Raw genomic sequence first — 57671 nt, forward strand, 5'->3', positions numbered from 1 at the left:
GGCGTTGAAGGCATAGTTAACGGGTTAGTAGTGCGTGTCAGCGCGCCCAGTAAAATATCGCCAGAGTTATTAACCGCCGAGTGGCTCGCGCAGTTCGATGAGCTGGAAAGTAGTGGCAAAACAGCTGTCGCCGTGCTGGAAAATGAGAAATTTATTGGTGCCGTGGCACTGCGAGACACTTTACGTACCGATGCCAAACAAGCCATTGATGCCTTGAAAAATCTGGGAATTCAAGGTGTTATGTTAACGGGTGATAACCCACGTGCAGCGGCGGCCATTGCCGGTGAACTGGGAATTGATTACCGCGCCGGGTTGTTACCGGCTGATAAAGTGCAGGCAGTTATGGCACTGAATGCCACACACCCAACAGTGATGGTTGGCGATGGCATTAATGATGCTCCCGCCATGAAAGCAGCTAGCATCGGCATTGCGATGGGCAGCGGCACTGATGTGGCCCTGGAAACAGCCGATGCGGCATTGACTCATAATCGGCTGACCGGGCTGGCGGAAATCATTTTGTTATCACGAGCTGCCAACGCCAATATTCGCCAGAATATTACTATCGCATTAGGGCTAAAAGGTATTTTCCTGGTGACCACATTGCTGGGTTTGACCGGTTTATGGCTAGCCGTATTAGCCGACTCTGGCGCAACCGCCTTGGTGACAGCAAACGCGCTGAGGTTATTGCGCAAGCGGGATATTTGATGACAAGGGTAAAGCGGCTTTCTACTCCGCTTTTGCCCCTTTTTTGACCAGATAGCGGTAAGGCGTCTGCTCGGTATCTTGTGCCAGCAACTGGTGGTCCATAAAGCGGCAAAAACCGGGAATGTCACGGGTTGTGGCGGGATCGTCAGCAATAATAAGCAGAGTTTGACCGTCCTCCATATGCCGGACGGTTTTACGCACCATCATCACTGGCTCGGGGCAGCGCAAACCCAGTGCATCAAGTGTTTTATCCGGATTGGCAAAAATATCGGTCATTGCGGTTCTCTTGTGTGTCAGTCAACAGGCTAATAGCAAAAATGTAAGCAGGCTTACGAAGCGAGATAGTTTACTCCGCCGGTTTTTAGGTGCAAGTGGCACAATCGCTTTCGTGAAAAGGCCATCGTTTGCGCTAAAATTAACCATTGCATTCGTTGCGCAAACGCGTATTATGCCGCGCGTCGCAGAAATTGCGGCACATTATGTTTGGGTTCCCTCACCCCAATAACCAAAAAGGTCACATTTATGTTTTCGTTTACTGCCCAACAGCGGATGACCGCTTTGGTATGGCTGTCGCTATTCCATATTGTCATCATCACCTCCAGCAACTATCTGGTGCAATTACCGATATCTATCTTCGGTTTTCACACTACGTGGGGGGCTTTTACCTTTCCGTTTATCTTTTTAGCTACCGACCTGACCGTGCGGATTTTTGGTGCTCCCTTGGCGCGCCGGATTATTCTGTCCGTCATGGTGCCTGCTTTACTTATTTCGTATCTAATTTCAGCCCTGTTCTATCAGGGAAGCTGGCAAGGGTTCCCGGCATTGAGCAGCTTTAATCTGTTTGTTGCGCGCATCGCCGCTGCCAGCTTTATGGCCTATGTGCTGGGTCAAATTCTTGATGTTCAAGTATTTAACCGCCTTCGTCAGCGCAGTGCATGGTGGGTTGCCCCAACCGCCGCCATGTTCTTTGGCAATATCAGCGACACCATGGCGTTCTTCTTTATTGCTTTCTATCGCAGTTCTGATCCTTTTATGGCGGCAAACTGGGTGGAAATCGCCTTGGTAGATTATAGCTTTAAGTTGCTGATTTGCATGTTATTCTTCTTACCTGCTTATGGTGTAATGCTCAATGTATTGTTGAAATACTTTGCCCGGAAGACCGAGCAGCAAACGCTAATGCAGGCGAACACCGCTGAACAATAGATTGCTTTTGGCGTCTGAATAAGGTGCGATAATGCTATTCATCATTGATAAGGGATTCCCATGCATAAAATAACCAAGTTTCTTGCTGTTGGCCTGCTGGTTGTAGGATTAAGTGCCTGCGATAGCGGCAGCGATAACAATGTGGGCCAGCCAGTCAGCTTGTTGGAAGGTAAAGTCGCATTTAGTTTGCCAGCAGATTTATCTGACCAAAGCGGGAAAATGGGCAGTCAGGCTAACAACATGCACGTTTATGCCAACAAAACTGGCGATAAAGCGGTTATTGTGATTTTAGGTGATGATACCAATGAAGCGTTGAATGTGTTGACTGATCGCCTGGCCGAGCAGCAACGTGCCCGCGATGCCAATCTACAGGTTGTGACAAATAAAGCGATTAAGGTCGATGGGCATCCTTTCCAGCAATTAGATAGCATTATTACCAGCGGTGGTCAAAAAGCCTATTCATCCGTGTTGATGGGTCAAGTTGATAACCATTTGATGACAATACAAATTACTCTGCCAGCCGACAATCAGCAGCAAGCACAAACAGAAGCTGAATCTATTATCAGTACCTTGAAGCTGAAATAATCTCCTGCAATAGAGCGCGGTTTATCCGCGCTCTAAGAGTTAATGAAAAAGTGCCCGTAGCGGTGAAAACAGGCAGATCGTAAAGACGCCGTAAACCCTTCCCTGGGGGCTCGAGCCGCGCCATCCCTGGCGCGGACGCTTTACTCTTCTGCCTGCCTTCACCTTGCAAGATCGAGTTATCGGGGTTTATCAGCCGTCTGGAAACACTCATAAATCGCGCTCTGTCCGTATTATCAAGCTAGGGCTTGTGCCAGTAAGGTAATCGGATGCTCGCACTTCTTGCTGGTCGACATCTCTATCTGCCATTTACAGGTTTCGCAGTCGGTAATCACCAAATCAACACCGCTTTCTTCGATTTGTTGGAATAACGATGCGCCAATCCCTTGTGATGTCGCGTAGTTCTCTGATTTAAAACCATATGTACCGGCAATCCCACAACATTGGGAGTCCAATACCACCAGCTCAATACCCGGAATGCGCTGTAATAACGCCAGGGTATAAGCCGTCCAGCCCATTTTTTCCATATGGCAAGGTGTGTGATAGGCAATGCGCAGCGGTTTATTTTGGTTTGAGAACAACGGTTTTAACGGTAATTCGCGTCCTTGATCCAATAATCGGTAAAGGTAGCGAGTCGCCAGTTCCACTCTGTCGCGCACCGGTGCGGTATCGACATCGAGCAAGTGTGGATATTCATCGCGCAACGTAAAAGTACAGCTTGATGAGGTGGCAACCACCGGAATATCCCGATCAATCACAGCATCAGTCAGTGACTCCAGATTCACCCGTGCCTGTTTTTTTGCCTGTTCGATAAATCCATTCGCAATTAGCGGTACACCGCAGCATTTCTCGCGTTTAAGTAATTGAACGCCGATATTCATCGCATTGAATACACTGACTAAATCTTTGCCCAATTGCGGATGGTTGTAGTTAACAAAACAACCATGGAAAAACGCCACCTGCTCGGCATATTGCTGCTGTTTCTCAGCTTGTTTGCGATACCAGCGGCGGAATGTGCCAAACGAGTATTTTGGTAATTCACGTCGATGGTCAATTTTCAGCGCTTTATCCAGCAAGACCCGCACCGGCTTTAAACCCGTGACCGCATTGATGACCGGAGCAAATGGCGTTGATAGAGTCCCCATGATATCGGTGTGACTGAGGATAGCATCGCGCAGCTTAGGCTTATTACTGCTGTAACTGGCTTTCGCGCGTTGGATGATGTCGCCAATTTTGACATCTGACGGGCAGGCCACTTCGCAACGTTTACAGTTAGTACAATACTTCAGTGCGTCATCATATAATGCCGGATCTTTTAGGCGCAGCCGCTCACCATCAGGGCCAGCTTGTTTTGGCCCCGGATAAAGTGGGTTAACTTTCGCTACCGGGCAATAAGTGGTGCATACCGTGCATTTGATACAACTTTCAAAACTCTTATCCCGTGCCAAATGTGTATCCTGAGTGTCTTCGTGCTGTGGTAACCACGTCATAATGTCACCTCCATAGCGCTGACAATCTGCTCTGCCACAAACAAGGCACTGGTGAGAGAAACGCCTGCGCCACAGCCCTGTTGCAGCGGATCGTATCCTCCGAGCACCGCACCAATAACATGCAGGTTATCCAGTGCTACTCCCCCGCGCAGCGCCCGTAGCCGGTTATCGGTGTTGACGCCAAATTGCAGATAAGGTTGCGGCGCAAACATATTGCTGTTGCTCCAATCTGCACGGTTGGGTAGCGATAAAATATCCAGATCCAGTATCGGCTCATAGACATGCTCAAAGGTTGCTACCAGCCCATTACTGAAGAAACTGCCACTCGCCAGCACCATCTGAGCCGCACGCAGTGGAATATCACCATGATTACGGCTATACAGTCCGGTAATTCGGTTCCCCACCAGTTCGGCACGCAATACCGCATCACCCGGCATGACAATGCCGCCTAATTGCTGGAAACGGTGGCGTAGAGCTTGATGTAAGCGCATGCCGAGTAATGACGGCGGCAGTGTGGGCAACAATTGAATCGGTTTACCCACCGCCGCGCGTAGTGCGTCCAATGGCGCAGATTCATCCAGCCCGATGCAAGCTGGCAGTAAAATCATTTCTGCGGTAGATGACAAACGAGCCAGCTCATCGGCCAGCGGTTGCAAGTTTTCGGGTAAGTCCAATACACGCGCAATATTCACCGCGCGGAATTCGCTAGGGTTATCGCGTAAACGGTCCAGCGCCGGTAAATGCAGATAGTCCGCAGTGACTTCAACACCCTGTTCCTGCAAGGCACTGGCGACCATCTGCGGCTGAAAATCGAGGAATCCTTCAATACCAATCACCGCCACTTTTTGCCAAGGTAACGGGCCTTCTAATGGTGCAACCGGAATATCCGCTGGGCTGAGCCATGTAGGTCGACAGTTGCCTAGCGGTGTCAGACGTAAGTGATTTTTGGCCGCACTGCCAACCAGATTCAGGCCGCAGCGGCTTAGCAGAGACTCGGCTTGTTGGGCCAACTCACCCACCTGACCTGTTTGCCCCATTTTGCTGTAAGGGTGTTCCGGCGCTAACTCCGCCAGCGTTTCAAGTGCTGAGAGTGGCTGGCTGACCGCCTGCCCATTAGGTAATTTCGCCAATAGATCCAAAGAGCCAGAGGAGAAATGCAATGCATTTTGACCGGCGCTGACAATCGCGCAATATTTACCTTGTTCGGCGAGGCGGATACCGCACACCAGCCCAGCTAATCCACCACCGATGATAATCACATCAAATTTCATCTGGTTTCTCCTGAACATTGGCCGTATTCGGGCTGTCATCCAAGCCACAAAGCCCTTGATAAACCCAATGGGTAAACTCGCTTTCCCGCAAGGCGTCACCCCATGCTATCGGGCGCACACCTTTCCAGCGCTCATTCAAAAACTGCCTAAGCTGTTCACGAGATTGCTGCGGTGTTGTTACTTTAAAGCGGCTGAGTAAACCCGCAGCCCGGCAAGCACAAAGCTCCCCCTGACAAGTCCCCATGCCAACCCGGGTGCGGCGACGTAAATCCAGCAGGTTATTAACCGACAATGATTCAATGGCATAGCGCACTTCGCCAGCAGTCACCGCTTCACATTCACACACCAAACTGTTGTCCAGACGGTTTCCTGCCAATAACTGTGTCGCACGGTCACCATGACGATAAACCGCCGAGCCACGAATACTGGCAGGTAAAGAAATCACTTTACTGAGCGTTTGCTCGGCTGATTGCTGTGAACCAGGAAGTGGCTCTTGGGCCGTGGTGCAAGCCGCTGTCACGCCCAGCTTTTCACACACTTTATCCGTTGCCCATTCTGCCATCAGCCGGTAGGTCATCAACTTGCCACCGGTGATGGTGATAAAACCTTCCAGCCCATCGCGGCTGGCGTGATCGAGCAATACAATGCCGCGACTCACATTACGTCCAGAAGGATCATCATCACTGGCAACCAGCGGTCGAACCCCAGCGTAAGCACGCAAAATACGCGTTTGCGCCAGTTGCGGCGACAGTTTGGAGCCTTCGCGAATTAAGGTATCCACCTCTTGTGCCGTTACTACCATATTGTCTATCTGATCGTATTCAATATGAGTGGAGGTGGTGCCAATCAGTGAAATGGTATCGCCCGGTACCAGAATGTCGGCATCTGCGGGTTTACGGCAGCGGTTGATCACCATGTTGTTGATCCGATGTCCCAGGATCAACAGCGCGCCTTTGGCGGGGAACATGCGAATACGAAGATCGGCGTATTCGGCAATGTGCTGACCCCAGATCCCCGCCGCATTCACGACGATTTGCGCATGAATATCATATTGCCGCTGATTTTTATGATCGAAAACGCGCACACCACTGACCCGGTCACCGTGGCGCAATAAGCCGATAACTTCGTGATAAGTCAGTACATTGGCTCCGTGCTCACGGGCATCCAACATATTGGCGGCGGTTAAGCGGAAAGGGTCAACAGTGCCATCAGGTACCCGCACGGCCGCAATCAGCGCGGGGTTCGCGGCAGGTTCGAACCGTAATGCTTGTTTGGGATCAATGGCTTCAGCCTCGATCCCCGCCTCCTGACAGCGAGCAATAAATTGTTCCTGATAGTCGAGGGAGTCTTCCGGCAAGGTGATAAACAAGCCATCGGTTTGCTCAATACAATGGCGGGCAATGCGTTTGAGAATCCGATTTTCTTCAATACATTCACGCGCGGACTCTCCGTCGGTAACAGCATAACGCGCACCACTGTGTAATAAGCCATGATTGCGGCCGGTAGCACCAGTGGCAATGTCGTGCCGCTCCAAGAGCGTACAAGCCAAACCCCGTCGGGCGCAGTCTCGGGCAATCCCGGCACCGGTCGCACCACCACCAATGATGATGACATCCGTTTCTGTGTAAGGAGAACTGTTCGTCATGAAAGACCCCACATTATCAGACAGCCGCCTGGCGGCTAATTATGAGTCTATTGAGCCACAGTCTTTATGGTTATTGTTTGATAAGGAACAAAAACGAACGAAAAACGAAAGTAATGTGGTGTTTAAAAACCATGATTGTGATCAAAGTCACAGGTAATTTGTCATTGCCGGTTTCAAAATGTTAACCAATCGCTCAAAATTGCCGCCGCGGTCATATAACTGTAACAAATGCGCTATTACTCACAGATAAGTTCAGTGAATTTATCTAGCATGGCGCTCGTTATGGAACATAAACGACTGTAGCTTCACCGTTTAACTACCGGCAGCCCTTAACAAACGGATAGATATCAGGCTATACCGGAGTCAAAAACAAAAAAAAGCCATCGGAGGCACTTATGTTGAGTATTTTTAAGCCCGCGCCACATGTGGCACGGCTTCCCGCAGACCAGGTCGACCCCACTTACCGCCGCTTACGCTGGCAAATCTTCATGGGTATATTTTTCGGTTACGCAGCCTACTATCTGGTGCGTAAAAACTTTACGCTGGCCATGCCGTATTTGATCGAACAAGGGTTCTCTCGTGGGGATCTGGGCTTCGCGCTATCCGGTATTTCTATTGCTTACGGCTTCTCAAAATTCATCATGGGTTCGGTTTCTGACCGGTCTAACCCACGGGTGTTCCTCTCTGCCGGTTTGATTCTCGCCGCTGCCGTGATGCTGTTTATGGGCTTTGTGCCTTGGGCAACATCCAGTATCGCAGTGATGTTCGTGCTGTTGTTCTTATGCGGCTGGTTCCAGGGGATGGGGTGGCCGCCATGTGGCCGTACCATGGTGCACTGGTGGTCGAAGAAAGAACGCGGCAGTATCGTTTCTGTCTGGAACTGCGCCCATAACGTGGGTGGTGGCTTGCCGCCATTGCTGTTCTTGCTAGGTATGGCATGGTTTAACGACTGGAAAGCCGCGCTCTATATGCCAGCGTTCGGTGCCATTTTGGTGGCATTGATTGTCTTTGGTTTAATGCGTGACACCCCACAATCTGTGGGCTTACCTCCGATTGAAGAGTACAAAAACGACTATCCGGATGACTATAGCGAAGAAGCGGAAGAAGAGCTGACGGCGAAGCAAATCTTCATGCAATACATTTTGCCAAACAAGCTGTTATGGTATATCGCGATTGCTAACGTTTTTGTTTATTTGCTGCGTTACGGCATCCTCGATTGGTCACCAACCTACCTGAAAGAAGTAAAACACTTCGCGCTGGATAAATCCTCATGGGCTTATTTCCTGTATGAATACGCTGGTATTCCAGGGACGCTACTGTGTGGTTGGATGTCCGATAAAGTGTTTAAAGGTAACCGTGGTGCTACCGGCGTGTTCTTTATGACGCTGGTGACTATTGCAACCATCATTTATTGGCTCAACCCAGTGGGTAACCCTGGCATCGATATGGCTTGTATGATCACCATCGGCTTCCTGATTTACGGCCCGGTGATGTTAATTGGCTTGCATGCCCTTGAATTAGCACCGAAAAAAGCAGCAGGTACCGCAGCAGGCTTCACCGGTTTGTTCGGTTATCTGGGTGGTTCGGTCGCGGCCAGTGCCATCGTCGGTTACACCGTTGACTACTTCGGTTGGGACGGCGGCTTTATGGTCATGATTGGCGGTAGCATCCTGGCGGTTCTGTTATTGATTGTGGTGATGTTCAGCGAGAAAAAACATCACGAAGAACTGGCAAGACAGGCCGAGATGGATAAAAAATAGGATCAATAAATTTGTACCCTAATGATTAAGTAGCTTACAGGCTGTGCCGTTATCTATGGATTAATAGCGACACAGCCTTTTTCATACCCTGAAATTGATAAATGGAGCAATATCAATGAAAACTCATATGAAGTTACTGGTAGCAAGTATGATTCTGGCATCCTCAGTCGCCGGCATGGCGCATGCGGTAGAACCCGTAGCCAAAGATAAAGTGGTTATCGCGCATCGTGGAGCCAGTGGCTACTTGCCTGAGCACTCACTGCCAGCCAAAGCCATGGCGTATGCACAAGGCGCTGATTATCTTGAACAAGACTTGGTGATGACTAAAGATAATGAGTTGGTGGTTCTGCACGACCATTATCTGGATCGCGTGACCGATGTCGCTGAGCGTTTCCCTGATCGAGCACGCAAAGATGGCCGCTATTACGCCATTGACTTCACTTTACCGGAAATCAAGTCACTGAAATTTACCGAAGGCTTTGATATTGATAAAGAGGGTAAAAAAATACAGAGCTATCCGGGCCGCTTCCCGATGGGCAAATCTGACTTCCGTGTGCATACCTTCCAGGAAGAGATTGAATTCGTTCAGGGGCTGAATCATTCGACCGGCAAGAACATCGGCATCTATCCTGAAATCAAAGCGCCGTGGTTCCATAAACAGGAAGGGAAAGACATTTCCACTAAGGTGTTGGAAGTGTTGAAGCAGTACGGTTACACCACCAAAGCCGATAAAGTCTATCTGCAATGCTTTGATGCCAATGAATTAAAACGTATCAAGAATGAGCTGGAACCGAAGATGGGCATGGACCTGAAACTGGTTCAACTGGTGGCTTATACTGACTGGAATGAGACCTACGAACAGAAACCTGATGGCAAGTGGGTTAATTATAGTTATGACTGGATGTTCAAGCCGGGAGCTATGAAGCAAGTCGCGCAATATGCCGACGGCATCGGCCCTGACTATCACATGTTGGTGGTTGAAACTTCTACGCCAAATAACATCAAGCTGACCAATATGGTGAAAGAAGCACATGCCAACAATATGATGGTTCACCCTTTCACCATTCGTGCTGACAAGTTGCCTAAATACGCCACTGACGTGAACCAGCTGTTTGATATTATCTACAATCAGGCCGGGGTTGACGGGGTATTTACCGATTTCCCAGATAAAGGTGTGCAATTCCTGCAAAAACAGGGACAGCACCAGTAAGTGACTGGTCTGAGATAACTTAACATCTGAGATGACTTAAAACTTAAAATAGGAAAATGGCGAACTCATCTACAGTTCGCCATTTTTTCACTGCAATCAATTCTTTATTTATCAGACCCTAAGAACATTTTGCGCAAATAATGCGGCACAGCATCATCGGCATTAGAACCAATCACTTCCAGATTCGGCAACATATCTTTTAGGCGCTGATGAGCATCGCGCATAATGCAGCCCTTGCCCGACATAGAGAGCATTTCCAAATCATTCATACCATCGCCAAACGCGATACATTCTTTCAATGAATAACCAATGATTTTAGCGACTTGCTCAAGTGCGTGGCCCTTGGAAACACCACCACCCATCACTTCCAGACAGGTTGGGAAAGAGAAGCTGACATTTACCCGATCGCCCCAACGTGCGTTGATGGCCTCTTCCAAAATCAATAACTTATCGTGATCGTCGCAGGTAAAGTAGACCTTACATACTCCGTCGGTCGGCAGTAAAGCCGGTTCGAACACTTGATATTTGAACACCGACTCGCGGAAGAACTCTTCCTGCGCCGGGCTTTCGCGGTTCATGTACCATTCGTCATTCAAATAGACGTTGGTCAGAATATCTGGATTGTGGTGTTCGATATTGTACAAGTCACGGGCGATATCAGCATCAAGGTTATGGCTGAAAATCAGCTCCCCTGCCGTGTTGTGCACACGCGCGCCATTGGAGGTTATCATAAAGGCACTGATCTCCAGATTGTCGCGGATTTGCGCCACATCAATATGGTGGCGGCCGGTCGCAAACACAAAGTGCACATCACGTTGCGTCAGCAACTTAAGTGTCTCTTTGGTATAAGGCGTCAGTATGTGGTCAGGTGACAGCAGGGTGCCATCTAAATCGGAAGCAACAACATGATACATAGCGGTATGTTCTAACCTCTGGTGGTGTCGGAGTCTTGCGGGCCGACTGGTTTTTTATGTTGTAAAGAAGAGTGATGTTGCGCAAAAAAGCGCAATATAGCGCTTAGCGCCTCGGCACGCAGGGTGTCCCGTTCGAACAGGATCTCATGGCGTGCGCCTTTAATTAACTTCGGCTGCCCCCCTTCACAAGGGTGCCCCGCCAGAGTCATTGCCTGAGTAAATGCATTATGGGCCGGGTTATGTACTACCCGATCCTCACTGGCCTGTAGTAACAGAACCGGTGTGGTAATTTTGTCTGCTTGAGCAATAATTTGCTCCCCCACCATCAGGCTTTCACGGACCCAATGATAGGTTGGCCCACCGACACGGATTTCTGGGCTGTCAGCATATTGGCGCAAGTAGCGGCGATAGCGCTCGCGGCTGTGAGTCAGCATATTGACCACATAGGGCAATGGCCGCCACTGCCCGGTGCCTATTGCATAGTAATCCCGCAGCTTTTGATGTTTCTCAGTCCAATCGACAATCCGGTGGGCCAGCCAACCCGGCATCGGCAAATGGATGCCAAACATGGGTGCGCAGAGCGCTACAGCATTAAACACTGTCGGTTCTCTCGCCAGATAACGGGTCAGAATCGCCCCCCCCATAGAGTGGGCCAATGCAAAACACTGCTGATAATGGCTTCCGGTTATCTCACGCTGCACCAGCTGCGCAAAATCTTCAATGTAATCATCAAATTTGATCACATGCCCGCGGTTACGATCATCAAGTATTCGCCCGGATCGGCCCTGCCCACGATGATCCAACACGATAACATCATAACCTTGCTGGAATAGATCATAGGCCACTTCGGGATATTTAACGTAACTTTCAATGCGGCCTGGCACCACCACCACCACGCGGGTATGTTGCGGTGAACAAAAACGGACATAGCGAATAGGGATATTATCGACCCCCATAAACTCATCTTCATCCCGCTGCTGCCAGAAATCTAACAATGGGCCGTTAACAAAAGCAGCAAACTGCTCTTCGCGGGTCAACCAGTTATTCATATGATTATCTAACGGCATCGCGTGGCTCGATATAACGTGAGTTGTAAATCATGAGCTTATAATTCATGACGTTGTAAATCATGGTGTTATAAAACGGAGCTGATTGCAGCTTCTGGCCTGAATGACTCGGTATTCTGTGAGCCATAGCACAACTATTAGCAATGGAGTATTGTGGCATAAATTTACACATTCAGGGAACTTTGCCGATGACCTTAGACTGGTGGTTAACTTATCTGCTGACGACACTTATCCTCAGTTTGTCCCCCGGTTCGGGTGCTATTAATACTATGAGCACCGCCATCAGCCACGGTACGCGCGGAGTGATTGCCTCCATTTGCGGATTACAATTAGGGCTGGCCGTGCACATTGTACTGGTCGGTGTCGGCCTGGGCGCACTGATTTCACAATCGCTACTGGCATTTGAACTATTAAAATGGCTCGGGGCGGCCTATTTAATCTGGCTTGGTATTCAACAGTGGCGCGCAGCCGGAGCGCTGGATCTGCATGCATTAGCTAACAGTATGCCACGGCGAAAACTGTTTAAACGCGCGGTGTTTGTTAATCTGACCAACCCGAAAAGCATTGTTTTCCTGGCCGCATTGTTCCCACAATTTGTTCTGCCGCACCAACCACAGGTGGCGCAATATCTGATTCTCGGCAGCACCAGTGTGATAGTCGATATTATCGTGATGATTGGTTACGCGACTCTTGCCACACGAATTGCTGGCTGGATTAAATCACCACAGCAAATGAAATTATTGAATCGGATATTTGGCGGTTTATTCATGCTGGTAGGCGCATTACTGGCCACCGCACGTAAAGTATAAACCACATTGATATGCCCCGACCGGGTAACTCACCGGTTGGGGAACTCGCTAGCGAGACAATATCAGATGGATACCAAAACCAGCGAAGAGTACCCCTGCCAGCCCATCAATCCATTTGGATAATCGTTGATAACCACGGCGCATCATCGGCAAAGCAAAGACACAGGCCACAATGCTAAACCATACAAAAGTTTCCGCCACTATCAGCACAAATAACCCCCAGCGCGCGCCAGCAGTCACATTATCACCAACAAACAATGAAAATACGCTGCCGAAATAGATAACTGCTTTGGGGTTCGATAAATTAGTTAGAAAGCCACGCAAGAAAGTCCGGCCACGCGCAGGAAGTGCAACTTGGACCTCAGGTTCTGAAGTGTCTCGTTTGGAACGGGCCGATTTCAGCAATTGCCAACCCATCCAGCACAGATATAACCCACCGCCGACCATAATAATCTGGTGCAACCACGCCATTTTCTGCAAGATAAGATTTAGCCCCATCAGAGCGACGCCAGCCCAGACAACGATCCCCAAAGAAATGCCGGTCACTCCCATCATCGCTTCTCGGCGTGAGCGGCTGGCCGCGGTTTGCGACACAAAAAAGAAATCAGGCCCTGGACTCATCAAAGCAACCAAGTGCACCAGCGCGACGGTCAGAAATAGCATTAGCATGAGGCATTTCTCTTTAATAAATAAGTCTTTAACAAATAAGCAGCGTATTAATCGTCGTTGTTATCTACATGGTCGCGGATCATCGCCATAAACGGCGCGCCAAAGCGCTCCAGCTTACGTTGCCCGACGCCATTGACACTTAACAGTTCACTGGCAGTAATTGGCATCTGCTCCGCCATCTCCAGCAGGGTGGCATCGTTAAACACGACATAAGGCGGAATATTGCCTTCGTCGGCGATAGATTTACGTAATTTGCGCAATTTGGCGAACAACTTGCGATCGTAATTGCCGCCATAGGATTTTTGATTCGCACTGCTACGCACTTTCAAACTCTGGATTCGCGGCACTGCCAGTTGTAGTGGCAATTCAGCGCGCAATACCGGACGTGCCGCCTCGGTCAACTGCAAGGCGGAGAACATGGCAATATTCTGACTCAGTAATCCGAGATGAATCAGTTGGCGTAGGACACTGACCCAATGCTCATGACTCTGTTCACGACCAATGCCGTAAACTGACAGTTTGTCATGACCAAATTCACGAATACGCTGGTTATTGGCCCCGCGCAGCACCTCGACGATATACCCCAAACCAAACCGCTGTCCAACCCGATACACACATGACAGCGCTTTTTGCGCATCGGCCAGCCCATCGTAGCGCTTAGGTGGGTCGAGGCAGATATCACAGTTACCACATGACTGCTGTTTGCCTTCACCAAAATAGTTCAGCAAGACTAATCGGCGACAGGTTTGCGCTTCAGCAAAAGCCCCCATCGCATTGAGTTTATGCCGCTCAATATCTTGTTGCGCACCAGCTGGTTTCTCTTCCAGACAACGGCGCAACCACGCCATATCAGCCGGGTCATACAGCAACATCGCTTCGGCGGGCAAACCATCACGCCCAGCACGACCCGTTTCCTGATAGTAAGATTCGATAGTGCGCGGAATATCAAAATGCACCACAAAACGAACGTTAGGTTTGTTAATCCCCATACCGAAAGCCACGGTGGCGACCACCACTTGCAAATCATCGCGCTGAAAAGCTTCCTGCACCTGTGCGCGGCGCTCATTGTCCAGCCCGGCATGGTAAGCCGCCACACTTAAACCACGGCTTTGTAGGCGCGCGGTGGTGTCTTCTACCTTAGCCCGGCTATTGCAGTAAATAATGCCACTTTTGCCACGCTGGTCTTGAACAAAACGCCACAGTTGATCAAGCGGTTTGAACTTCTCAACCAGGGTGTAACGAATATTGGGGCGATCAAAGCTGCTGACCTGAATTAATGGCTGATCCAGATTGAGTAACCGCACGATATCGCCGCGCGTGGCTTCATCAGCCGTCGCGGTCAGTGCTATCACCGGTAAATTAGGGAAACGCTGCTTTAACTGACCAAGGGCTCGGTATTCCGGGCGGAAATCATGACCCCATTGAGAGATACAGTGCGCTTCATCCACTGCCAACAGCGCAGGACGCCACTGGTGCAGTTGATCAAGAAAGCTCTCCATCACCAGCCGTTCAGGCGCGATGTACAGCAGCTTAATCTGACCGCTGCGGCAGCCGTCCATCACCGCCAATTGCTGCTCGCGGGTTTGTGATGAGTTTAAGCACCCCGCGCCCACGCCATAGGCCAGTAGTTGGTCAACCTGATCTTTCATCAGAGAAATTAAGGGGGAGACCACCAGCGTTAAGCCATCCGTCACCAGTGCCGGGATCTGATAACACAAGGATTTACCACCGCCCGTTGGCATCACTACCAGACAATCTTGCCCTGATAGAGTGGCGTTGATAATTTCTTGTTGTCCGGGCCGGAATTGCTGGTAGCCGAAAGTATCTCGCAATACCTGCTCTGCCAGTAACTCCCTATTTATCACTGCTGCGGTTGACACACTATTCCCCAACTATGAGATCTGCACAGGCCGGTTAACCGGCCTGTGTCTGAAACTTTTCTAACGCCGGATGACGTTAAAGGACATCATTCAACATGATACCCACACCCACCCGTGTTTGCCTAAAGTTATAGTCAATCATTGACTCACCATAACCACTGAACACTTGGGTATAGAAACGAACATGCTTGGTGATTGGGTAGCTCCAGCCCATTTCAGCACCACCATAACCGGTATTCCAGTTATAACGGCCATCCAGACTGAACACACTTTCACCCAAGGCATAGCCCACTTTCAACCGATAATAACCCATGTATTTATTGATATCCGGGTTGTCATCTTTGCTGTCGCTTTCAGGGATACGATACCAAGGCTTCAGGTCGATTTCCAAGTTGCCGCGTTGAGCCATCAGGCGGGTATAAACGCGATCCCAGCTACGTGAGGTGGGATCAGCTTTACCGTTAGACTGGTGATTATAACCAAATTCTACTTCGCGGAATGTCCAGCCAGCCAGCTCATAATCGGTAGCCCAGGCCAGGAACAGTTGTGGCTCATAGTTGGTTTCACGGAAGGGTGAGGATTCATCTTTGTTCGATGCTTGCCACCAAGAGCGTTGAGTATATGAAGCACCCAGCAACGAGTTATCACCGGCAATACCGCGCCAGATAGGGAAGCCCAAGCTCAATTGGAATTTAACTTCATCCTTATTGGCATTCTGCGCCCAGTCATAAGAGCTTATCGCATCTTTATTGATATCGCTGGTATAAGTATAGAGTAAGTAGTTGGTTTCATACGGATAAAGCAAGAACGGATTATCGTGATCCTGCAACATTGCCGCAATAATACTGCCACGCACTGTCGGTGCGTCATGAATTTTCTCAACCGTTGCTTCTTCTGCCTGCGCCAAAGTCGGCACCAGTAATAAAGCGATTAAAATCTGCCAAAATCTACCCATCATTCCCCCATCACCTTACGAATTATTTCTATTTGTAATGAAAACAGCTCATTCTACACACAAATGTTATCTGAGATTAGTGTTGTTTATATTTATGATTTAACGACTGGAAAACAACAAAATAGAAGCATAAAATAAACAAACTAATAACATTAGAAATTATCTTTTAAGAGAAAACCAATGCCTGTAACACCTTTAACTCTGGAGAGTGCCCGCAACCTCATCGGTGAAATCTTTGTCTACCACATGCCATTTAACCGCGAATTAGGATTAAAATTAACTCGTTTCGAGCAAGATTTCGCCGAAATTACTTTTGATAATAATGACAAACTGGTCGGTAATATTGCGCAACGGATTTTACACGGTGGTGTTATTGCTGCGGTGCTGGATGTTGCGGCGGGTCTGGTGTGTGTTGGGAACAGCCTGGTTCGCCATGAACCGCTGATTCAGGAACAACTGCAAATGAAGCTGGCCAAAATGGGAACCATCGACCTCCGTGTCGACTATTTGCGCCCTGGCCGCGGCGAGCATTTTATTGCCAGCAGCAGCATTTTACGCAGTGGTAACAAGGTATCTGTTGCCAGAGTTGAGTTGCATAATGAAAACCAAATGCATATCGCCAGCGCGACTGCGACCTATCTGGTTGGCTGATGCGGCCTATTGCGGTGATGAATAATAACGTGAAGTTAAGTACACTCACCGCATCTCCTTTCTTGTTCTGAGCCACACCATGGATAAACAACGAACCCGTCAGGGCATTTTCTTTGCTCTGGCTGCCTATTTTATTTGGGGTATCGCCCCTGCTTATTTCAAGCTCATCCAACAGGTGCCGGCTGATGAAATTTTGACTCATCGGATTATCTGGTCATTTTTCTTTATGCTGATTTTGCTGACGGTTAGCCGTAATTGGCCACAGGTCCGCAGCGCCATTAAAAACCGCAAGCGCCTGCTATTACTGGCGGTGACCGCGGTGTTGATTGCCAGCAACTGGTTATTATTTATTTGGGCGGTCAACCACAATCACATGTTGGAAGCCAGTCTGGGCTACTTTATTAACCCGTTGGTTAACGTGTTATTTGGCATGCTATTTCTCGGCGAGCGTTTTCGCCGCATGCAATGGGTTGCGGTGGCACTGGCGTTCGGCGGTGTGCTTATTCAGCTGTGGCAATTTGGTTCGCTGCCGGTGATTGGTTTGGGGCTGGCGATTACCTTTGCGTTATATGGCCTGATTCGCAAAAAACTGGGGATTGATGCCCAGACCGGCATGTTGGTTGAAACAATGTGGCTATTACCGATCGCGGCAGTTTATCTGTTCTTTATTGCCGATAGCCCAACCAGCCACATGGGGGCTAATGCCTGGTCGCTGAATGTTCTATTAGCCGCCGCAGGGGTGATTACCACTATCCCACTGCTGTTCTTCACCGCTGCTGCTACACGTTTACGGTTGTCAACGTTGGGCTTCTTCCAGTATCTGGGGCCAACGCTGATGTTTATTCTGGCGGTCACTTTCTATGGTGAGACTATCGGCAACGATAAGATGGTCACTTTCATCTTTATCTGGGCAGCACTGTTATTGTTCACACTGGATGCGCTCTATACCCAACGCAAGCTACGTGCTTAAAATCAACCCCATGACAATGCCAGTTAGCTCATTGAGTTATCTGGCATTTTTGTTTATAGCAAAATATTAGAGCCAATTCTTGCGTTTGAAATAGAGATATGGCGCTAACCCGGCAATAATCATTAAACCAATCGCCGCCGGATAACCAAATGACCAACGTAGCTCCGGCATAAACTCAAAGTTCATCCCGTAGCTGGATGCGACCAGCGTAGGCGGTAGGAAGACAACCGATACCACTGAGAAGATCTTGATGATACGGTTCTGTTCGATGTTGATAAAACCCATCGCCGCTTGCATCAGGAAGTTAACTTTCTGGAATAAGGATTCATTGTGCGGCAGCAGGGATTCGATATCGCGCAGCACCTCACGAGCTTGTTCCAGTTGGCCACTTGGCAAACGCGCTTTACGCACCAGGAAATTCAGCGCCCGCTGGGTATCCATCAGACATAACCGTACTTTCCAGCCGATATCTTCCTGTTCCGCCAATGTGGAGAGCGCAGCATCATATTCATCGCCCTGTTGGCCTTCCATGATGACGCGGCTCAAGGCTTCTAAGTCGCTGTAAATGTTCTCGATTTCATCTGCCAGCTGTTCGATTTTGGTTTCAAACAAATCCAGCAGCAACTCATAGGCATTACCATCAACCAGAGTCTGATTACGCGCGCGCATGCGATATAAACGAAATGCTGGTAATTCACGTTCGCGCAGGGTATACAGGCGACCATCCCGAATAGTGAATGCCACCGTTGAGTTACCTGCGTGGTCTTCAGCATCTTCATAATAGAAGAAGGAGTGGATATGCAGACCATCCTCATCTTCAAAGAATCGTGCAGAAGCCTCGATGTCGTCCAATTCTGGCCGGGTCGCCAGGCTTTGCCCTAACTCATTCTGGACGCGTTCCCGCTCCCCCTCTTCTGGCTCGACTAAATCGACCCAAAGTGAGGTTGTCAGGTCATCTGATTCATCCAGCTCCAAACGGGATAAGCGATTGTTACTTAATTTAAATGCGCTCAGCATGTGCCAAAACTCCCTTGCGGTGATGGATAGGGAAAACGCATTGAAGCACAGAAACAGGTGAGTATTGAAATACCGTTTGTTTCAGACCGTTAGGAGATCTGACTCACAGCGACGGTTTAGCGAGGCCGCTGACAACCACGAAGGCTATCAGCAAATAAGAGGATAGCCTTAGAAGTTGCACCATATGAACAGGTTATTGAGCCAGTATCTACTGGGTGTGTCCAAGGCGAATGTCCTCATCAAGAATAGTGCGCGCATGTTACGCCGAGAAGAAAAAGTCTGTCAACCGGTTAAAAGATGTTAATTTGTGAGCATAAATTTTAGTTCCTGGCGATAAACTCACCAATAATAGAACCGGGTAAGAACACTCGGAGTTAATAGCGGTAAAAAGTAAAAAACCGAAGCCAGCTTCCACTTCGGTTTTGTGTATCCTGAATGCTGATTAAGCCGATGACTCAGCAAAATTTACAAACAGGCTTTCCCTTGGTATTGGCAAGAATAATCAACGCTTTATATTTTTAAACTGCTTAGTCGTGTCCGTTAGCGCAATTTCTGTCGGCAGCCTTTCCATTGAGCTGGCACCGTAGAAACCATCGCATTGCGGGCAATTATCCATGATGTATTGCGCATCTTGTGGGGTAGAAATCGGCCCACCGTGACACAACACAATCACATCTTCGCGTACTGCTTTTGCGGCGGCGGCCCATTTATTAATCAGAGGAACGCAATCTGCCAGCTTCAATGCAGTGTCAGCGCCAATATTACCGCCGGTGGTCAGCCCCATATGAGGGACAATAATATCAGCCCCCGCTTGGGTCATGGCGACAGCATCTTCGGCACTGAAAACATAAGGTGTGGTGAGTAAATCTTTCTCGTGGGCAAGGCGGATCATGTCTACTTCCAAACCATAACCCATACCGGTTTCTTCAAGGTTGGCGCGGAAGTTCCCGTCGATTAACCCCACTGTTGGGAAGTTCTGCACGCCAGAAAAGCCCAATGCTTTTAGTTGGTCCAGGAACTGGTCGAACTGACAGAATGGATCCGTACCATTCACCCCCGCCAGCACCGGTGTATGCTTGACTACTGGCAGCACTTCTTTTGCCATATCAACCACAATTTCATTGGCATTGCCGTAGGCCAACAGACCGGCCAGTGAACCACGACCGGCCATGCGATAGCGGCCCGAGTTATAGATAACGATGAGATCGATACCACCCGCCTCTTCACATTTGGCCGATAGACCCGTACCCGCACCGCCACCGATAATCGGCTCACGGCGGGCAATCATTTCCCGAAATTTAGCTAATATGGCCTGGCGTTGAAATTTTGGCATGTCGCTTCTCCACGAATAAAATGGCCCTAATGGGATGGGCTCTTTGCTATTTCTTTAAAATTTTCGACCGCTGCCTGGGCAAACTGTGGATCATTAATATTGAACGGATAATGCACCAGACGGCGTTTGTCAGTTTGAATCACGGTTTCTTGCAGCGTATGGATAAAGGCTTGCAATGCTTTTTCGTCCCAGAAGGGCTGGCCAGGAGCATCCAGCGCAGAGAAACCGCCCTCTGGAATCAAGAAACGCACTTCCCCTTCACAGCGATTGAGCTTCTCCCCAATCCAGCGCGCCATCTCAATGTTCTCTTGCTCGGTGGTACGCATCAGCGTGACTTGCGCGTTGTGCTCATAGAATAAGCGGTCAGCGTATTTCGCCGGAATGGTGGCAGGGCTGCCGAAATTGACCATATCTAATGCACCACAAGAGCCAACATAGGGGATTTGGCTGTGAGCAATGGCATCAAACCTTTCTGGCCCGCAGGCTAAGACACCATCAAATAATAGATCGCAGACTTCGGTAGTGGTCAGATCCAGCGCCCCTGCCAGCAAGCCACTTTCCGCTAATTTTTCCATGGCTTTGCCGCCACTGCCGGTCGCGTGGAACACCAAACAGTCATATTCTGCCGATAACGCAGCACTGACAGCCTGAATACACGGGGTCGTCACACCAAACATGGTCAAACCCAGCGCAGGTTTGTCATCGGTAACTGGCTCTTCTTTGGCAAAATAAACCGCACCAGCAATTTGATGGGCCGCGTTACTCAGTACCCGGCGGGAAATACGATTAAGCCCGGCAATATCTGTAACCGAATACATCATGGCAATATCACTGGCACCGATGTAACCGGAAACATCACCAGAAGCCATAGTTGACACCATCAGTTTAGGAATACCGATAGGTAAGCTTTGCATAGCAGGTGTTATCAGCGCCGTACCACCGGAGCCTCCCAAACCTAACAGTGCAGCCACATCATCACGGCTGGCAATAAAACGTTCAAAAGCCACCGCCATCGCACTTATCGCCCGCCCCCTATCACCACAGAACACCGCCTGACGCCCATCGGGATGGTGGCTTGCCACCGTTTCAGCCGTGATATCAGCGCCACCCGCGCGCTGGCCTTCTTTGGTCGATAAATCAACCGTGACGGTCTTCAGGCCGGTTGCTTTAATCAATTCACTGACATAGGCCAGCTCGTCGCCTTTGGTATCTGTCGTAGTCGCGATAAAAATATGACGGGGCATCTGAACATCCTTCTGTGAATGCGGAATGTCACAAAAAATGAAGCGCGTTGGTTAAGATAGAATCATATTGAGACTGCCGTATCATTATCGCAAAGGGCATTATTTAAATGTGAGACTGTCGTCTCAAAAACAATCTGAATGTGAAGGGCATTCATGGCGATTTGTGCGAGCGGTTTGTTATAGTGGGCGCAAATACGATCTCAAGACTATGGAGTGACCGTGAGCCATCAAGATAAACCAGAGCAGGCCTCTCCATCACTAACCACCATCAGGGCCAGAACCCGGCGGTTACTTATCGATACAGCGATGTCGATGTATGAACAAGGCGCGTTTCCATCAATAACCGAAGTGGCAAACGCTGCCCAGCTTTCCCGTGCAACGGCTTACCGCTATTTCCCAACGCAAAGTGCCTTGGTTTCTGCCATGGTTGATGAGAGCCTTGGGCCGATATTGGCGTGGCAACCGACTCAACCTGATGCTCGTCAGCGAATTGCTGAATTATTGTCTTTTGCTTATCCGCGAATGTTGCAACACGAAGGTGTGCTGCGAGCCGCGTTGCATTTATCGTTACAACAATGGGCCGATAACCGTAGTAATCCAAATAATGAAGAAAAGTTGATTCGTGGTAACCGTAAACGGTTGTTAAAACTGGCAGTCGAGCCATTGGAAGGAAAGTTAACACCAGAAGCACTGCAACGAGTGATCCATGCTTTCTCGTTAATTTATGGGTCAGAAGTGTTTATGGTGCTGAAAGATATTTGGCATTTGGATGACGCCGGAATTCAGGATGTTACTCAGTGGATGGGCAAAGCCATTCTGCTACAAGCGGAAACCGATGCAAGGCAGGCGGCTCAGGATGAGAGCCGCATGAATAAGTGATTCGGGTAAGTGAACGCCGCTAACACCGCTGCGGCGTCAAGGCCAGCCGTAGGGTTTACCCAAAGTCATTGGCGTTGCAGCAAGGCAGCAAATGAACGCATCCCGATGAGCTGACATTAGTCAGTGATTCGGGTGAGTGAACGCCGCTAACACCGCTGCGGCGTCAAGGCCGCAGGGTAAATTTAGACGGCTTCCAGCCGTGCGTAAGCCGCCACCAACCACTTAATCCCTTCACCGGGGAAGGCTACTTGCAACCGACTGTGCTCACCGCTGCCTTCCAAATTGACGATAGTGCCTTCACCAAACTTAGGATGTCGCACCCGCTGACCCAGTGAGAAGCCGCTGTCATTTTCATTCATCGGCGTCCCCATTCTACGGTGGTTTACCGGGCGAGAGACCGTCGCGCGTAGCCGCACTTCTTCGACGCACTCTTGCGGTAATTCGCCGATAAAACGTGATGGCCGATGATTCACTTCTTTGCCGTACAAGCGGCGGCTCTCGGCATAACAGAGTGTCAGTTTCTGCATCGCGCGCGTGACCCCAACATAGGCCAGCCGCCGTTCTTCTTCCAGACGCCCACCTTCATCCAGTGACATCTGACTTGGGAACATGCCCTCTTCCATACCCACGATAAATACCTGCGGGAACTCCAGCCCTTTTGCTGAATGGAGAGTCATCAATTGCACTGCATCCTGATAGGCATCTGCTTGCCCCTCACCGGCTTCCAGCGCCGCATGAGAAAGAAATGCCTGTAGTGGCATCAGATCCTGATCTTCATCCTGATAGCTGTATTGGCGGGTCGCATTGACCAGTTCTTCAAGGTTTTCAACACGCGCCTGACCTTTTTCGCCCTTTTCCTGCTCATACATCGACCACAAGCCAGAATCGCGAATGACTCGATCAGTTTGGACATGCAGCGGCATATCAGCTGTTTCATGCGCCAGTGAATCCACCAGTTCGACAAAACGTTGCAGTGCAGAAGCCGCACGGCCTGCCAGCACTTTTTCCTGCAACATGGCACGGGTTGACTGCCACAAGGTTAACTGACGGTCACGCGCGGTTTGGCGAATAACATCTAATGTGCGATCACCAATCCCACGAGTCGGCGTATTCACCACCCGCTCAAAAGCAGCATCATCGTTACGATTGGAAATCAGACGCAGATAAGCCAGTGCATCTTTGATTTCCTGACGTTCGAAGAAGCGCTGACCACCATAAATACGGTACGGCATCGCCGTTTGTAACAAGGCCTCTTCCAAAACACGCGATTGGGCATTACTACGATACAAGATGGCACAATCATTCAGCGCACCGCCGTTGTCTTGCCAGGCTTTAATGCGATTCACCACAAACCGGGCTTCATCCAACTCGTTAAAAGCACAATAGAGCGAGATAGGCTCGCCTTGCGCCCCATCAGTCCACAAGTTCTTACCCATGCGGCCGTCATTATTAGCAATCAGGGTGTTTGCCGCCGTCAGAATATTGCTGGTCGAGCGATAATTCTGCTCCAATCGAATGGTTTCAGCGCCGGGAAAATCTTTCAGGAAGCGCTGGATATTCTCCACCTGCGCCCCGCGCCAGCCATAAATTGACTGGTCATCGTCGCCGACAATCATCACATTGGAGCGATCCCCAGCCAGCAGGCGAATCCAGGCATATTGAATGTTGTTGGTATCCTGGAACTCATCCACCAGAATGTTGGTAAAGCGCTCGCGATAGTGGTTCAGAATGTGCGGCTTATTCAGCCACAACTCATGTGCACGCAATAATAGCTCGGCAAAATCCACCAGGCCCGCGCGGTCACAGGCTTCCTGATAGGCCTGATAAATACGCAACCAAGTGGCTTCAACCGGGTTACCGTAGCTCTCAATATGCTGCGGACGTAGACCTTCGTCTTTTTTGCCGTTGATGTACCACATTGCCTGACGTGGAGGCCATTGTTTTTCATCTAAATTCAAGGCTTTAACCAAGCGCTTCAATAACCGCAGTTGGTCGTCGCTGTCGAGGATTTGGAAATCTTGCGGCAGATTGGCATCCATATGGTGAGCACGCAGCAACCGGTGCGCCAACCCGTGGAAAGTGCCAATCCACATGCCGCCCTGACTGGTGCCAATCAAATGCTCAATACGGTGGCGCATTTCGGCCGCCGCTTTATTGGTAAAGGTCACCGCGATAATCGAATATGGGGAGGCATTTTCTACCGACAGCAGCCAGGCAATACGATGAACCAGCACCCGTGTTTTGCCACTGCCCGCACCGGCCAGTACCAACAGGTTGCAGCGTGGCGCGGCCACGGCTTCACGTTGTTTTTCATTCAGGCTGTCGAGCAGATCAGAAACGTCCATAGGCACCGTTTATCGGGTAAGGGAAAATAGCTAAATCGCCAGCTATCCGGCGATTTTAACATCATTTCACTGTGAATTTATACAGAGTTATTGCAGAGGATTATAGCAATGCTGTCAGGGAAGCCAACTGCGAAATCTCAATATGTGGCAATAACCGGCTGTCACTGGCCGTCATCAGGCTCTGTTGGCGGTCGTTAATCCAGCATGCTTGCATGCCACAACGTAGCGAGCCGGCGACATCAGTGGTCAGGTCATCACCGACATGTAAAATATTTTTCAGCGGAATATCCAGATGATTCGCCGCTTTATGGTACATATCGCGGAAGGGTTTGGCGCGGCCATGCGGGCCGGAGCGCAAGACAAACTGAAAATAATTATCCAGCCCACAGGCTTTAGGGTCCGCATTGCCATTGGTGATAGCCACCAGCGGATAATGCTCAGCCAGCGCGCTTAAGGTGTCGTGTGTCGCCGGCGGCACATAAATACGGCTACGCCATAGGGCAAAGTTTTCCATCGCAGCATCAGCCCCACATTGCGCTTCTGACTTACTCAAACCATGACGCATCAACCCCAGCTCAATAGCATGCCAGCGCCACTGAGTGACATCGTGGTAAATGTCCGGATCTTGCTCCAGTAATTCACGGCGAAAGCGGTGTAAATCTGCGGCTTGTAACTGCGCTAAATTGGGGTGGTACTGCTGTAAAAATGCCACAGACTCTTGTTCTGTACGGGATATCACCGGCCGATTGTCATACAAGGTGTCATCCAAATCGAAGGTAATGGCGGAAATACGTTCAAGTGGACGATAAAAATGCATCAGGATTTGCCTCGTTTGGCCCGTGGATGAGCAGCATCATACACTGTTGCCAGATGTTGAAAGTCTAGATGAGTATAAATTTGTGTAGTGGTCAGATTGGCGTGACCGAGTAACTCCTGCACTGCACGCAGGTCGCCGCTGGATTCCAGCATGTGGGTGGCGAAAGAGTGGCGTAGTTTATGCGGGTGAATATGGCTACTGACCCCTTGCTTGACACCCCATTCGGCAAAGCGTTTTTGCACATTTCGCGCTGAAATCCGCTTCCCGGTATTGGCTAAAAAGATGGCGTCATCCTGCGGTTCAAACAATTCACAGGGTTTAAACAATTCACGCAGCTCCAGCCAATGCTCCAGCCACTTGACTGCCGTCTTGCCGATAGGGACTTTGCGCTCTTTGCTACCCTTACCCATCACCCACACTTCGCCGCTCGCCAGATCGACATGTTTGCAGTTCATTCCGACCAGTTCAGATAAACGCAAGCCCGCGCCATACATGACTTCCAGCATCGCCCGGTCACGCACTGCCAGTGGGTCATTCAGGTCGATATCCAGCAGTTTATCGACCTCATCGACATCAATATTTTTCGGCAGATGGCGGCCAGAACGCGGGGTACTGACCCCTTTGGCCGGGTTGGCTTGCAGTACGCCCTGACTGACCAGCCAGTTGAGGAAACTGCGTAAAGCCGAGAGTCGCAAAGCCAGGCTGGATGAGTGCAAACCGGCGCGTTTGCTACGCGAAACCAACGAGCGCACTTGCGCGGCATCCAGTGTTTGCCAGTGTGCCAACCCCATCTGTTCGCCCATTTCCATCAGCGCTTGCAACTGACGTCGATAGCTGGTGATAGTTAGCGGGCTAAGTTGGCGCTCAACTTTGAGGTAACGCAGAAAAGCCTCTACCTGCGGGGCAAGCGAAGTACTGAACTCAGTCATACCGGCTCTATCCAGCGCTCCAGCAGGCTCGGCAATAACATGGATAATTGATTCAGCATCACAGTGCCCATGCCTTGCTGATAATGCTGGATATCACGACTGCTGAAAATGATAACCCCCAGATCACCCTCTTTGCCCAGCAATGACAACGCCACTGAGCCGACTTGCTTAGCTTGCGGCAATAATAGCAGCAGCTCCGGCCCATTCAGGCTGCCAAGATAATGGCGAGCATTCCCCAGCCGCTGAATGCGCATTGGCTCAAAAGCATGGCGAGACAGACCCAAATGGGTGAAGTCAGATGGCGCGCCGATTTGCCAACGGTCAGTAAACAATCTGACATTTGCACCAGCCAACCCAAAATCTCTGGCCCAACGCTGCAAACGATTGAGCATATCTTGCAAGCTACTGGCGGCAGCAAGATTGCCTTGCAGTTGCAGTAACCGGTTGAATAACACTTCATTCAGACCCGCCTGCTCCATCAGCAACGTAATCTCTTCTTCCAACTGACCTATCTGATTACGCTGACGCCCCAGTTGCCACTCCACCAGCGAGACTGTGCCTCTAACCGGATGGGGAATATGCATCTGTTCAACCAAACGAGCATTGCGGATAAAGAAGTCGGGATTTTGCAATAAATACTGCATAACGGCATCGTCGTCTAACTCGATACCCGCTAGCGCCTGCTCCTCAGAACTTTTCATGTCACACCCGTCATAATGAATATTTATACCCTAAATAATTCGAGTTGCATGAAGGCGGCCAACACACATGCAGCTTGAAGTATGACGGGTATACTATAGATGAATGAAGCCATCATACACATGGGTGGCCGGCCCGGTCATATACAGCGGGTGACCCGGCCCTTTCCAGCTGATATGCAAACTGCCACCCGGCAATTCAACATGCACCTCTTCACCCAACAATTCTTGCTGAATACCAATCGCCACGGCCGCACAAGCCCCGCTACCACAAGCCTGAGTTTCACCGGCTCCGCGCTCATACACCCGCAAGCGGATATGTTCACGGCTCACAACCTGCATAAAGCCGATATTAGCCCGTTCGGGAAAGCGCTCATGACTTTCTAATACTGGGCCTAGCAAGGCAACATTGGCAACCGAAACATCATCAACCTGCATCACACAATGAGGATTGCCCATCGAAACGACACCACATAACACGGTGTGCTCGGCGGCACGCAAAATGTAGGTTTTTTCAGCTTTAGCCGCACGGAAAGGAACACTCTGCGGCTCGAAATTGGGTTCGCCCATATTGACGCACACCAGTTCGTCTTCAGTCACACTCAATATCATACGACCGGTTTGGGTGCTGACACTGATATCGCGTTTATTGGTCAGCCCTTTCAGTCGGACAAAACGGGCAAAACAGCGCGCGCCATTGCCACACTGAGAGACTTCGCTGCCATCGGCATTAAAAATACGGTAGTGAAAATCCAGCTCAGGATCATAAGGTGGCTCAACCACCAACATTTGATCAAAGCCCACGCCAGTGTGCCGGTCTGCTAATCGGCGGATCAACTCCGGCGAAAAGTAAACATTTTGGGTAACTGCATCGACAACCATAAAGTCGTTGCCAAGACCGTGCATTTTGGAGAACTGCATTTCATACTCCGCTGACTTTTATTGACCGGCTAAATTTTCGGTACTGGCTACATTCGGTACTGACTCAATCTGGCGGCGTAAAGGATTGTCACTGTGGCCCAGCGATACTTTGGGTTGGCTTTGAATCGCCCGGTAAACCCTGCTGATTTTTATCGACCTGGCCGCTGTCTTGTTTTGTCGTTTCGACCTTGGGTTTATCTGCCGGTGGGAAATATAACGGGCCTTTCAGACCACAACCGCTCAACGCGAACACCATCATCGCAGTCAGTGGCCAACATAGTTTCTTTTTCATTTTTTAACGCCTGTAAATTGTTTTGACGCCGGTAAATGTGTTATTGCCTGTGATTCACGCGTCCAAGGCCTCTATAATCGCAGGTGGATCATGAAAAGCAATAGGAATTGAATATGAACGACAGCGAGTTTCATCAGTTAGCCGATCAATTGATGCTTTGCATTGAAGAAACACTGGATGGTTTTAGTGGCGATAGCGATATCGATTATGAAACCAATGGCGGGGTGATGACTCTGACTTTTGAGAATGACAGCAAGATTGTTATCAACCGCCAGGAGCCATTACATCAGGTATGGTTGGCAACTAAAGCGGGTGGTTATCATTTTGATTACCGCGAAGGGCACTGGTATTGCTCGCGCAGCGGCGAAGAGTTCTTTACCAAGCTATCCGAAGCAGCGACCGCGCAAGCTGGCGAAATCGTAAGTTTTAGCTAGTCGCTCAAGCTAACCCCTGCGGCGTCAAGGCCTCGGGGTTTAGTTTACCCAAAGTCATTGGAGTTGCAGGTAGGCAGCCAGTAAACGCATCCCGATGAGCTGACTCAAGTCAGTGATTCGGGTAAGCGCGCGCAGCTAACACCCCTGCGGCTTCAAGGACACAGGGGAAATCAATGTAGCTGAAACTGCTGCGCTGGCGAGGAGGTTTCTTTATCAGCAATATGCAGATGAGACAACGCATTGCTACGGAAAGGAATCACCTGAGTTCGACCATCTAGCTGCACAATTTGGTAGAACTGCGGCAAGTTGAAGTTGATAAAGCTAGAGCCGTAAGTAAAGCGGTCGTGGGAAGATGAATAGAAACGACTAACATCCCGCACTAACTCCTCCTTACTGCCCTCGCAATGATGATAAACCTCAACACGGTTGGTCTCATCCAGGATATAAATGTTAAATCCTTTCTCATCTGCAGTGCCTTCGAAGAAGAACTGAATAATCCCTTCGCTGGCAAAACCATCCACGACGGGTGGCAGATGAATTTGATCGGTTTCGACCTGAATCGATAACCCATGCAACTTGTTATTGGATATCGCGCCATAGAATTCGACGGCATTTTCCAATTTCTGCACCGAGACACTCAGGCGCTCAAAGAACAAGCCCCATGTTTGACCGGAAACTCGCACCGCTTTGAAACGGCCTGGTTCCTGGCGGGTACTGGACAAGCGCAGTTCAATACATTCAGAAACCAATTGCTGGATACGGGTACGAATCAAGCCACGTAAGTGTTGGCTATAGCAGAATACATCCACGGATTCTGGCGGAGCCGCATCCTGATGCATTTTGCCTAAAATAGTTTTCAGTGCTTCCAATACCGCCTGTTCACCGCTGAAATGCAGCGTCCGCACTTCATTCCATGAATTGCGGTACAACAAATCAATACTGCCAACCAGGCACTGTTGCTGCTCGCCAAAACTGAAAACATCCAGTTTACGGAAATCAAAATGCACCACTTGATTACGGAAAGCGGCAGTTGGGTCATGTTCCAGATTGACGATAATCGCTAAATGGCGAATCTCGCACGGACTATACAGCGCTTTAGGTGTCGGCGCTGGCAGACGCAATGGGAAGTGGTGAGAGATATCGGTCACCAACTCTTGCAGTTTGACGGTATCGCACAGATTGGCACTTTTAATATGCAGGCGCGTTTTGCTGGTCAACAAGCCGTTGAAATAGGCCCATGACACTAATTTATTCAGATAACGGTTATATTCCAGCGGCTGATGGCTGACAATCGTCTCCATCGACGGCGCTTGGTTATACAGATACCAGCCCGGACGGTTAGCACGGCCCGCTGGCACATGAATAAAGGTCAGGTGTTCTTCGGAAAGATCCGGTGAAATTTGTGGGTTAACCAGCGTCACTTTACCCGGTAGGGCTTCAAATGCCGCATACAGTTTCCGGGTCAGAACGCCGATATCCTGCGGGCTGGCGCTAACACTCAAGTTGTTACGCCGCGCAAAGCGAATCAAATTACGATAGCTTTGCATCATGGCATCTAACAGCTCGTTATGTGCTTCACGCACCCGTTCAATCTTCCAGTTCGCACGGTTATCCAACACCGCCAGACTCTCGTCACTCCAGCCCCATTCACTGACTAATTGGCTGAGAATTTCACGCCGCCAGCCCACACTTGCGGGGGTTCGGGATAATTTCTCACACACTTTCAGATAGAAACAACGACGCACCAGGTTCAAACGGGTGGTGTCATTAATTTGGGTCAGGTAGCGGGTGACGCGATCAAGCATCATGCAGTAAGCATCGAGGCCAAATGCCACAATCTCACCGGCATGCAGGCGCTGCTTGATTTCCATCGCCAACAGTTGAGAATTAGGGTATTCCCAAGAATAGGCTTCGAGCAGAACCGTTTTCAGCACCGCTTTATAAGGCGAATCGATACTCTTGTACAATTGCCACAAACTGGCCCCGAAATACTCTTCCGCTGACAGGGTGCTCAAACCGCCCAGATCCAGCCATTCATTCGGCGTTAATACGCCCTGCGCGTACAGCGACAGCACGTAATCATCGTAATTATTTTCTTCTTCAACCGGGACCATATTCCACAGAATACGCTTCCCAGCCAGACGAACCGCACTGCGGTAAAATTCATCCAGCAATAAAATATGTTGGGTTGAGCCGCAATCCTCACCCCCCAGACTACCACTGGCGTTATGGCGGAAACGGTTTTCATCTATCAGGAAGAAGCTGACTTCAACACCCATTGATGCAGCCCATTTTTCCAGCAGACTACATTTCTTTTGCAGGCGGTTGCGCTCTTCAGCATCAAGCCAGGCTTGGTGACACACCCAGATATCCAGATCAGATGTATGGCACTGACCAATAGATGAAGTGCTTCCCATTGAGTAGACGCCGGTAATCGGCAGTTCACCGCCCACACTCTGCTGCAAAGGTTGGCCCCATTTGGCTTCAACCTCAGAGAGATAATCCTGTTGCGTTTCATTGGGCGTGAAAAGACAGATGCCATGGGGAACGTTACCATCAAGGTAGCCCGGCATCAGTGGATGATGACAATGTAATAGGGTCGGTAGCAGACTGTAGACCTTTTGGAAGGCTGGCCCCATGGCCGCCAAGGCGCGATCGACTCGTAATTGGTTGATCGCATCCAGTCGCTGTTTTAGTGTCTCGATGTAGAGGTACAAGACGTCTCGCCTGGTTGTTCCGGTGCTTAGAATTGTTCCGGTGCTTAGAAAAAAAACCGTGTTCCAGATTCGCTTATGGCTTTTTTTGACTTTCAGCGAAAATGTGGTTTTTGTTGAACTGACCAAAAAACATTTTGTTTGAAGACATATTGTTTGAATAACAGTTAACGAATTATTGCTGGAAACGTGATCAATCTAACACCTTGCCGATTGACCGTAAAGAAAGTAAAGCTATCCCCACAATTATAATGCCTATCTCTTGCCAAAGTCATGGTCGTAATGGTCCAGTATCAGGCAAAAAACCGCGAAGGCCGTGGCTACCACACTGACAGCCTTCATCGGTCAATGGTAGGATGGGCCGTAAAATATAAAAACGGTAACAAGCAATGTTAGACAAAATTATTCGAATTGCCACGCGACAAAGCCCGCTCGCCTTATGGCAAGCACATTATGTTCAACATTTACTGCAAGCTAATCATCCAGGCCTGCAAGTCGAATTGGTGCCAATGGTGACCCGTGGGGACATCATTCTGGACACACCACTGGCAAAGGTTGGTGGTAAAGGTTTGTTTGTTAAAGAATTAGAGCTAGCGCTATTGGAAGGACGAGCAGATATTGCCGTTCATTCGATGAAAGATGTCCCGATTGCCTTCCCTGAAGGATTGGGTCTGGTCACCATTTGTGAGCGTGATGACCCTCGCGATGCTTTCGTATCAATAAATTATGCTCATTTGGATGAGTTGCCCGCTGGCAGCATTGTGGGCACGTCAAGCTTGCGCCGTCAGTGTCAATTGCGTGAGCGCCGCCCTGATCTGATTATCCGTGACCTGCGCGGTAACGTCGGCACGCGTCTTGCCAAGTTAGATAAAGGTGAATACCACGCCATTATTTTAGCCGTTGCTGGCCTCAAACGCCTCGGACTGGAAACGCGAATTCGTTATGCCATGCCTGCTGAGGAGTCATTGCCTGCGGTCGGTCAAGGTGCGGTCGGTATTGAATGCCGTCTCAATGATAATTTTACCCGTCAACTACTGACACCATTGAATCATCGCGAGACTGAATTGCGCGTGTGCGCTGAACGCGCCATGAATACCCGCCTTGAAGGAGGTTGCCAGGTGCCTATCGGCAGTTATGCCGAATTGGACGGCGATACTCTGTGGCTTCGCGCGTTGGTCGGTGCCCCTGATGGCAGTGAAATTATTCGCGGTGAACGCCGAGGGTCGGCTGAAAATGCAGAGCAAATGGGTGTTGAACTGGCCGATGAGCTGCTATCACGGGGTGCCAGAGAGATACTGGCTGAGGTTTATCAGGATAATCCACCGCTATGACGATTCTGGTCACCCGTCCATCCCCTGCCGGGGAGCAGTTAGTCAGCCGCCTGCGTGCGCTGGGCCGGGTTGCCTATCATGCACCCTTGATTGATTTCTCACCCGGCGATGACCTGCCCAAACTGCCTGCATTACTGCAAGATATGCAGGCGGGTGATTTGGTTTTTGCTTTATCACAAAACGCAATTCGCTACGCTAACCCGCTGTTAAAAAGAAATAACCTGTCATGGCCCGCACAGTTATCTTATTATGCTATTGGTCGTAACACTGCATTAGCATTACATACTGCCAGCCGCTTGCACGTCACCTTCCCCCCAACGGGAGAAACCAGCGAGATGCTATTATCATTGCCCGACCTGCAACAACTGACAGGTAAGAAGGCACTGTTATTGCGCGGTAATGGCGGGCGAGAGCTTCTTGGTGAAAGCCTGACGGAGCGGGGTGCAACGGTGACTTTTTGCGAGTGTTATCAACGCAGTCCTATTTTTTATGATGGCAGTGAACAAAGTGCGCACTGGCAGCGTTCCGGGGTCGATATTCTGGTCGTTACCAGCGGCGAAATGCTACAACAGATCTATACTTTAGTTCCTGATTATTATCGTTCTTCCTGGTTGCTCCGCTGCCGGTTAGTGGTCGTGAGCGATCGTTTGGCGGCTTTAGCAGCCCAAATGGGCTGGAGTAATATCCGGGTCGCAGAGAATGCTGATAATGATGCGCTGATCCGCGCACTACAAGATTTTTAATAAACCTGAAACCTGACTATGGGATGCCCAATATGACGGAACAAAATACCCCATCCGCACCAGTGGAAGAGACAACCACCGCGGCTGAGAGGCACCAACAGCCAGAACCAGAAATCCGCCGGGAGAAAAAATCCGGGCCAATTCTGGGCGCCATTGCTATTGCACTGGCCATCGCGCTAGGTGCCGGGCTTTATTATCACGGACACCAGCAGGCTCAGTTACAAGAAGCGGCAAATATTGCGCTGCAAGAACAGTTAGCCGAATTAAAGCAGAGTCAGTTGCAGGAAAAACAGCAGCTAGAGTCATTGTTGCAACAACAAGGCAAAGCTCTGGAAGCAGCTGACCGCCAACAAACCTCGCTGACGCGCCAACTAAACGAGTTACAAGAAAAAGTCGCGACTATTTCAGGAAGTGATGCCAAAACCTGGTTACTGGCACAAGCTGATTTTCTGGTGAAAATGGCAGGGCGTAAACTCTGGAGTGATCAGGATGTCACCACTGCCGCCACATTACTGAAAAGTGCCGATGCCAGTCTGGCTGATATGAATGACCCAAGCCTTATCGATGTGCGTCGGGCCTTAACCGAAGATATCAGTACCCTTTCGGCAGTCACGCAAGTCGATTTCGACGGTATTATTCTCAAATTGAATCAATTGTCGAATCAGGTCGATAACCTGCGTCTCGCCGATAACAATATTGATGATTCCCCGATGGATGCCAATAGCGATGAGCTGTCCAGTTCATTAGCCGAGTGGCGTCAGAATCTCACCAAAAGCTGGCATAGCTTTATGTCAGATTTTATCACTATCCGCCGCCGCGATAGCAGCGCAGAGCCACTGTTAGCACCCAATCAGGACGTTTATTTACGTGAAAATATCCGTTCCCGCTTGCTGGTCGCCGCTCAGGCCGTGCCTCGCCATCAGGATGAAGTGTATAAACAGTCGCTAGAGACGATTTCTACCTGGGTTCGCGCCTATTTTGATGTGAATGACCCGAATACCAAGGCGTTTCTGGATGAATTGGAGAGCCTGAGTCAGCAGTCAATTTCAATGGACGTGCCTGATCAATTGAAGAGCCAGCCGATGCTGGAAAAATTGATGCAAACCCGGGTTCGTAACTTACTGGCACAAGCGCCAGTTGCCGCTCAGGGGGAATAAGTATGCTGCGAGTGTTACTGTTATTCCTCATTCTGACCGCCGGGATCGTCCTTGGCCCCATGCTGGCCGGTCATCAGGGTTATGTATTGATCCAAACTGACAACTATAACGTCGAAACCAGTGTGACCGGTTTAGTCATTATGTTGGTCTTAGTGTTGGTGGCGTTCCTGATAGTGGAATGGATATTGCGCCGTATTTTCCGCACTGGTGCACGTACCCGTGGCTGGTTCCTCGGCCGTAAACGCACCCGTGCCCGTAAGCAAACCAAAGCGGCACTTATCAAATTGGCAGAAGGTGATTTCAAGCAAGTTGAGAAGTTATTGACTCGCAATGCCGATCACGCCGAACAACCCATGGTGAACTACCTACTGGCAGCAGAAGCCGCTCAACAACGCGGTGATGAATTCCGTACCAATCAGTATCTGGAACGGGCGGCTGAAGTGGCTGACACCGACCAATTACCGGTCGATATTACCCGGGTGCGGATTCAACTGGCACAGGGGCATGTTCATGCCGCACGTCATGGTGTTGATCGGCTCCTGGATCAAGCACCACGCCATCCGGAGGTGCTGCGTCTGGCTGAGCAGGCTTACCTCCGTTCCGGTGCTTACAGTTCATTACTGGAAATTTTACCCGCGATGAGCAAAGTGCAGGTACACACCGCCGAGGAAATCGCCGCGCTGGAACAGCAAGCTTATATTGGCATGATGAATCAGTGTATGGCAGAAGAAGGAAGTGATGGCCTGAAACGCTGGTGGAAAGATCAAAGCCGCAAAGTACGCAATGAGATACCACTACAAGTTGCCTTGGCGGAGCATCTGATTGAATGTGATGATAGTGATGTGGCCCAGCAGATCATTTTGGATGGTCTGAAACGTCAGTATGATGAACGGCTGGTGTTGTTGATCCCGCGCTTGAAATCCGGCAACCCAGAGCCAATAGAGAAATCATTACGCCAGCACATCAAACAGCACGGAGCCACACCGTTGCTCAATAGCACTTTGGGTCAGTTGATGCTGAAACACGGCGAATGGGAGAAAGCCAGTGAGGCCTTTAAAGCCGCACTTGCACAGCGCCCAGACGGCTATGATTATGCATGGCTGGCTGATGCTCTGGATAAGTTACACCGCCCTGAGGATGCCGCTCAGGCTCGCCGCGAGGGGTTATTGCTCACACTGCGGCAGAATGGTGAGTCACTTTGATGGTACGCAAATCAATCGGTGAGCCAAGGGCCGACCGCACCTAAGGGTACTTCGGTGGCTCACGTACTTGTGTTTGAAACTAAAAGTGACCCCTGCGGCATGTTTCCCCTTGGTTCAGCTTTAATCGTCAGCTAAAGGCTCCTTTGGGAGCCTGAGGTTAATGACAAAGTGCCCGCATCGGTGAAAACAGGTAGATCGTAAAGACGCCGTAAACCCTTCCCTGGGGGCTCGAGCCGCGCCTTCCCTGGCGCGGACGCTTTACTCTTCTACCTGTCCTCACCTTGCAAGATCGAGTCGTTGGGGTTTGTCCGCAGTCTGAGGCTCCTTCGGGGGCCTTTTCTTTACCCTTGATTCGGGTAAGTGCGCCCTGCGGCTTCAAGGACGAAGGGTTGGCAAAAAAAAAACGCTTGCCGATAAGGGCAAGCGTCTGAAATTTTCAGGTCTACAGACAACAATGTCGGTGCCTCACTCAACGTTATGCCCGGTATGTGATGAAGATATTCAACATCGTTTACATGGACAATAGGCACCCTAAAATCGGCTCTGCGTCATCCCTGGGTTTATGAAGCTAAATTGGCTATAAAAACCAGGCTATCATAATAAGTGGGATGAGCATCTACACAGTAGATAATGCAGTTAGCGTGCCAAGTTTTACAACAGGTCAATTTTTTACTCATTCACCCTGAAATAGACTTATAATTAACTGATAATTAATAATTTTATTTTCTTGCTCACTCATAGAACAAAATCTCACTTCCACTATCCTGGGTTTAATCCTACCAACGTGATCTGTCGCTACAAAACGACGGTATAAGCTATCAATTATTTTCTTTATATTTATCATTCTGTTATACGTCTCCATTTAGAGACAAAGCATTCGTCTTTTGTCGCAAAAAACCAACACCCTTCACTTCATCTAATAAAAAGAAGATCGACTCCTGCCATCAGGCAAATTTGATCAAAGAGCGCCAACAGCGGTTTCTTATGCAAGTGGAACGGATACAACGATGGATAGCGGAATGAAAAACAGGAGGAGAGATAATATGGAAATCGATTTGATACGAGCAAGTCGGGGACAAAGTACAGACGAAAAAAAACCCCGCATTGCGGGGTTTCTTCTGAAATTGGTCGGCGAGAGAGGATTCGAACCTCCGACCCACTGGTCCCAAACCAGTTGCGCTACCAAGCTGCGCTACTCGCCGATTTCGTACTGTTCACTCTACATGGTCTTTCGACCTATGTCCATGTAAATCTTAATAAAATCTACATGTTTTGTGTGGTGCGAAGGGAGGGACTTGAACCCTCACGTCCGTAAGGACACTAACACCTGAAGCTAGCGCGTCTACCAATTCCGCCACCATCGCATGTTCCACAAAATTTGGGGTGGCTAATGGGGCTCGAACCCACGACAACTGGAATCACAATCCAGGGCTCTACCAACTGAGCTATAGCCACCATAACTTCCTACTACTTACAGCCTACTTCGACTTCGTCGTACGCGGCAATCTTACCACCGCAGCTCTTGCACACAAAATTAATGGTGCGCCCGACAGGATTCGAACCTGAGACCTCTGCCTCCGGAGGGCAGCGCTCTATCCAGCTGAGCTACGGGCGCTTAGCGCCGTTGCGGGTGAGGATACTACGGTTTTAATACTTGGCTGTCTAGTGCTTTTTTAGAAGAAATGGTGTGTTTGCTTACGCTTTGCACACTCTGCCGCAAAAGTCAGCCATTGATAGCCCTCACCTCGCCCTGTTCGCTGGTTTTATAGCCGTTTAATTTCGACAGGTACCTTTTTATGCATTCCCAGGCAAAAATAGCAGGCTGTCACCAAGCCAAGGAAAATCACCCCAACCAACAAAGATAACCGGGTATCCGGGTTAAGTCCCATCCCCACCAGCACACAAATCAGGAAAGCGATGGTGAGGTAGTTTACATAGGGGAACATGATGGATTTAAACGGATGCTGTTTCAGTGCCTCAACATGCGCCTGACGGAAACGTAGCTGACTCACCAACACCACGAACCACGGCACCATGCCCGGCAGCACACTGGCACTGTAAACATACACAAACACCTGCTGTGGATTGGGAATAATGTAGTTAAGGCTAGAACCCACCATCAAACATAAAATAGTGACTGCAATGCAATAAACCGGAACACCGCTGGCCGACAGTTTGGTCAAGCAAGCGGGTAACTGGCGGTTCTTCGCCAAGGCATATAGCATACGCCCACCGCTATACATGCCACTATTACAACCCGACAGCGCCGCCGTGAGCACCACAAAGTTGATAATCCCTGCGGCTGAAACTATTCCTATCTTGGCAAATGTCAGTACAAACGGACTACCTCCGGTACCAATACCATCCCACGGGAAGATAGTGACAATCACGAAAATCGCCCCGACATAGAAAATCAGGATGCGCCAGAGGATGTTATTGATAGCACGTTTTAGTGTGACCTGAGGATTTCTGGCTTCGCCAGCCGTAATTCCGACTAATTCAACCCCCTGGTAAGATGCCACCACAATACACAGCGCAAACATAAAGCCTTTCCATCCCCCAGCGAAGAAACCGCCGTGCGCCGTCAGGTTATCAAATCCGATAGGTTGGCCATGATTACCAAAACCGAAGAAAATAACCCCTAACCCCACCAAAATCATCACAATGATGGTGGTCACTTTGATCATCGCAAACCAAAACTCCAGCTCGCCATACAACCTGACCGCCGCGAGATTAGCGAGTGCGACTATCGCCACCCCAGCAATAGCCGGTAACCATTGGGGGATTTCCGGGAACCAAAACTGGACATATACACCAATCGCGGTAATTTCAGATATCCCCACCGCTATCCACATAAACCAATAACCCCAAGCCGTCAGGTAGCCAAAATAGGGGCTAAGATACTTATGTGCATAAACGGCAAAAGAGCCTGCAACTGGCTCCAGATAGAGCATTTCGCCCATGGATCGCATAATGAAAAATACAAACAAACCGGCAATGATATAAGCCAGTAATACCGACGGCCCAGCCCATTTTAATGTACTGGCGGAGCCCATAAATAACCCAACACCAATGGTACCGCCCAACGCTATCAGTTCGATATGCCGGGCTTCCAGCCCACGGTGTAATCCTTTTTTCTCTTCGTTGTCTGCCATATATCCTCTATAAACCGACTGGTGTGTCTGCTCCGGATTTCCCGGTTGTTGTTGTTATTCAATATAAGATTAACGACCAAATGAAATATTTAGCTTAATTATTAATACAGATTAAAGAATAGGAAAACGGCCCATAGAAAAACGCTGCGCTCACCACAGAACCGTAACCGGCCGGTATCGTTCCGTATCTGAGTCAGATAAGCAAACAAGAAACTAAAACTTTATGGAATAAATAAAATTAAATTGATTCCATAATGGAATTAAGAGATGGAGGTATTAATCAGGAGAATGGATAGGAAAGGTTTCATAGCATCAGGACCGATTTGCCCCTGATATATACCCAAGTTGCTTCGAGATGCAGGTAGGCGGCAACCGAGCAAATCCCCTGGAGCTTAGATAACTAAGTGACTGGGGTGAGCAAGGGCAGCCAACACCCCTGCATCTTGAAGGGCGACGGGTAGAGAAGGTTATTACAAGCGACCGCTATAATAATAACCAACAAATTTCAGCAATTTGAATTGGCGGCGAATACGACTGGGTTGAGCCAGAAGGCGATAGAGCCACTCCAACCCCATGTTCTGCCATATCTTAGGCGCACGTTTAACATGGCCGGTAAAGACGTCGTAAGTCCCGCCAACCCCCATATAAAGCGCGTCAGGGTAGACTTTACGACAATCACGCATAAACATTTCCTGTTTAGGTGACCCCATGGCAACAGTGACAATTGCCGCGCCACTGGCAGCAATCCGGGCAAACAGCGCTTCGCGTTGCTCTGGTGTGAAATAGCCGTCCTGGCTCCCGACCAGATTCACATTCCATTGCGCACGCAATTTAGCTTCAGTTTCTGCCAACACGTCAGGTTTACCACCGACTAAAAACACCGGTACCCCTTGCTGACCCGCGCGCTGCATCAGTGCTTCCCACAAGTCAGCCCCTGCCACTCGTGACAATTTCGCCTGTGGATATTTGCGGCGGATAGCACGCACCATACTGATACCGTCAGCGTACAGATACTCAGCCTCAGTGATCAACTGACGTAATGCCGCATCATCTTCCGCTTTTAGCAGTTTCTCTGCATTCATTGCCACCAACGTGCCCGTTTTCACCGGGCCACTGCTCAGCAAATGATCCAGCGTCTGCTCCATATCGCGAAAACCCCAGATGTCGAAGCCACGGACACTATATTTGGGAATATCAATAGATTTTGGAATCTCAGTATTCTGTTCCATCATAATCCTTACAGTTGGCTGCTCTCGTGCGGTACGGATAACGGCTTCGGCTTACCAATATGGCGCTGCACCCGTTGCTTGATTAAACCCGCCGTATCGAACAACCAATACAACAATTTCGCCAGTATCAAACAGGCACCAAAAATCACACAGAAAAATACCACTCGCGAGACAAAGGAATCTAACCCTTCCCGCGCTAACACGATGATGTTAAACACGGCGCCAAAACAGAAGCTTTGCAGAATGGCGGCTTTGTAGCGATTCTTCTCGGCCTTACCTTGTTCATACAACCAGTCGAACCATTTAATGATTAATCCCACCACAATGGCTCCCAGCGGGATAAACAGCACCCCCCCCATCACCACCAGGGAGCCTATCAACGTTGGGGAGATTGCCAGCCCTGAGTGGTTATCAAGCACGTCCCAGGTAAAGTAATTAGCAGTATTCAATACCAGGTCTGGACGAGCGGGCCATAAGGAGCTGGGAATAAATACGTAGAAATCACGGATAATCGGTGCTAATCCCTGAAAATCTATTTTGTCGTAATTCTGGAGTAACAACCCAAGATTTTCCCACGGCGAAAAAGTATCGCGCGTCAGATAAAGGAAAGTATAAAACGCCTCTGCGCCGTTCACATCCAAACCGTAGCGCTTCAGGGCCAACCAGAACATGCCGACAATGCCAAAGACGCCAGCCGCTGCCAGCATCCACAGCGTTATCCAGCCGCGAACAATACCGATAAACAGGAATAATGAGAATGCAATAATGATATTCGCACGGGTGCCGCCGACAATCACATAAGTCAGGATGCCAAACGCCACTGTGCTTGCCAGGAAGAAGAACCAGGCACGCATATCCTGCCTGAGGAAGTAGACCACCAACATCGCCGGGATAAAGAAGTAGAAAAAGCGCTTCAGTGCTACACCGGAGACATCGCTGGAGAAGATTTTACTGTAAGAATCAAGTTTAAATAGCAGAAAGCCATTCTGCATAAAGAAGATCCCTACCGTGCCGATAGCCACCAGCGCCAGCAGCATCCAGGTCAGATTGGTTTCTACCCGATTCATCGTAAATACCGGTGCCCGAGGCTGGCTGCGTTGCTTACTCAACCGCGTCTTATAGCTCACATAGTAAATACCATAAAAAGCTGTGGCTGACAGCATGGCATACAGCAGGTATTCAACTGGCACCACCGCAACGCCAAACTGGAACACCAGCATGCAAGTCAGTGGGAAGCCAAAATAGAACGTCAACAAATAGAGCATTGAAAACAGCACGTTGAAGTTAAAGCGTACCCGCCTAAACTCCTGATACGTCAATATCAAGATAAAAATAACGGCTATCAAATAGACGCTGAAAAGACCACCAAATTGCCCCAGCGTCATGGGTGTTCTCCTGCGGCAAGTGCCAGCGCCTGTTGCCAACCTTCAATATAATTAGGGTTAAAGAACGCAATAGCGTGCTTATCCAGCCCCGCCAATTGGCGCTGTGCCTCGCGAATCAATGGCTCGTCCAATGAATCACCGTAGAAAAGCACCGGAATATGCTGCTCGGCTAAATCTTGCCAGAACGGATTCTTACGGCTCAAAACGAAGGGCACGCCAAACTGAGTCAATAAACACAGAGTGCCAATACCTTGCTGACGATTAAAAATAAAATAGCCTAAATCGCATTCGCGTAGGATATTCAGATAATCGTCGAACGGGATCTGTTCCGTCAGAATGCGCAGATTATCTTGGGCAAACAACGCCAGACCCGCCTGCCTAACCTGCTCAATATACAGCTCATTATTGGCTGGATACCCCATCGGCAAAATCACTCTGGCATCAGGGCCAAATTGCTGATGAATAGCCTTTAGCGCCTCAATATGCCGATTAGTAGTATCACCTGAATTCCCTACCAGAATAGTCATTGGCCCCGCCAGCGGCTTGTCAATATTGACGCCAGTTAACGCCGGATCCATACGGGTTGGGAAATAGAGCAGTGACGCTGGTACGCGCGGATGGCGCTGTTGGAAATGAATTAAATCGCCACGAGTGGCAAAAACATGCCCTACTCGCCCTTGTGCAATACGGCGTAGTAGGTAAAACAGGCGGAACTTCAAGCTTTTGGCATCTTCGTATAAATCTGCGCCCCAAATATGCCAATACACCTGGTACGGTTTGATTTTCCCACTCAGCAACGCCAGCCACAAAGTGGCATTAAACTGCCCATGCCAGAAAAAGCGCGTATCGCGGGAGGCCTGCGCGCGGGCAATAACCGCTTCAGCCAAGGTTTTTTTATTGCTGTGCGTCTCGATTTCCAATTGAGGAAATGATGAGAAAGGGGCGGTCTCTTTTGCCGCAACCATAAAGTGTCGGGCCTGCTCGGCAGGTACACGAGTGCTCAGCACATCATTAAAGAAGCGCAATACAGTCAGATTATGGTGCGGGATATCAGATCCCAGTACATGAATCAGGGTTGTCATTTTTTTCTACTGTAAAGAGTGTTTACGGTGATGAATGTCTACGATACATAAGGAACACGCAGCTACAGAGCGCAAAATAGACGATATAAGTCGCCATATAAGCCTGTGCCGCGCCCAAAGAGCCATTCATTGGGATTAACCAATGGGCAAACCCGGTCAACAGTAAGAACTGGCTGACTTCCGTCAAAATGTAAAAGCGTAAAGAAGCTTTGGCAATCACCAGGTAGCCAAATACGTAAGAACCGACTTTCAATACATCACCGACCAATTGCCAGGCGAACAAGTCGCGCATTGCCGTAAATTGGTGAGAAAATAGCAGCCAGATAGCAAAATCACGTAATAACCAGACTATCAAACTGGCGGTCGCGACTGCCGGTAACACAAACTTCAGGGAGCGCAGAATTTCACGCGAAATATCTGCTTTTGCTTTGAGCCTTGAGAGTGTCGGCAGTAAATAAACCGTAAATGACGCTGTGATAAATTGTAGATAAGCATCTGAAATACTGCTTACCCCTTGCCAAATCCCGACAGCATCCCAACCATAGCGGTCAGCCAGCAAGTTACGCATCATCACATATGCAACCGGTAAGGTCACTGAGGTAATCAACGCCATGATGGTAAATTTACCCAAATGGCTCGCTAATGCTTTGTCCCAGCTTAGTTTAAGATAGCTTAACGGAATAGTTTTGCGCCGAATCAGCATCGCTGCCGCAGGGATAACCACCAGCGCGGGAACTAATGCCAGCCCCACCAGCGCGCCGGGATAACCCCCTATGCGGAAACAAATATAGTACGCGACCACACCAATCAGGCTGCCACCAATCACCGCCAGCGCATTCCCCATCGCATCGCGATAACCTTTGAGAATAGCCAGGAATAGATTGGCGTAAGCAATCCCCATTTGGATAAACGCCACCGCCCGTACCACATTCTGATAATCAGCATGGCCAAATAATGCGATGCTGACCGGTTTGGCCGCCAGCAGGAAGATCAGTGCCAGCAGGGTTGAGAAACCCAGCACAATCGCCGATGAAGTCCCCAGCACGGCTCGCAAACGTTCAGGTTGCTGGTGGTATTCAGCAACATATTTAGTAATGCCGTTAAAGATACCCGCGCCAGACAACACGCCTAATACCGTAATTAGCTGGCGGAAGTTACCCGCCTGCCCAACACCGCTAGGGCCAAAGGTCACCGCCAGCAGTTTAACCACTAACAGCCCTACGCCGATCTTAATCAGCGTAGAGCCAGCAGTCCAAATCGATGCTTTTGCCAGAGACATATCAGGCGAAGAAACTCAGAACAGTATTAATGACCGTGCTCTGATTCACATCAGTCAGGTTATAGAAGATAGGCAAGCGCACCAGGCGTTCACTTTCTTTGGTGGTGAAGCGGTCTTCACCGTCCATACGACCAAACTCTTCACCTGCCGGGCAGGCATGCAATGGAATATAGTGGAAGACCGCCATGATCTCGGCTTCTTTTAGGAAGCTGATAAATTTAGAGCGCTCTTCGATATCACGCAGTTTGATATAAAACATGTGCGCGTTTTGTGCCAAATTGTCAGGAATAACCGGCAAATCAATGCGCCCGGCATCAGCTAATGGCTTGAAAGCATCATAGTAAGTGTGCCACAGTGCCAGACGACGTTGGTTGATTTGATCTGCTGCTTCCAACTGACCCCATAGATATGCGGCTTGTAAGTCAGACATCAAATAGCTGGAACCAATATCACGCCAGGTGTATTTATCGACCAGCCCACGGAAGAACTGGCTGCGGTTAGTCCCTTTCTCGCGGATAATTTCAGCGCGCTCAGTCAGTGACGGGTCATTGATAAGCGTCGCACCACCTTCACCACCCGCGGTGTAGTTTTTGGTTTCATGGAAGCTAAAGCAACCAATATGGCCGATAGTGCCCAGAGCTTTGCCTTTATAAGTCGACATCACGCCCTGTGCGGCATCTTCTACCACAAATAAATTATGCTTTTTCGCCAGCGCCATGATGGTGTCCATCTCACAAGCTACGCCTGCATAATGAACCGGCACGATAACCTTGGTTTTGTCAGTAATGGCGGCTTCAATCTTAGTTTCATCGATATTCATGGTATCTGGACGAATATCGACAAACACCATTTTTGCGCCGCGCAGCACAAAGGCATTGGCGGTAGACACGAAAGTGAAACTTGGCATGATAACTTCATCGCCGGGCTTGATATCCAACAGCAACGCGGCCATTTCCAGTGAGGCGGTACAAGAAGGCGTTAGCAAGACTTTCGGGCAATCGAAGTGTTTCTCCATCCACTGCTGGCAGCGACGGGTAAAGCCACCATCGCCACATAATTTGCCGCTGGTGATTGCTGCCTGCATATAACCCAGTTCAGTGCCGACTACCGGTGGAGCGTTAAATGGAATCATTTCATCCCCTGCATAACCAATACGCGGTGCTCTCAATCGAGGCACCACTGCGAATATAAAGACGTAAAGCAGCAACATTGCTCATCTGCGTGGCTACCCGTAACCGGTGTAACCTATGACTCTGGCACCACTGCTTTGCCGCCGACATTAATAATGAACCTATACCTTTACCCTGCGCATCTGGAAATACCGCTAACAGGCCAATACGCGCACTGCCATCTTGCAAATCGCGTAATGTCACAAAGCCCGCTGGCTGACCCAATGTATCCATCACCAACAAACATTGATGGTCAAAAGTGCCAAGCACGGCCTTTTCAGCCCATAATGCATAAAATCGCCCGCTGTCCTGTGGGTCATACCACGGAGCGCGAAAACGGCTCAATGCAAAAACTCGGGCTGCGACACTGCGCAATAGCGTGATATCGGCGGTTGTTGCCAGCCGCTGTTGATAAGTTCCAGTATCTATCGCAGATGAAGCATTTTCCGTGCCAACCCCATCTTTTTCCTCAATTAACAGCGCCAGATCAACTTCACCTTCCACTAACTTGAAACCAAGCTGGCCGAGGGAGTCAATGAGGTCAAGGCGATGGGTCGGCACTTTGGCTTGGGTCAGGGTAAAAGCATCCAACTCAGCCGGGTTAAGTTGCGGGGCTGAGTCGGAGAAGTTAAGTTTTGCACTTTGGCGCTGGAAAAATTCACTTTCCCAGGCCAGCAGTTCAATACTAGCGTGAACGGGCATGGAGCAAGTCCAACAGATATTTGCCATAACCGGTTTTCGCCAATGCCGTGGCCGCGCGTCTTACACTATCGTCGTCCAACCAACCATTACGCCAGGAGATCTCTTCCAGACAGGCGATCTTGAAACCTTGACGTTTTTCAACGGTTTGCACAAAAGTACTGGCTTCAATCAAGCTGTCATGGGTGCCGGTATCCAGCCAGGCAAAACCACGGCCCAATAATTCAACTGTCAGTTCTCCGCGCTCCAAATACATCTGATTAATGCTGGTTATTTCCAGTTCACCGCGAGAAGATGGCTTTACTTTCTTAGCAAAATCAATCACTTGATTATCATAAAAATAAAGACCGGTGACTGCCCAATTAGACTTTGGCTGAGTCGGTTTTTCTTCGATAGATAAAGCACGGAAGTTATCATCGAACTCCACCACACCAAAGCGCTCTGGATCCATAACCTGATAGCCAAATACAGTTGCACCATGCGGTCGAGCAGCTACGGCTCTTAATTTTGGGCTAAAGGATTGTCCAAAATAGATATTATCGCCTAGCACCAGGCAGCAAGACTCATTGCCGATAAACTCTTCACCGATAATAAATGCTTGCGCCAGCCCATCTGGACTCGGCTGCGCGGCATAACTCAGCTTAATACCAAACTCATCTCCATTACCCAGCAAGCGCTGGAAAGACGGCAAATCTTCTGGAGTAGAAATAATCAACACATCACGGATCCCGGCCAGCATCAGTACTGACAGCGGATAATAAATCATTGGTTTATCGTAGACGGGAAGTAGTTGTTTAGAAACACCACGAGTGATGGGATGCAGCCTCGTACCGGAGCCACCCGCCAGAATTATACCTTTCATTCTATCTCCTGAAACACACCATCTCCTGAAACCATCAGGCAGACGTTATACATAGACAAAACATCATGCAAAATATTGAATGATGTTATTCCTAATAATTAGTCGACTGTTAAACCTATCGTCAGTTAGTCAACGATATACCCTATAGACTTCAAGGCGCAGGTAGGCGGCAATTGAGTGACAAATTGGTCGTAAACCATTCTGAACAGCGCCTGCACCAGCCCGTAGGGTGAGCCTCTGATGAGGCTCATAACCAATAAACTTAAACAAGTAAGTGATTCGGGTGACCGAGCGCAGCCAACACATCTGCGACTTGAAAGATGAAGAGTATCAGTCACTCAAGCCCAGACGCTCACCGGCGTAAGAACCATCCTGAACACGCTGCCACCAAGATTTATTATTCAAATACCATAATACGGTCTTGCGGATGCCACTTTCGAAGGTTTCCTGTGGCCGCCAGCCCAACTCTCGCTCAATTTTGCTGGCATCAATGGCATAACGCATATCATGGCCTGGCCGGTCTTTGACAAAGGTAATCAAGTCACGGTAGTGAGCAATGCCTGCCGGTTTTTCCGGAACTAATTCATCCAATAACGCGCAGATGGTTTCCACCACTTCAATATTCTTGCGCTCGTTATGGCCGCCAATATTGTAGGTTTCACCCACCACACCTTCGGTAACCACTTGGTACAAGGCGCGGGCGTGATCTTCAACAAACAGCCAATCGCGAACCTGCGCACCATTGCCATAGACTGGCAGCGGTTTGCCCGCCAGCGCATTCAAAATAATCAACGGGATCAATTTCTCAGGGAAATGATACGGGCCGTAGTTATTAGAACAATTGGTCACTAAAGTCGGTAAACCGTAGGTCCGCAACCAGGCACGAACTAAATGGTCGCTGGATGCTTTGGATGCTGAATATGGACTACTTGGCGCATAAGGTGTTGTTTCGGTGAATAAATCATCGGTTCCGTGCAGGTCGCCATACACTTCATCAGTTGAGATATGATGGAAGCGAAACGCCAATTTTTTCTCAGCATCCAGCGGTTGCCAGTAATGGCGCGCGGCCTCCAACATCTGGTAAGTGCCCACAACGTTGGTTTCGATAAAAGCAGCGGGGCCATCTATAGAGCGGTCAACATGACTTTCTGCAGCCAGATGCATTACCACATCTGGCTGATATTGCGCAAAAACACGATCCAACTCAGCACGATCACAGATATCAACCTGTTCAAAAGCGTAGCGCTCACTGTGAGCGACAACCGCCAATGACTCCAAATTGCCGGCATAGGTGAGTTTATCCACCACTACCACGCTATCTGAGGTGTAATCAATAATATGTCTTACTACTGCAGAGCCGATAAAACCGGCTCCGCCTGTGACCAGAATACGTCTCAACGCCATACTCCTTTGGTGTCAACAATCCAGGATTGCTTCACATCTTCAGGTTTGATTGCTTTGAATTGGCTGTGGTCTACCAGCATCACCAGCACATCCGCTTGCTGCAAGGCAGTTGTGGTGTCTTTCAAGGTTACGTGGCCCACCAACGATTTAGGTAATTGCTCAACATTAGGCTCAACTACCAGCGTTTCACCGGTGTGCCATTGTGCGATCAGATGGGCGATTTCAACCGCCGGGCTTTCACGCAAGTCATCAATATTGGGCTTAAATGCCAGGCCGAAACAGGCAATTTTCACTTCAGAAGCACGTTTATCAGTGGCTGCCAAACAATCAGCAACTGCCGCTTTAACACGATCAACAACCCACAGCGGTTTACCATCATTCACCAAACGAGCGGTGTGAATCAGGCGGGCCAGTTGTGGATTTTGCGAAACGATAAACCAAGGGTCAACCGCGATACAGTGGCCGCCGACACCAGGGCCAGGCTGCAAGATATTAACGCGTGGATGACGGTTCGCCAGGCGAATCAGCTCCCATACATTGATTCCCTGCTCATCACAAATCAGCGACAGCTCGTTGGCAAAGGCAATGTTAACGTCACGGAAGCTATTCTCGGTCAGCTTGCACATTTCTGCGGTGCGGGAATTAGTCACCACACATTCGCCTTCCAGGAAGATTTTGTACAATTCACTCGCGCGGGCAGAGCACTTCGGTGTCATACCACCAATAACGCGGTCATTTTGAATCAGTTCTACCATCACCTGACCTGGCAATACGCGCTCAGGGCAATAAGCAATGTTAATATCGGCCTCTTCACCGGCGTTCTGTGGGAAGCTTAAATCAGGGCGAGCTTCAGCTAACCATTGTGCCATTTGCTCAGTCGCGCCGACGGGAGAGGTGGATTCCAGAATAACCAAGTCACCTTTTTTCAGCACCGGAGCGATAGATTTAGCGGCTGATTCGACATAAACCATATCCGGTTCATGATCGCCTTTAAACGGTGTCGGTACGGCAATAAGAAACGCATCTGCTGCCAGTGGTTTGGTTACGGCTTGTAGGTAACCGCCTTCGACAGCAATCTTCACCACTTTATCTAAATCCGGCTCCACGATATGGATAGCACCGCGATTAATGGTTTCAACTGCATGGGCGTTGACGTCCACACCAATCACTTTCTTCTTACGCGACGCGAAAGCAGCAGCAGTTGGCAGGCCAATATACCCAAGACCGATAACAGAAATAGTTTCAAAACTCATAGCGTCACCTGATGATTCTTTAAAGCTTCAAGGATGCGTTGACAGGCATGCCCGTCACCGTAAGGATTATGCGCCCGTGTCATTTGATGATAGGCAGTTTCATCAGTCAGCAAACGGGTCACTGCATCGACAATTTTATTAATATTAGTGCCAACCAACAAAACCGTACCGGAATCGACAGCTTCCGGGCGCTCAGTGGTATCCCGCATGACTAATACCGGTTTACCTAATGAAGGCGCTTCCTCCTGAATACCGCCGGAGTCCGTCAGGATCAGATAAGCATGGTTCATGAGATAAACAAACGGCAGATAATCTTGCGGATCGATCAGGATGATATTATCAATCCCTTTCAAAATACGGTTAACCGGCTCGCTGACATTCGGGTTGAGATGCACCGGATAAACCACTTGCACCTCAGGATGTTTAAGTGCAATTTCAGCTAATGCGCTGCAAATCCGCTCAAAACCACCACCAAAACTCTCGCGGCGATGGCCGGTAACCAGAATCATCTTCTTATTAGTATCGATGAACGGATAGCGGTCCGCCAGACTTGCACGTAACTCCGGATTATTCATCACCCGATCCCGCACCCAGAACAGCGCATCAATCACGGTATTACCGGTCACAAAGATGCGGTTGTCCGGCACCATTTCACGTAACAGATTTTGTCGCGAATTTTCCGTAGGTGCAAAGTGATACATGGCCAGATGCCCAGTCAGTTGACGGTTGGCTTCTTCTGGCCACGGAGAATAGAGGTTCCCAGTGCGCAAACCCGCTTCGACATGGCCGACAGGGATGCGGTGATAGAATGCAGCAAGACTGGTCGATAACGTCGTGGTGGTATCACCATGTACCAGGATAACGTCCGGCTTAAACTCAGCCAGCACAGGCTTTAGCCCTTCCAGAATACGACAGGTTATTTCCGTTAATCCCTGTCCCGGCTTCATGATATTCAAATCATAATCCGGTTGAATCTCAAATAAACGCAACACCTGATCCAACATCTCACGATGTTGGGCGGTGACGCAGACTCTTGATTCAAAGGCTTCATCCTGAGCCAAGGCATGCACCAGAGGAGCCATTTTAATGGCTTCAGGCCGGGTGCCAAAAACAGTTAACACTTTCACAGTGAATCTCTTTAAGGTCAGTTAGCCGCAGACAATGCCTGCAAGTTGGACGCACAATGCGCCCATTACTTTAAGTCTACTACTCAGTACGACTGGTGCGACGAACCAACACCACACCGGCACCCACCAATGCCCCAATAGCACCCCACATAATCAGCAGGAATACACGACGTGGGCTATCACGGGTAACTGGATCTTCTGGCGTACGTAAGTAGCGGTAAGTCTGGAATGTTTTATCCAGTGTCGGGCCGACGTTCAAAGTTGCCAGCATGGCGCGGTTCTGATCGTAATCAATATCAAAACTTGGGCCGGTAGCCTGTAATGTTTCTAAACGGGCTTCAAGCATCGGCTTACCCAACATAAACATTTTTGAGTCAGGCAATTGCTCAGCTGGAGTGTCCGTTTGATTACGGTTAATCCCTTGCTGGCTAGCCACTTTCAATGCTTGAGCCACGGCTGCAACTTCACGGTCGAATACAGCTTTAGCCACCGCTTCCTGCCGTTTGACCTGCGCTTTCATTGATTGAGTTCTGGCAGCCCAGGCACCTTCAATCTCATCATTCAAATGACTAGCCGCACGTTGACTAGCAAAATCAATGTAACTGCGCAGTAATTTATTTGAATCAGAGGCCGTTTCCGCTGTCAATTTGATGCTGTCATTCAGCATTTTTTTATCATCACGCGGCGTGAAAACAATATTATTCACCAGCTCGTCCAATAATGCGGCATCAGCCTTAGCATCACCTTCTACCCGTTGTTTGTAGTAATCGGTTTGTAGCCAAAAATCACGACGGGTATCGTAAGCAGCCAATTGAGTGATGAACTCACCGTAAGCTTCGTCGGAAATACCGGGCTGCTCACTGCTTGCAGCGCTATTGATTCGAGTATCCAGGTTACGCAAGAATTGCTGCTGGGAATAATAGCCACCCAAGTTATTGACGGTTGGCCGGTCTGTAATGGCTGTAGCACTCCACTGTTGCTTCACCAGATAGGAAACACCCAGCGCAATAGCAGCAAAAAGAATTGCCATACCGATAATCCACACTTTACCGCGCCAAAGAGTACGGCACAGGCTGCGGATATCTAACTCGTTATCCACAGAAGGCTCATTATGGGTAGACCCTGTTTTATCAGTCGACATAGATTCTGGTTTCATCACTGCCTAAAAGCCTCTGGTTAAGATTCATGCTTATTTTGCGATGCACGGCGCATCCGACGCTTGGTACGCTTGATAAAACGTGCCACTCGCCATGCTCGTTTAATGCAATAGCCATACAATATAAATGCAAGCAAGAATAGTGCCAACATGACCCATTCGGGTACAAATGTCAGTCGTTCGCCGATAACACCCACAGCAGCTAACAAAGCCGCAGCCAGAGTGATCAGGACAAAAGCTTGCCGTGATGTAAAACCAGCACGCATGATCAAATGATGGATGTGCTGGCGGTCAGGTGAGAAAGGGCTCATCCCTTTACGTAAACGCCGGTACATGATGGCAATCATATCCATCAAAGGAATGGCAATAATCCACAACGCGGTAACGGGGTTAATCGGATGAGCGTTGCCTTGGGTGGTTTGTAGCAGTATCCAAATTGCGGTGAAACCGATTAGCGTACTGCCCGCATCACCCATAAAAACTTTATAGCGGCGGCCTAATAACCCGAGGTTTAGCAAGATATAAGGCAAGATGGCGGCGATCATCGCAAAACACCAAAGTGCTAATGCCATTTGTCCACTTTGATAGAGCAAAATCCCCATGGCACCGAAAGAGACACAAGATAACCCCCCCAGTAGGCCATCAATGCCATCCACCATATTGAAAGCATTTATCGCCGCCCATACTGCGAATAATGTGACGACATAGCCGAACGGCCCTAATATCATTTCCCACGGGCCAAAAGCGTGCCCCAAGCTGCGCAAATAAAGCCCGGCGACCGCCATCATGGCAACACCGACTAATGCTTGTACAAAGGCTCGGATTTTTACACTGATATCGAAACGATCATCTAAAGCACCAACGAACACCAATAAACCAGCGCAGCCGAGGTATAAACGAAAATGGGGAATATGCTGGTTGGTAATCAGAAAGGTAAAACAAATACCCGCAAACACGGATATTCCGCCCACTAATGGGATCAACCCTTGATGACGTTTGCGATAATTAGGTTTATCAACTAATCCAATTTTCTTGGCAACTTTGCGAGCAACAAATAAAAATGCCAAAGAAAACATGAATATAACGAATATTTCAGTACTCATGGTGAGTAAATTCACGTTTAACCGCTCTCTGCAAAAAGATACAACAGCTTAGCATGTGGCATGGCATAAACTATACCTTCCCCACGCTTTCAGTTATTTCTGAATATGATGACAGTCTTGTTCGTTATTCCCAACTCTATTTTCGCTATTTTCTTATTGGTAATGAGAATATATACCCAAAAAAGCATAGGTTAGAGATTTATATCAACTTAATGGATAACAAACCCGACTATCGTATATTCCAAAAGCAAAAAACGCCACGACTGAGCGTGGCGTTTTGATTGATCTTGCTAAAACTACGAACGTCTCATGTTATCGAAGAACTGATCGTTGGTTTTCGCTGTTGCCAATTTGCTGATGAGGAACTCCATTGCATCGATTTCACCCATTGGGTGAAGGATACGACGTAAGATCCACATTTTTTGCAACTCTTCTGTGGTTGTCAGCAGCTCTTCTTTACGTGTACCAGAGCGGTTGAAATCAATGGCTGGGAACACACGCTTCTCTGCAATTTTGCGCGACAAGTGCAGTTCCATGTTGCCGGTACCTTTAAATTCTTCATAGATAACTTCATCCATTTTAGAACCGGTATCAACCAACGCGGTGGCAATGATAGTCAGGCTACCGCCCTCTTCAACATTACGTGCGGCACCAAAGAAGCGTTTTGGACGATGCAAGGCGTTAGCATCCACACCACCGGTCAGCACTTTACCTGAAGCAGGTACCACGGTGTTGTATGCGCGGGCCAAACGGGTAATGGAATCCAGTAAGATGATAACGTCTTTTTTATGCTCAACCAGACGTTTCGCTTTCTCGATAACCATTTCAGCAACTTGAACGTGGCGAGATGCTGGCTCGTCGAAGGTGGAAGCAATAACTTCACCTTTAACCAGACGTTGCATCTCGGTCACTTCTTCCGGGCGCTCGTCAATCAGCAGTACCATCAATACGCAATCAGGGTGATTGTAAGCAATGCTGGTCGCAATATTCTGCAACAGCATGGTTTTACCCGCTTTTGGCGGAGCAACAATCAGCCCACGCTGACCACGACCGATTGGCGATGCCAAATCAAGGACGCGAGCAGTTAAATCTTCAGTCGAACCGTTACCACGTTCCATGCGCAAACGAGAGTTGGCATGTAATGGGGTTAAGTTTTCGAAGAGGATTTTGTTACGGGCATTTTCCGGTTTGTCATAGTTAACTTCGTTAACTTTCAACAAGGCAAAGTAACGCTCACCTTCTTTAGGTGGACGAATCTTACCGGCAACGGTATCACCAGTACGGAGGTTGAAACGGCGAATTTGGCTTGGGGATACGTAGATGTCGTCAGGACCGGCGAGGTAGGAGCTGTCTGCAGAACGGAGGAAACCAAATCCATCCTGCAATATCTCCAACACACCGTCACCGAAGATATCTTCTCCACTTTTCGCGTGCTGCTTAAGGATAGAGAAAATAATATCTTGTTTACGCATCCGGGCCAGGTTTTCCAGCCCCATATTTTCGCCAAGTGTTATCAGATCAGAAACCGGCGTGTTCTTTAATTCGGTAAGATTCATAATGGTGGGTTCTTAAACTCGGGGTATGTCTCGAACTATGGTCGTGAATGGTATGGCAGCGTCATCCGTGCCTGTTTAATGGGACATTCAATCACCGGCCTTGGCCAAACTACGCAAGTAATGACTTACGCGAGGTTGCGCGACACAACGGTGTAAAGATTGAAGGTGCCTTAGACTGATTTAGTAAAACACTAGACTGTCAAAAACCGATTGAGTTCATACATATTCTCAACACAAATTATTTCGACATAGAGTAAAGCTTTAGATTCAAACTATTTAGATGCTACAGACTATTTATTAGGTACTAAAGAATTAAGCTAGATGCTACAAACCCGGTCTCAATACACAGGAATGTTCTATATGCAGTGAAGTAAACTTAACACGCTTCTTTGCAGGCGTCTAGCGGTCAGTGTGAGAAATCACAACTGCCGCTAAACACCCAGCTTAACCCATCATCTTCAAAGGGTATTGACGGCTAACGCCGCTTACAGATTCGCATCCAAAAATTCTTTAAGCTGACCTTTAGACAAGGCACCAACCTTGGTTGCCACAACTTCACCATCACGGAATAACAACAGCGTAGGGATGCCACGGATACCGTATTTGGGTGCCGTGCCCTGGTTGTCATCAATATTCAATTTAGTGATGGTAAGTCTGCCTTCATACTCTTCAGCAATTTCATCCAAAATCGGAGCAATCATCTTGCACGGACCACACCATTCAGCCCAGAAATCGACCAGAACCAGGCCGCTGGCTTTCAGCACGTCAGTGTCGAAGCTGTCGTCACTCAGGTGAATAATTTTATCGCTCATGTTCTACTCCAAAGGATTGTGTCTACCTCGTTGGTGTAGCATTAACCAACAATAGGATGACTTTATTTCACCGGATACGCTTTCGTAAAGCAATAGTTAGCTGATATTCTACCACACTATGAGCAAAACACACTTGACCGAACAGAAGTTTTCCGACTTCGCCCTGCACCCGCTAGTTATTGAAGCCCTTGAAAACAAAGGGTTTCAGTATTGTACGCCGATCCAGGCGTTAGCATTGCCACTCACCCTCTCTGGGCGTGATGTAGCGGGTCAGGCGCAAACAGGAACCGGCAAGACGCTGGCATTCTTAGCGTCTACTTTCCATTATTTGCTTTCTCACCCCGCAGAAGAGGGTCGTCAGACTAATCAACCGCGCGCATTGATTATGGCACCAACGCGTGAATTAGCTGTGCAAATTCACTCCGATGCAGAGTCACTTTCCCAAGTAACCGGCCTGAAATTAGGTTTGGCTTATGGTGGTGACGGCTACGACAAACAGCTTAAAGTGCTGGAAAGTGGCGTAGATATTCTTATCGGGACTACTGGCCGTTTAATCGATTACGCAAAACAAAATTATATTAATCTCGGTGCGATTCAGGTTGTGGTATTGGATGAAGCTGATCGGATGTACGATTTAGGCTTTATTAAAGATATCCGCTGGCTGTTCCGCCGTATGCCTTCCGTTGATAAGCGTTTAAACATGCTGTTCTCTGCCACACTTTCGTACCGCGTACGTGAATTGGCCTTCGAACAAATGAATAACGCCGAATATGTTGAAGTGGAACCGTTACAAAAAACCGGCCACCGCATTCAGGAAGAGCTGTTCTATCCTTCAAATGAAGAAAAAATGCGTCTGCTTCAGACGTTGATTGAAGAAGAGTGGCCAGATCGCTGCATTATTTTTGCCAATACCAAACATCGTTGTGAAGAAATCTGGGGCCACCTGGCTGCCGATGGTCATCGTGTCGGTCTATTGACCGGTGATGTCGCACAGAAAAAACGCCTGCGGATTTTAGAAGATTTCACCAAAGGTGATTTGGATATCCTGGTTGCAACTGATGTTGCGGCTCGTGGTTTGCATATTCCGCTGGTAACCCACGTCTTTAACTATGACCTGCCTGATGATTGTGAAGACTATGTTCACCGCATTGGCCGTACCGGTCGTGCTGGCGAAAGTGGTCATTCCATCAGCCTGGCCTGTGAAGAATACGCATTAAACTTACCGGCTATCGAGACCTATACCGGTCATAGCATTCCGGTGAGTAAATATAATAGCGATGCGTTATTAACTGATTTGCCGGCGCCAAAACGTCTGGCCCGTACCCGCACCGGGAATGGCCCACGTCGTAACTCTGCCCCACGTCGCAGTGGTGCACCACGGAATAACCGTAAGCGACCGAGCTGATAAATGATGCTAAGTTCCACCTCACTTTATGCTGCCATCGATCTTGGCTCCAACAGTTTTCATATGTTGGTAGTACGTGAGGTGGCTGGCAGTATCCAAACGCTGGCCCGGATCAAGCGGAAAGTCCGCCTGGCTGCGGGTCTGGATACCCAAAACCACCTATCGCAAGAAGCGATGGAACGCGGTTGGCAATGTCTAAAGCTTTTTTCTGAGCGTTTGCAGGACATTCCGTTGGATCAGATCCGCGTGGTGGCAACTGCAACCCTGCGTCTGGCTTCAAATGCCGAAGAATTCCTGCAAACTGCGACCGAAATCCTCGGTTGCCCGATTCAGGTCATCAGTGGTGAAGAAGAAGCACGTCTGATTTATCACGGCGTTGCACATACTACCGGTGGGCCAGAGCAGCGTTTAGTCGTCGACATTGGTGGTGGCAGCACAGAGCTGGTGACTGGCAATGGCGCTCAGGCAAATATTCTGGTTAGTTTATCAATGGGTTGTGTCACCTGGCTGGAGCGTTACTTTAGTGACCGCAATCTGGCAAAAGACAATTTTGATCGCGCGGAGTCGGCTGCCCGTGAAATGCTTAAGCCTGTCGCGCAACGTTTTCGTGAACATGGCTGGCAAATCTGTGTCGGTGCCTCGGGTACAGTTCAGGCGCTGCAAGAGATTATGGTTGCTCAGGGCATGGACGAACTGATCACGCTGGCAAAATTGCAGCAGCTCAAACAACGAGCAATTCAATGCGGCAAGTTGGAAGAACTGGAAATCCCCGGTTTAACACTGGAACGAGCACTGGTCTTCCCTAGCGGCCTGTCTATCCTGATTGCCATATTCCAGGAGCTGGCGATTGAAAGTATGACGCTGGCAGGCGGTGCGCTACGTGAAGGGCTGGTCTATGGCATGCTTCATTTGCCGGTTGAACAGGATATTCGTAGCCGAACGGTACGAAATATACAGCGCCGCTACTTGCTGGATACTGAGCAAGCCAAGCGCGTCAGTAAATTGGCCGATAACTTTTTGCTTCAGGTAGAAACAGAGTGGCGTCTCGACAGCCGATGTCGCGAGTTATTGCAAAATGCCTGTTTGATTCACGAAATTGGCCTAAGCATCGATTTTAAACGTGCTCCGCAACATGCCGCTTACCTGATACGCAATCTG

The 57671-nt window shown here is 49.2% G+C and carries 51 protein-coding genes and 4 tRNA genes (2 of these 55 cut by a window edge); 17 read left to right on the forward strand and 38 right to left on the reverse strand.

The annotated features are described in order from the left end of the window. Positions 1 to 705, forward strand: partial view of a zinc/cadmium/mercury/lead-transporting ATPase gene (locus tag QSV56_RS16025; protein ID WP_019080177.1) — the end only. Its footprint begins 1626 nt before the window's first position; 705 of the gene's 2331 nt are visible here — the last part of the coding sequence; the start codon falls outside the window, past its left edge; its stop codon occupies positions 703 to 705. 21 nt (positions 706 to 726) lie between these two features. Here QSV56_RS16025 and tusA read toward each other — a convergent pair whose 3' ends face one another. Beyond that, the gene (tusA, locus tag QSV56_RS16030; protein WP_019080178.1) at positions 727 to 981 is read right to left on the reverse strand and encodes a sulfurtransferase TusA; all 255 of its coding nucleotides are present in this window, start codon (positions 979 to 981) and stop codon (positions 727 to 729) included. A 246-nt stretch (positions 982 to 1227) separates the two neighbouring features. On the opposite strand from tusA, the gene QSV56_RS16035 reads away from it, so the two are divergent. Together QSV56_RS16035 and QSV56_RS16040 are read left to right on the forward strand one after the other, a co-directional pair. Continuing rightward, positions 1228 to 1908, forward strand: a complete 681-nt coding sequence (locus QSV56_RS16035; RefSeq protein ID WP_005163964.1) for a 7-cyano-7-deazaguanine/7-aminomethyl-7-deazaguanine transporter — start codon at positions 1228 to 1230, stop codon at positions 1906 to 1908. A 60-nt stretch (positions 1909 to 1968) separates the two neighbouring features. After that, positions 1969 to 2493: a DcrB family lipoprotein gene (locus QSV56_RS16040; protein WP_005176402.1), complete on the forward strand. Its 525-nt coding sequence runs from the start codon at positions 1969 to 1971 to the stop codon at positions 2491 to 2493. Positions 2494 to 2726: 233 nt separating this feature from the next. Here QSV56_RS16040 and glpC read toward each other — a convergent pair whose 3' ends face one another. From glpC to glpA, 3 genes are read right to left on the reverse strand one after another with little or no spacing between them, the layout of a single operon-like run. Continuing rightward, positions 2727 to 3980 (reverse strand): anaerobic glycerol-3-phosphate dehydrogenase subunit GlpC, encoded by a 1254-nt coding sequence (glpC, locus tag QSV56_RS16045; protein WP_046050025.1) that lies wholly within the window; start codon positions 3978 to 3980, stop codon positions 2727 to 2729. Beyond that, positions 3977 to 5251: a glycerol-3-phosphate dehydrogenase subunit GlpB gene (gene glpB / locus QSV56_RS16050; RefSeq protein WP_019080180.1), complete on the reverse strand. Its 1275-nt coding sequence runs from the start codon at positions 5249 to 5251 to the stop codon at positions 3977 to 3979. Before glpB ends, glpC begins: the two co-directional genes overlap by 4 nt. After that, positions 5241 to 6896: an anaerobic glycerol-3-phosphate dehydrogenase subunit A gene (gene glpA / locus QSV56_RS16055; protein ID WP_301212977.1), complete on the reverse strand. Its 1656-nt coding sequence runs from the start codon at positions 6894 to 6896 to the stop codon at positions 5241 to 5243. The genes glpB and glpA overlap by 11 nt, the downstream gene beginning before the upstream one ends. Between glpA and QSV56_RS16060 the strand changes: the two genes are divergently transcribed. From QSV56_RS16060 to glpQ, 3 genes are all read left to right on the forward strand, one after another. Next, positions 6895 to 7053, forward strand: a complete 159-nt coding sequence (locus QSV56_RS16060) for a hypothetical protein (RefSeq protein ID WP_019080182.1) — start codon at positions 6895 to 6897, stop codon at positions 7051 to 7053. The genes glpA and QSV56_RS16060 overlap by 2 nt on opposite strands. A 238-nt stretch (positions 7054 to 7291) precedes the next feature. Continuing rightward, complete coding sequence (gene glpT / locus QSV56_RS16065) at positions 7292 to 8656, forward strand: glycerol-3-phosphate transporter (protein ID WP_046695568.1); 1365 nt, start codon at positions 7292 to 7294, stop codon at positions 8654 to 8656. A gap of 115 nt (positions 8657 to 8771) precedes the next feature. Continuing rightward, on the forward strand, positions 8772 to 9866 hold the full coding sequence (glpQ, locus tag QSV56_RS16070) for a glycerophosphodiester phosphodiesterase (RefSeq protein ID WP_046050021.1): 1095 nt from the start codon (positions 8772 to 8774) through the stop codon (positions 9864 to 9866). 104 nt (positions 9867 to 9970) lie between these two features. Here glpQ and yigL read toward each other — a convergent pair whose 3' ends face one another. Together yigL and pldB are read right to left on the reverse strand one after the other, a co-directional pair. Beyond that, positions 9971 to 10780, reverse strand: a complete 810-nt coding sequence (yigL, locus tag QSV56_RS16075; protein WP_005176120.1) for a sugar/pyridoxal phosphate phosphatase YigL — start codon at positions 10778 to 10780, stop codon at positions 9971 to 9973. 11 nt (positions 10781 to 10791) lie between these two features. Further along, positions 10792 to 11847 (reverse strand): lysophospholipase L2, encoded by a 1056-nt coding sequence (gene pldB, locus QSV56_RS16080; protein WP_046695569.1) that lies wholly within the window; start codon positions 11845 to 11847, stop codon positions 10792 to 10794. Between the two features lie 188 nt (positions 11848 to 12035). Here pldB and rhtB point away from each other — a divergent pair, with 188 nt between their 5' ends. Continuing rightward, positions 12036 to 12656: a homoserine/homoserine lactone efflux protein gene (gene rhtB / locus QSV56_RS16085; protein WP_019080185.1), complete on the forward strand. Its 621-nt coding sequence runs from the start codon at positions 12036 to 12038 to the stop codon at positions 12654 to 12656. Between the two features lie 48 nt (positions 12657 to 12704). Here the strand turns inward: rhtB and rhtC are convergent, their stop codons facing one another. The 3 genes from rhtC to pldA form a co-directional block, all read right to left on the reverse strand. After that, a complete protein-coding gene (gene rhtC / locus QSV56_RS16090; protein WP_046050019.1) occupies positions 12705 to 13325 on the reverse strand; it encodes a threonine export protein RhtC in 621 nt (206 codons plus the stop codon). A gap of 47 nt (positions 13326 to 13372) precedes the next feature. Next, positions 13373 to 15205, reverse strand: a complete 1833-nt coding sequence (gene recQ, locus QSV56_RS16095; protein WP_019080187.1) for an ATP-dependent DNA helicase RecQ — start codon at positions 15203 to 15205, stop codon at positions 13373 to 13375. Positions 15206 to 15281: 76 nt separating this feature from the next. After that, positions 15282 to 16160, reverse strand: a complete 879-nt coding sequence (gene pldA / locus QSV56_RS16100) for a phospholipase A (protein WP_026017922.1) — start codon at positions 16158 to 16160, stop codon at positions 15282 to 15284. A gap of 180 nt (positions 16161 to 16340) precedes the next feature. Between pldA and QSV56_RS16105 the strand changes: the two genes are divergently transcribed. After that, positions 16341 to 16811 (forward strand): thioesterase family protein, encoded by a 471-nt coding sequence (locus QSV56_RS16105; RefSeq protein ID WP_019080189.1) that lies wholly within the window; start codon positions 16341 to 16343, stop codon positions 16809 to 16811. Between the two features lie 79 nt (positions 16812 to 16890). Further along, complete coding sequence (gene rarD, locus QSV56_RS16110) at positions 16891 to 17781, forward strand: EamA family transporter RarD (protein WP_046050018.1); 891 nt, start codon at positions 16891 to 16893, stop codon at positions 17779 to 17781. A gap of 66 nt (positions 17782 to 17847) precedes the next feature. Here rarD and corA read toward each other — a convergent pair whose 3' ends face one another. The 3 genes from corA to QSV56_RS16125 all read right to left on the reverse strand — a co-directional run bounded on the left by corA (position 17848) and on the right by QSV56_RS16125 (position 21375). Further along, positions 17848 to 18798: a magnesium/cobalt transporter CorA gene (gene corA, locus QSV56_RS16115; protein ID WP_005166238.1), complete on the reverse strand. Its 951-nt coding sequence runs from the start codon at positions 18796 to 18798 to the stop codon at positions 17848 to 17850. Between the two features lie 502 nt (positions 18799 to 19300). Next, positions 19301 to 20131, reverse strand: coding sequence for a phosphoenolpyruvate hydrolase family protein (locus tag QSV56_RS16120; RefSeq protein WP_011815345.1), 831 nt, complete (start codon positions 20129 to 20131; stop codon positions 19301 to 19303). A 26-nt stretch (positions 20132 to 20157) separates the two neighbouring features. Next, a complete protein-coding gene (locus QSV56_RS16125; protein ID WP_046050017.1) occupies positions 20158 to 21375 on the reverse strand; it encodes a Tm-1-like ATP-binding domain-containing protein in 1218 nt (405 codons plus the stop codon). A gap of 219 nt (positions 21376 to 21594) precedes the next feature. Here QSV56_RS16125 and QSV56_RS16130 point away from each other — a divergent pair, with 219 nt between their 5' ends. Beyond that, positions 21595 to 22254 (forward strand): TetR/AcrR family transcriptional regulator, encoded by a 660-nt coding sequence (locus tag QSV56_RS16130; protein ID WP_019080191.1) that lies wholly within the window; start codon positions 21595 to 21597, stop codon positions 22252 to 22254. Positions 22255 to 22436: 182 nt separating this feature from the next. On the opposite strand, the gene uvrD is transcribed toward QSV56_RS16130, so the two are convergent. The 6 genes from uvrD to QSV56_RS16160 all read right to left on the reverse strand — a co-directional run bounded on the left by uvrD (position 22437) and on the right by QSV56_RS16160 (position 28256). Beyond that, positions 22437 to 24599 (reverse strand): DNA helicase II, encoded by a 2163-nt coding sequence (gene uvrD / locus QSV56_RS16135; RefSeq protein ID WP_005166120.1) that lies wholly within the window; start codon positions 24597 to 24599, stop codon positions 22437 to 22439. A 100-nt stretch (positions 24600 to 24699) separates the two neighbouring features. After that, positions 24700 to 25416, reverse strand: coding sequence for a 5-amino-6-(5-phospho-D-ribitylamino)uracil phosphatase YigB (yigB, locus tag QSV56_RS16140; RefSeq protein ID WP_005176162.1), 717 nt, complete (start codon positions 25414 to 25416; stop codon positions 24700 to 24702). Further along, positions 25416 to 26345: a tyrosine recombinase XerC gene (xerC, locus tag QSV56_RS16145; RefSeq protein WP_019080193.1), complete on the reverse strand. Its 930-nt coding sequence runs from the start codon at positions 26343 to 26345 to the stop codon at positions 25416 to 25418. The genes yigB and xerC overlap by 1 nt, the downstream gene beginning before the upstream one ends. Next, complete coding sequence (locus tag QSV56_RS16150; RefSeq protein ID WP_019080194.1) at positions 26342 to 27046, reverse strand: DUF484 domain-containing protein; 705 nt, start codon at positions 27044 to 27046, stop codon at positions 26342 to 26344. The genes xerC and QSV56_RS16150 overlap by 4 nt, the downstream gene beginning before the upstream one ends. A gap of 93 nt (positions 27047 to 27139) precedes the next feature. Then, entirely contained in the window at positions 27140 to 27964 is an 825-nt protein-coding gene (gene dapF / locus QSV56_RS16155; protein ID WP_005166111.1) for a diaminopimelate epimerase, read from the reverse strand. Between the two features lie 88 nt (positions 27965 to 28052). After that, positions 28053 to 28256, reverse strand: coding sequence for a lipoprotein (locus QSV56_RS16160; RefSeq protein ID WP_019080195.1), 204 nt, complete (start codon positions 28254 to 28256; stop codon positions 28053 to 28055). A gap of 113 nt (positions 28257 to 28369) precedes the next feature. Here QSV56_RS16160 and cyaY point away from each other — a divergent pair, with 113 nt between their 5' ends. Further along, positions 28370 to 28690, forward strand: coding sequence for an iron donor protein CyaY (cyaY, locus tag QSV56_RS16165; RefSeq protein WP_046050016.1), 321 nt, complete (start codon positions 28370 to 28372; stop codon positions 28688 to 28690). Positions 28691 to 28860: 170 nt separating this feature from the next. Here cyaY and QSV56_RS16170 read toward each other — a convergent pair whose 3' ends face one another. Further along, positions 28861 to 31407 carry a class I adenylate cyclase gene (locus QSV56_RS16170; protein WP_046050015.1) on the reverse strand — a complete coding sequence of 849 codons (2547 nt, stop codon included), beginning with the start codon at positions 31405 to 31407 and terminating at the stop codon, positions 28861 to 28863. Between the two features lie 386 nt (positions 31408 to 31793). Here QSV56_RS16170 and hemC point away from each other — a divergent pair, with 386 nt between their 5' ends. The 4 genes from hemC to hemY are packed head-to-tail and all read left to right on the forward strand — an operon-like array spanning position 31794 to position 35837. After that, positions 31794 to 32735, forward strand: a complete 942-nt coding sequence (hemC, locus tag QSV56_RS16175; RefSeq protein WP_046050014.1) for a hydroxymethylbilane synthase — start codon at positions 31794 to 31796, stop codon at positions 32733 to 32735. Then, complete coding sequence (gene hemD, locus QSV56_RS16180) at positions 32732 to 33478, forward strand: uroporphyrinogen-III synthase (protein WP_046050013.1); 747 nt, start codon at positions 32732 to 32734, stop codon at positions 33476 to 33478. The genes hemC and hemD overlap by 4 nt, the downstream gene beginning before the upstream one ends. A gap of 32 nt (positions 33479 to 33510) precedes the next feature. Then, on the forward strand, positions 33511 to 34635 hold the full coding sequence (hemX, locus tag QSV56_RS16185) for a uroporphyrinogen-III C-methyltransferase (RefSeq protein WP_005176188.1): 1125 nt from the start codon (positions 33511 to 33513) through the stop codon (positions 34633 to 34635). A gap of 2 nt (positions 34636 to 34637) precedes the next feature. After that, positions 34638 to 35837 (forward strand): protoheme IX biogenesis protein HemY, encoded by a 1200-nt coding sequence (hemY, locus tag QSV56_RS16190; RefSeq protein ID WP_011815337.1) that lies wholly within the window; start codon positions 34638 to 34640, stop codon positions 35835 to 35837. Between the two features lie 1125 nt (positions 35838 to 36962). On the opposite strand, the gene QSV56_RS16195 is transcribed toward hemY, so the two are convergent. From QSV56_RS16195 to trxA, 19 genes are all read right to left on the reverse strand, one after another. Further along, positions 36963 to 37039 (reverse strand) — tRNA-Pro (locus tag QSV56_RS16195). A gap of 75 nt (positions 37040 to 37114) precedes the next feature. After that, a tRNA-Leu gene (locus tag QSV56_RS16200) sits at positions 37115 to 37201 on the reverse strand. Positions 37202 to 37216: 15 nt separating this feature from the next. Next, positions 37217 to 37292, reverse strand: a tRNA-His gene (locus tag QSV56_RS16205). An 83-nt stretch (positions 37293 to 37375) separates the two neighbouring features. Then, positions 37376 to 37452, reverse strand: a tRNA-Arg gene (locus QSV56_RS16210). A gap of 148 nt (positions 37453 to 37600) precedes the next feature. Further along, on the reverse strand, positions 37601 to 38992 hold the full coding sequence (locus QSV56_RS16215; RefSeq protein ID WP_019080202.1) for an amino acid permease: 1392 nt from the start codon (positions 38990 to 38992) through the stop codon (positions 37601 to 37603). Positions 38993 to 39462: 470 nt separating this feature from the next. After that, positions 39463 to 40221 (reverse strand): lipopolysaccharide N-acetylmannosaminouronosyltransferase, encoded by a 759-nt coding sequence (gene wecG, locus QSV56_RS16220; protein WP_019080203.1) that lies wholly within the window; start codon positions 40219 to 40221, stop codon positions 39463 to 39465. 8 nt (positions 40222 to 40229) lie between these two features. After that, on the reverse strand, positions 40230 to 41606 hold the full coding sequence (wzyE, locus tag QSV56_RS16225; protein WP_050158550.1) for an ECA oligosaccharide polymerase: 1377 nt from the start codon (positions 41604 to 41606) through the stop codon (positions 40230 to 40232). After that, positions 41603 to 42688, reverse strand: a complete 1086-nt coding sequence (locus tag QSV56_RS16230; protein ID WP_050132273.1) for a TDP-N-acetylfucosamine:lipid II N-acetylfucosaminyltransferase — start codon at positions 42686 to 42688, stop codon at positions 41603 to 41605. The genes wzyE and QSV56_RS16230 overlap by 4 nt, the downstream gene beginning before the upstream one ends. Positions 42689 to 42710: 22 nt before the next feature. Further along, positions 42711 to 43967 (reverse strand): lipid III flippase WzxE, encoded by a 1257-nt coding sequence (gene wzxE / locus QSV56_RS16235; RefSeq protein WP_005176202.1) that lies wholly within the window; start codon positions 43965 to 43967, stop codon positions 42711 to 42713. Between the two features lies 1 nt (position 43968). Beyond that, the gene (gene rffA, locus QSV56_RS16240) at positions 43969 to 45099 is read right to left on the reverse strand and encodes a dTDP-4-amino-4,6-dideoxygalactose transaminase (protein ID WP_046050009.1); all 1131 of its coding nucleotides are present in this window, start codon (positions 45097 to 45099) and stop codon (positions 43969 to 43971) included. 1 nt (position 45100) lies between these two features. Then, complete coding sequence (gene rffC, locus QSV56_RS16245) at positions 45101 to 45838, reverse strand: dTDP-4-amino-4,6-dideoxy-D-galactose acyltransferase (protein WP_301212978.1); 738 nt, start codon at positions 45836 to 45838, stop codon at positions 45101 to 45103. Continuing rightward, on the reverse strand, positions 45822 to 46697 hold the full coding sequence (gene rfbA, locus QSV56_RS16250) for a glucose-1-phosphate thymidylyltransferase RfbA (RefSeq protein WP_019080208.1): 876 nt from the start codon (positions 46695 to 46697) through the stop codon (positions 45822 to 45824). Before rfbA ends, rffC begins: the two co-directional genes overlap by 17 nt. 330 nt (positions 46698 to 47027) lie before the next feature. Beyond that, positions 47028 to 48101: a dTDP-glucose 4,6-dehydratase gene (gene rffG, locus QSV56_RS16255; protein ID WP_172666022.1), complete on the reverse strand. Its 1074-nt coding sequence runs from the start codon at positions 48099 to 48101 to the stop codon at positions 47028 to 47030. After that, complete coding sequence (wecC, locus tag QSV56_RS16260; RefSeq protein WP_019084355.1) at positions 48092 to 49354, reverse strand: UDP-N-acetyl-D-mannosamine dehydrogenase; 1263 nt, start codon at positions 49352 to 49354, stop codon at positions 48092 to 48094. Before wecC ends, rffG begins: the two co-directional genes overlap by 10 nt. Continuing rightward, positions 49351 to 50481, reverse strand: a complete 1131-nt coding sequence (gene wecB / locus QSV56_RS16265) for a non-hydrolyzing UDP-N-acetylglucosamine 2-epimerase (RefSeq protein ID WP_046695575.1) — start codon at positions 50479 to 50481, stop codon at positions 49351 to 49353. Before wecB ends, wecC begins: the two co-directional genes overlap by 4 nt. A gap of 79 nt (positions 50482 to 50560) precedes the next feature. Continuing rightward, positions 50561 to 51637 carry an ECA polysaccharide chain length modulation protein gene (gene wzzE / locus QSV56_RS16270; protein ID WP_019080212.1) on the reverse strand — a complete coding sequence of 359 codons (1077 nt, stop codon included), beginning with the start codon at positions 51635 to 51637 and terminating at the stop codon, positions 50561 to 50563. A gap of 20 nt (positions 51638 to 51657) precedes the next feature. Then, entirely contained in the window at positions 51658 to 52755 is a 1098-nt protein-coding gene (wecA, locus tag QSV56_RS16275) for a UDP-N-acetylglucosamine--undecaprenyl-phosphate N-acetylglucosaminephosphotransferase (RefSeq protein WP_019080213.1), read from the reverse strand. Between the two features lie 281 nt (positions 52756 to 53036). Further along, positions 53037 to 54296 carry a transcription termination factor Rho gene (rho, locus tag QSV56_RS16280; RefSeq protein ID WP_004704159.1) on the reverse strand — a complete coding sequence of 420 codons (1260 nt, stop codon included), beginning with the start codon at positions 54294 to 54296 and terminating at the stop codon, positions 53037 to 53039. 485 nt (positions 54297 to 54781) lie between these two features. Further along, positions 54782 to 55108, reverse strand: coding sequence for a thioredoxin TrxA (gene trxA, locus QSV56_RS16285; RefSeq protein ID WP_005162627.1), 327 nt, complete (start codon positions 55106 to 55108; stop codon positions 54782 to 54784). 118 nt (positions 55109 to 55226) lie between these two features. Here trxA and rhlB point away from each other — a divergent pair, with 118 nt between their 5' ends. Next, positions 55227 to 56513: an ATP-dependent RNA helicase RhlB gene (rhlB, locus tag QSV56_RS16290; protein WP_005162628.1), complete on the forward strand. Its 1287-nt coding sequence runs from the start codon at positions 55227 to 55229 to the stop codon at positions 56511 to 56513. 6 nt (positions 56514 to 56519) lie between these two features. Next, positions 56520 to 57671, forward strand: the 5' portion of a protein-coding gene (gene ppx, locus QSV56_RS16295) for an exopolyphosphatase (protein WP_046051950.1). Its footprint extends 342 nt past the window's final position; the window shows 1152 of its 1494 coding nt (coding positions 1-1152); its start codon is at positions 56520 to 56522; the stop codon falls past the right edge of the window.

It is taken from the genome of Yersinia sp. 22-579 (assembly GCF_030433455.1).
Taxonomy (GTDB): Bacteria; Pseudomonadota; Gammaproteobacteria; order Enterobacterales; family Enterobacteriaceae; genus Yersinia; species Yersinia enterocolitica.

Excerpts from the sequence above, each read along its gene's own strand:
- tusA (WP_019080178.1), bottom strand. The coding sequence starts at position 981 with ATGACCGATATTTTTGCCAATCCGGATAAAACACTTGATGCACTGGGT.
- QSV56_RS16035 (WP_005163964.1), top strand. The coding sequence starts at position 1,228 with ATGTTTTCGTTTACTGCCCAACAGCGGATGACCGCTTTGGTATGGCTG.
- QSV56_RS16040 (WP_005176402.1), top strand. The coding sequence starts at position 1,969 with ATGCATAAAATAACCAAGTTTCTTGCTGTTGGCCTGCTGGTTGTAGGA.
- glpC (WP_046050025.1), bottom strand. The coding sequence starts at position 3,980 with ATGACGTGGTTACCACAGCACGAAGACACTCAGGATACACATTTGGCA.
- glpB (WP_019080180.1), bottom strand. The coding sequence starts at position 5,251 with ATGAAATTTGATGTGATTATCATCGGTGGTGGATTAGCTGGGCTGGTG.
- QSV56_RS16060 (WP_019080182.1), top strand. The coding sequence starts at position 6,895 with ATGAAAGACCCCACATTATCAGACAGCCGCCTGGCGGCTAATTATGAG.
- glpA (WP_301212977.1), bottom strand. The coding sequence starts at position 6,896 with ATGACGAACAGTTCTCCTTACACAGAAACGGATGTCATCATCATTGGT.
- glpT (WP_046695568.1), top strand. The coding sequence starts at position 7,292 with ATGTTGAGTATTTTTAAGCCCGCGCCACATGTGGCACGGCTTCCCGCA.
- glpQ (WP_046050021.1), top strand. The coding sequence starts at position 8,772 with ATGAAAACTCATATGAAGTTACTGGTAGCAAGTATGATTCTGGCATCC.
- yigL (WP_005176120.1), bottom strand. The coding sequence starts at position 10,780 with ATGTATCATGTTGTTGCTTCCGATTTAGATGGCACCCTGCTGTCACCT.
- pldB (WP_046695569.1), bottom strand. The coding sequence starts at position 11,847 with ATGCCGTTAGATAATCATATGAATAACTGGTTGACCCGCGAAGAGCAG.
- rhtB (WP_019080185.1), top strand. The coding sequence starts at position 12,036 with ATGACCTTAGACTGGTGGTTAACTTATCTGCTGACGACACTTATCCTC.
- rhtC (WP_046050019.1), bottom strand. The coding sequence starts at position 13,325 with ATGCTAATGCTATTTCTGACCGTCGCGCTGGTGCACTTGGTTGCTTTG.
- pldA (WP_026017922.1), bottom strand. The coding sequence starts at position 16,160 with ATGGGTAGATTTTGGCAGATTTTAATCGCTTTATTACTGGTGCCGACT.
- QSV56_RS16105 (WP_019080189.1), top strand. The coding sequence starts at position 16,341 with ATGCCTGTAACACCTTTAACTCTGGAGAGTGCCCGCAACCTCATCGGT.
- rarD (WP_046050018.1), top strand. The coding sequence starts at position 16,891 with ATGGATAAACAACGAACCCGTCAGGGCATTTTCTTTGCTCTGGCTGCC.
- corA (WP_005166238.1), bottom strand. The coding sequence starts at position 18,798 with ATGCTGAGCGCATTTAAATTAAGTAACAATCGCTTATCCCGTTTGGAG.
- QSV56_RS16120 (WP_011815345.1), bottom strand. The coding sequence starts at position 20,131 with ATGCCAAAATTTCAACGCCAGGCCATATTAGCTAAATTTCGGGAAATG.
- QSV56_RS16125 (WP_046050017.1), bottom strand. The coding sequence starts at position 21,375 with ATGCCCCGTCATATTTTTATCGCGACTACGACAGATACCAAAGGCGAC.
- uvrD (WP_005166120.1), bottom strand. The coding sequence starts at position 24,599 with ATGGACGTTTCTGATCTGCTCGACAGCCTGAATGAAAAACAACGTGAA.
- yigB (WP_005176162.1), bottom strand. The coding sequence starts at position 25,416 with ATGCATTTTTATCGTCCACTTGAACGTATTTCCGCCATTACCTTCGAT.
- xerC (WP_019080193.1), bottom strand. The coding sequence starts at position 26,345 with ATGACTGAGTTCAGTACTTCGCTTGCCCCGCAGGTAGAGGCTTTTCTG.
- QSV56_RS16150 (WP_019080194.1), bottom strand. The coding sequence starts at position 27,046 with ATGAAAAGTTCTGAGGAGCAGGCGCTAGCGGGTATCGAGTTAGACGAC.
- dapF (WP_005166111.1), bottom strand. The coding sequence starts at position 27,964 with ATGCAGTTCTCCAAAATGCACGGTCTTGGCAACGACTTTATGGTTGTC.
- QSV56_RS16160 (WP_019080195.1), bottom strand. The coding sequence starts at position 28,256 with ATGAAAAAGAAACTATGTTGGCCACTGACTGCGATGATGGTGTTCGCG.
- cyaY (WP_046050016.1), top strand. The coding sequence starts at position 28,370 with ATGAACGACAGCGAGTTTCATCAGTTAGCCGATCAATTGATGCTTTGC.
- hemC (WP_046050014.1), top strand. The coding sequence starts at position 31,794 with ATGTTAGACAAAATTATTCGAATTGCCACGCGACAAAGCCCGCTCGCC.
- hemD (WP_046050013.1), top strand. The coding sequence starts at position 32,732 with ATGACGATTCTGGTCACCCGTCCATCCCCTGCCGGGGAGCAGTTAGTC.
- hemX (WP_005176188.1), top strand. The coding sequence starts at position 33,511 with ATGACGGAACAAAATACCCCATCCGCACCAGTGGAAGAGACAACCACC.
- hemY (WP_011815337.1), top strand. The coding sequence starts at position 34,638 with ATGCTGCGAGTGTTACTGTTATTCCTCATTCTGACCGCCGGGATCGTC.
- QSV56_RS16215 (WP_019080202.1), bottom strand. The coding sequence starts at position 38,992 with ATGGCAGACAACGAAGAGAAAAAAGGATTACACCGTGGGCTGGAAGCC.
- wecG (WP_019080203.1), bottom strand. The coding sequence starts at position 40,221 with ATGGAACAGAATACTGAGATTCCAAAATCTATTGATATTCCCAAATAT.
- wzyE (WP_050158550.1), bottom strand. The coding sequence starts at position 41,606 with ATGACGCTGGGGCAATTTGGTGGTCTTTTCAGCGTCTATTTGATAGCC.
- QSV56_RS16230 (WP_050132273.1), bottom strand. The coding sequence starts at position 42,688 with ATGACAACCCTGATTCATGTACTGGGATCTGATATCCCGCACCATAAT.
- wzxE (WP_005176202.1), bottom strand. The coding sequence starts at position 43,967 with ATGTCTCTGGCAAAAGCATCGATTTGGACTGCTGGCTCTACGCTGATT.
- rffA (WP_046050009.1), bottom strand. The coding sequence starts at position 45,099 with ATGATTCCATTTAACGCTCCACCGGTAGTCGGCACTGAACTGGGTTAT.
- rffC (WP_301212978.1), bottom strand. The coding sequence starts at position 45,838 with ATGCCCGTTCACGCTAGTATTGAACTGCTGGCCTGGGAAAGTGAATTT.
- rfbA (WP_019080208.1), bottom strand. The coding sequence starts at position 46,697 with ATGAAAGGTATAATTCTGGCGGGTGGCTCCGGTACGAGGCTGCATCCC.
- rffG (WP_172666022.1), bottom strand. The coding sequence starts at position 48,101 with ATGGCGTTGAGACGTATTCTGGTCACAGGCGGAGCCGGTTTTATCGGC.
- wecC (WP_019084355.1), bottom strand. The coding sequence starts at position 49,354 with ATGAGTTTTGAAACTATTTCTGTTATCGGTCTTGGGTATATTGGCCTG.
- wzzE (WP_019080212.1), bottom strand. The coding sequence starts at position 51,637 with ATGAAACCAGAATCTATGTCGACTGATAAAACAGGGTCTACCCATAAT.
- rho (WP_004704159.1), bottom strand. The coding sequence starts at position 54,296 with ATGAATCTTACCGAATTAAAGAACACGCCGGTTTCTGATCTGATAACA.
- trxA (WP_005162627.1), bottom strand. The coding sequence starts at position 55,108 with ATGAGCGATAAAATTATTCACCTGAGTGACGACAGCTTCGACACTGAC.
- rhlB (WP_005162628.1), top strand. The coding sequence starts at position 55,227 with ATGAGCAAAACACACTTGACCGAACAGAAGTTTTCCGACTTCGCCCTG.